Origin of the sequence: Lacrimispora sp. 210928-DFI.3.58 (assembly GCF_020554865.1) — a bacterium.
Lineage (GTDB): Bacteria > Bacillota > Clostridia > Lachnospirales > Lachnospiraceae > Enterocloster.
In genome coordinates, this window is the sequence record NZ_JAJCIC010000011.1 from 57,672 (window position 1) to 113,747 (window position 56,076).

General features: G+C 50.9%; 60 protein-coding genes (2 of these 60 running past the window's edge). 23 read left to right on the plus strand and 37 right to left on the minus strand.

From position 1 onward, the window contains the following. The 10 genes from LIZ87_RS08950 to LIZ87_RS08995 all read right to left on the minus strand — a co-directional run. Positions 1–371: the 5' portion of a YjjG family noncanonical pyrimidine nucleotidase gene (locus tag LIZ87_RS08950; RefSeq protein WP_227146503.1), read on the minus strand. 316 nt of this gene lie to the left of the window's left edge; only the first 371 of its 687 coding nucleotides appear in the window; it begins with the start codon at positions 369–371; the stop codon falls past the left edge of the window. Beyond that, entirely contained in the window at positions 355–1,698 is a 1,344-nt protein-coding gene (locus LIZ87_RS08955; protein WP_227146543.1) for a dihydroorotase, read from the minus strand. The genes LIZ87_RS08950 and LIZ87_RS08955 overlap by 17 nt, the downstream gene beginning before the upstream one ends. A 30-nt stretch (positions 1,699–1,728) precedes the next feature. Continuing rightward, positions 1,729–2,433, minus strand: a complete 705-nt coding sequence (locus LIZ87_RS08960) for an MBL fold metallo-hydrolase (RefSeq protein WP_178313520.1) — start codon at positions 2,431–2,433, stop codon at positions 1,729–1,731. A gap of 125 nt (positions 2,434–2,558) precedes the next feature. Beyond that, positions 2,559–4,247, minus strand: a complete 1,689-nt coding sequence (locus LIZ87_RS08965; RefSeq protein WP_227146506.1) for an FAD-dependent oxidoreductase — start codon at positions 4,245–4,247, stop codon at positions 2,559–2,561. A 39-nt stretch (positions 4,248–4,286) separates the two neighbouring features. Beyond that, positions 4,287–5,471: a M24 family metallopeptidase gene (locus tag LIZ87_RS08970; RefSeq protein WP_178314121.1), complete on the minus strand. Its 1,185-nt coding sequence runs from the start codon at positions 5,469–5,471 to the stop codon at positions 4,287–4,289. A gap of 80 nt (positions 5,472–5,551) precedes the next feature. Beyond that, a complete protein-coding gene (locus LIZ87_RS08975; RefSeq protein WP_178314119.1) occupies positions 5,552–7,096 on the minus strand; it encodes an AbgT family transporter in 1,545 nt (514 codons plus the stop codon). Between the two features lie 173 nt (positions 7,097–7,269). Next, a complete protein-coding gene (locus LIZ87_RS08980; RefSeq protein WP_178314117.1) occupies positions 7,270–8,442 on the minus strand; it encodes a MalY/PatB family protein in 1,173 nt (390 codons plus the stop codon). Positions 8,443–8,581: 139 nt separating this feature from the next. Further along, positions 8,582–8,752 (minus strand): hypothetical protein, encoded by a 171-nt coding sequence (locus LIZ87_RS08985; RefSeq protein ID WP_227146509.1) that lies wholly within the window; start codon positions 8,750–8,752, stop codon positions 8,582–8,584. Beyond that, positions 8,719–10,917: a sigma-54 interaction domain-containing protein gene (locus LIZ87_RS08990; RefSeq protein WP_178314115.1), complete on the minus strand. Its 2,199-nt coding sequence runs from the start codon at positions 10,915–10,917 to the stop codon at positions 8,719–8,721. Before LIZ87_RS08990 ends, LIZ87_RS08985 begins: the two co-directional genes overlap by 34 nt. Before the next feature lie 161 nt (positions 10,918–11,078). After that, a complete protein-coding gene (locus LIZ87_RS08995; RefSeq protein ID WP_178314113.1) occupies positions 11,079–12,407 on the minus strand; it encodes an MATE family efflux transporter in 1,329 nt (442 codons plus the stop codon). 233 nt (positions 12,408–12,640) lie between these two features. On the opposite strand from LIZ87_RS08995, the gene LIZ87_RS09000 reads away from it, so the two are divergent. Then, positions 12,641–13,504 carry a helix-turn-helix transcriptional regulator gene (locus tag LIZ87_RS09000; RefSeq protein ID WP_178315562.1) on the plus strand — a complete coding sequence of 288 codons (864 nt, stop codon included), beginning with the start codon at positions 12,641–12,643 and terminating at the stop codon, positions 13,502–13,504. Positions 13,505–13,508: 4 nt separating this feature from the next. On the opposite strand, the gene LIZ87_RS09005 is transcribed toward LIZ87_RS09000, so the two are convergent. From LIZ87_RS09005 to LIZ87_RS09035, 7 genes are all read right to left on the minus strand, one after another. Further along, the gene (locus tag LIZ87_RS09005; protein ID WP_227146511.1) at positions 13,509–15,026 is read right to left on the minus strand and encodes an AAA family ATPase; all 1,518 of its coding nucleotides are present in this window, start codon (positions 15,024–15,026) and stop codon (positions 13,509–13,511) included. Then, positions 15,023–16,483: a vWA domain-containing protein gene (locus tag LIZ87_RS09010; protein WP_178315565.1), complete on the minus strand. Its 1,461-nt coding sequence runs from the start codon at positions 16,481–16,483 to the stop codon at positions 15,023–15,025. Before LIZ87_RS09010 ends, LIZ87_RS09005 begins: the two co-directional genes overlap by 4 nt. Then, a complete protein-coding gene (locus tag LIZ87_RS09015; protein WP_227146513.1) occupies positions 16,480–16,893 on the minus strand; it encodes a DUF3783 domain-containing protein in 414 nt (137 codons plus the stop codon). Before LIZ87_RS09015 ends, LIZ87_RS09010 begins: the two co-directional genes overlap by 4 nt. Positions 16,894–16,922: 29 nt before the next feature. Next, complete coding sequence (gene dtd, locus LIZ87_RS09020) at positions 16,923–17,375, minus strand: D-aminoacyl-tRNA deacylase (RefSeq protein WP_178315569.1); 453 nt, start codon at positions 17,373–17,375, stop codon at positions 16,923–16,925. Positions 17,376–17,454: 79 nt separating this feature from the next. Further along, positions 17,455–19,257, minus strand: coding sequence for a glycerophosphodiester phosphodiesterase (locus LIZ87_RS09025; RefSeq protein ID WP_227146514.1), 1,803 nt, complete (start codon positions 19,255–19,257; stop codon positions 17,455–17,457). Further along, complete coding sequence (locus LIZ87_RS09030; RefSeq protein ID WP_178317246.1) at positions 19,254–19,931, minus strand: GTP pyrophosphokinase; 678 nt, start codon at positions 19,929–19,931, stop codon at positions 19,254–19,256. The genes LIZ87_RS09025 and LIZ87_RS09030 overlap by 4 nt, the downstream gene beginning before the upstream one ends. Positions 19,932–20,067: 136 nt before the next feature. Next, on the minus strand, positions 20,068–20,826 hold the full coding sequence (locus LIZ87_RS09035) for a S1 RNA-binding domain-containing protein (RefSeq protein ID WP_227146517.1): 759 nt from the start codon (positions 20,824–20,826) through the stop codon (positions 20,068–20,070). A gap of 191 nt (positions 20,827–21,017) precedes the next feature. Here LIZ87_RS09035 and LIZ87_RS09040 point away from each other — a divergent pair, with 191 nt between their 5' ends. From LIZ87_RS09040 to rbr, 5 genes are all read left to right on the plus strand, one after another. After that, on the plus strand, positions 21,018–21,782 hold the full coding sequence (locus LIZ87_RS09040) for a phosphatase (RefSeq protein ID WP_178317047.1): 765 nt from the start codon (positions 21,018–21,020) through the stop codon (positions 21,780–21,782). Next, on the plus strand, positions 21,779–22,747 hold the full coding sequence (locus LIZ87_RS09045) for a LysR family transcriptional regulator (protein ID WP_178317046.1): 969 nt from the start codon (positions 21,779–21,781) through the stop codon (positions 22,745–22,747). Before LIZ87_RS09040 ends, LIZ87_RS09045 begins: the two co-directional genes overlap by 4 nt. Positions 22,748–22,874: 127 nt before the next feature. Continuing rightward, on the plus strand, positions 22,875–23,300 hold the full coding sequence (locus LIZ87_RS09050; protein WP_178317045.1) for a Fur family transcriptional regulator: 426 nt from the start codon (positions 22,875–22,877) through the stop codon (positions 23,298–23,300). A gap of 116 nt (positions 23,301–23,416) precedes the next feature. After that, the gene (locus LIZ87_RS09055; RefSeq protein ID WP_178317044.1) at positions 23,417–23,959 is read left to right on the plus strand and encodes an NADH peroxidase; all 543 of its coding nucleotides are present in this window, start codon (positions 23,417–23,419) and stop codon (positions 23,957–23,959) included. Between the two features lie 213 nt (positions 23,960–24,172). Further along, positions 24,173–24,712, plus strand: coding sequence for a rubrerythrin (gene rbr, locus LIZ87_RS09060; protein WP_178317043.1), 540 nt, complete (start codon positions 24,173–24,175; stop codon positions 24,710–24,712). Positions 24,713–24,838: 126 nt separating this feature from the next. Here rbr and rpiB read toward each other — a convergent pair whose 3' ends face one another. The 4 genes from rpiB to LIZ87_RS09080 all read right to left on the minus strand — a co-directional run bounded on the left by rpiB (position 24,839) and on the right by LIZ87_RS09080 (position 27,534). Further along, on the minus strand, positions 24,839–25,282 hold the full coding sequence (gene rpiB, locus LIZ87_RS09065; protein WP_178317042.1) for a ribose 5-phosphate isomerase B: 444 nt from the start codon (positions 25,280–25,282) through the stop codon (positions 24,839–24,841). 126 nt (positions 25,283–25,408) lie between these two features. Beyond that, positions 25,409–25,783: a VOC family protein gene (locus LIZ87_RS09070; RefSeq protein WP_178317041.1), complete on the minus strand. Its 375-nt coding sequence runs from the start codon at positions 25,781–25,783 to the stop codon at positions 25,409–25,411. 3 nt (positions 25,784–25,786) lie between these two features. Next, positions 25,787–26,722: a transketolase family protein gene (locus LIZ87_RS09075; RefSeq protein ID WP_178317040.1), complete on the minus strand. Its 936-nt coding sequence runs from the start codon at positions 26,720–26,722 to the stop codon at positions 25,787–25,789. Then, the gene (locus LIZ87_RS09080; protein ID WP_178317039.1) at positions 26,719–27,534 is read right to left on the minus strand and encodes a transketolase; all 816 of its coding nucleotides are present in this window, start codon (positions 27,532–27,534) and stop codon (positions 26,719–26,721) included. Before LIZ87_RS09080 ends, LIZ87_RS09075 begins: the two co-directional genes overlap by 4 nt. Before the next feature lie 201 nt (positions 27,535–27,735). Between LIZ87_RS09080 and LIZ87_RS09085 the strand changes: the two genes are divergently transcribed. The 5 genes from LIZ87_RS09085 to LIZ87_RS09105 all read left to right on the plus strand — a co-directional run bounded on the left by LIZ87_RS09085 (position 27,736) and on the right by LIZ87_RS09105 (position 32,308). Further along, positions 27,736–28,431 (plus strand): FadR/GntR family transcriptional regulator, encoded by a 696-nt coding sequence (locus LIZ87_RS09085; protein WP_178317038.1) that lies wholly within the window; start codon positions 27,736–27,738, stop codon positions 28,429–28,431. Between the two features lie 248 nt (positions 28,432–28,679). Further along, complete coding sequence (locus tag LIZ87_RS09090) at positions 28,680–29,771, plus strand: TRAP transporter substrate-binding protein (RefSeq protein ID WP_227146522.1); 1,092 nt, start codon at positions 28,680–28,682, stop codon at positions 29,769–29,771. Positions 29,772–29,842: 71 nt separating this feature from the next. Then, a complete protein-coding gene (locus tag LIZ87_RS09095; RefSeq protein ID WP_178316122.1) occupies positions 29,843–30,337 on the plus strand; it encodes a TRAP transporter small permease in 495 nt (164 codons plus the stop codon). 15 nt (positions 30,338–30,352) lie between these two features. Then, positions 30,353–31,621, plus strand: coding sequence for a TRAP transporter large permease (locus LIZ87_RS09100; RefSeq protein WP_178316121.1), 1,269 nt, complete (start codon positions 30,353–30,355; stop codon positions 31,619–31,621). Positions 31,622–31,666: 45 nt separating this feature from the next. Beyond that, positions 31,667–32,308 carry an RpiB/LacA/LacB family sugar-phosphate isomerase gene (locus LIZ87_RS09105; protein ID WP_178316120.1) on the plus strand — a complete coding sequence of 214 codons (642 nt, stop codon included), beginning with the start codon at positions 31,667–31,669 and terminating at the stop codon, positions 32,306–32,308. Between the two features lie 124 nt (positions 32,309–32,432). Here LIZ87_RS09105 and LIZ87_RS09110 read toward each other — a convergent pair whose 3' ends face one another. From LIZ87_RS09110 to LIZ87_RS09145, 8 genes are all read right to left on the minus strand, one after another. After that, on the minus strand, positions 32,433–32,861 hold the full coding sequence (locus tag LIZ87_RS09110; protein WP_227146525.1) for a hypothetical protein: 429 nt from the start codon (positions 32,859–32,861) through the stop codon (positions 32,433–32,435). Positions 32,862–32,958: 97 nt separating this feature from the next. Then, positions 32,959–33,354 carry a cupin gene (locus LIZ87_RS09115; RefSeq protein ID WP_178316119.1) on the minus strand — a complete coding sequence of 132 codons (396 nt, stop codon included), beginning with the start codon at positions 33,352–33,354 and terminating at the stop codon, positions 32,959–32,961. Between the two features lie 32 nt (positions 33,355–33,386). Further along, a complete protein-coding gene (locus LIZ87_RS09120; protein ID WP_178316118.1) occupies positions 33,387–34,313 on the minus strand; it encodes a transketolase family protein in 927 nt (308 codons plus the stop codon). A gap of 4 nt (positions 34,314–34,317) precedes the next feature. Beyond that, the gene (locus LIZ87_RS09125) at positions 34,318–35,115 is read right to left on the minus strand and encodes a transketolase (protein ID WP_178316117.1); all 798 of its coding nucleotides are present in this window, start codon (positions 35,113–35,115) and stop codon (positions 34,318–34,320) included. Between the two features lie 79 nt (positions 35,116–35,194). Beyond that, entirely contained in the window at positions 35,195–36,031 is an 837-nt protein-coding gene (locus LIZ87_RS09130) for a carbohydrate ABC transporter permease (RefSeq protein ID WP_178316116.1), read from the minus strand. Between the two features lie 4 nt (positions 36,032–36,035). Then, entirely contained in the window at positions 36,036–36,908 is an 873-nt protein-coding gene (locus tag LIZ87_RS09135; RefSeq protein ID WP_178316115.1) for a carbohydrate ABC transporter permease, read from the minus strand. Between the two features lie 92 nt (positions 36,909–37,000). Further along, positions 37,001–38,344 carry an ABC transporter substrate-binding protein gene (locus LIZ87_RS09140; protein WP_178316114.1) on the minus strand — a complete coding sequence of 448 codons (1,344 nt, stop codon included), beginning with the start codon at positions 38,342–38,344 and terminating at the stop codon, positions 37,001–37,003. Beyond that, the gene (locus tag LIZ87_RS09145; RefSeq protein WP_227146528.1) at positions 38,341–39,132 is read right to left on the minus strand and encodes a FadR/GntR family transcriptional regulator; all 792 of its coding nucleotides are present in this window, start codon (positions 39,130–39,132) and stop codon (positions 38,341–38,343) included. The genes LIZ87_RS09140 and LIZ87_RS09145 overlap by 4 nt, the downstream gene beginning before the upstream one ends. Positions 39,133–39,168: 36 nt before the next feature. On the opposite strand from LIZ87_RS09145, the gene LIZ87_RS09150 reads away from it, so the two are divergent. Continuing rightward, entirely contained in the window at positions 39,169–39,390 is a 222-nt protein-coding gene (locus LIZ87_RS09150; RefSeq protein ID WP_178316112.1) for a hypothetical protein, read from the plus strand. 65 nt (positions 39,391–39,455) lie between these two features. Here LIZ87_RS09150 and aroC read toward each other — a convergent pair whose 3' ends face one another. Further along, positions 39,456–40,577 (minus strand): chorismate synthase, encoded by a 1,122-nt coding sequence (aroC, locus tag LIZ87_RS09155; RefSeq protein WP_227146530.1) that lies wholly within the window; start codon positions 40,575–40,577, stop codon positions 39,456–39,458. A gap of 51 nt (positions 40,578–40,628) precedes the next feature. After that, complete coding sequence (locus LIZ87_RS09160) at positions 40,629–41,687, minus strand: lactonase family protein (RefSeq protein WP_227146532.1); 1,059 nt, start codon at positions 41,685–41,687, stop codon at positions 40,629–40,631. Positions 41,688–41,906: 219 nt separating this feature from the next. On the opposite strand from LIZ87_RS09160, the gene LIZ87_RS09165 reads away from it, so the two are divergent. From LIZ87_RS09165 to LIZ87_RS09190, 6 genes are read left to right on the plus strand one after another with little or no spacing between them, the layout of a single operon-like run. Further along, positions 41,907–42,440 (plus strand): helix-turn-helix domain-containing protein, encoded by a 534-nt coding sequence (locus tag LIZ87_RS09165; protein ID WP_178315207.1) that lies wholly within the window; start codon positions 41,907–41,909, stop codon positions 42,438–42,440. A gap of 52 nt (positions 42,441–42,492) precedes the next feature. Next, positions 42,493–43,569 (plus strand): spermidine/putrescine ABC transporter ATP-binding protein, encoded by a 1,077-nt coding sequence (potA, locus tag LIZ87_RS09170; protein WP_178315205.1) that lies wholly within the window; start codon positions 42,493–42,495, stop codon positions 43,567–43,569. Beyond that, positions 43,562–44,401, plus strand: a complete 840-nt coding sequence (locus LIZ87_RS09175) for an ABC transporter permease (RefSeq protein WP_178315202.1) — start codon at positions 43,562–43,564, stop codon at positions 44,399–44,401. Before potA ends, LIZ87_RS09175 begins: the two co-directional genes overlap by 8 nt. Next, positions 44,401–45,195, plus strand: coding sequence for an ABC transporter permease (locus tag LIZ87_RS09180; RefSeq protein WP_178315200.1), 795 nt, complete (start codon positions 44,401–44,403; stop codon positions 45,193–45,195). The genes LIZ87_RS09175 and LIZ87_RS09180 overlap by 1 nt, the downstream gene beginning before the upstream one ends. A gap of 52 nt (positions 45,196–45,247) precedes the next feature. Further along, positions 45,248–46,357: an ABC transporter substrate-binding protein gene (locus LIZ87_RS09185; RefSeq protein WP_227146533.1), complete on the plus strand. Its 1,110-nt coding sequence runs from the start codon at positions 45,248–45,250 to the stop codon at positions 46,355–46,357. A 33-nt stretch (positions 46,358–46,390) separates the two neighbouring features. After that, positions 46,391–47,509 (plus strand): ABC transporter substrate-binding protein, encoded by a 1,119-nt coding sequence (locus tag LIZ87_RS09190; protein ID WP_178314006.1) that lies wholly within the window; start codon positions 46,391–46,393, stop codon positions 47,507–47,509. 61 nt (positions 47,510–47,570) lie between these two features. Here LIZ87_RS09190 and LIZ87_RS09195 read toward each other — a convergent pair whose 3' ends face one another. Next, positions 47,571–47,762, minus strand: coding sequence for a FeoB-associated Cys-rich membrane protein (locus tag LIZ87_RS09195; RefSeq protein ID WP_178314004.1), 192 nt, complete (start codon positions 47,760–47,762; stop codon positions 47,571–47,573). A gap of 200 nt (positions 47,763–47,962) precedes the next feature. On the opposite strand from LIZ87_RS09195, the gene LIZ87_RS09200 reads away from it, so the two are divergent. Both LIZ87_RS09200 and LIZ87_RS09205 read left to right on the plus strand, forming a co-directional pair. Then, positions 47,963–48,358, plus strand: a complete 396-nt coding sequence (locus LIZ87_RS09200; RefSeq protein ID WP_178314002.1) for a metal-dependent transcriptional regulator — start codon at positions 47,963–47,965, stop codon at positions 48,356–48,358. A 39-nt stretch (positions 48,359–48,397) separates the two neighbouring features. Beyond that, complete coding sequence (locus LIZ87_RS09205) at positions 48,398–48,967, plus strand: nitroreductase family protein (RefSeq protein WP_178314000.1); 570 nt, start codon at positions 48,398–48,400, stop codon at positions 48,965–48,967. Positions 48,968–49,070: 103 nt separating this feature from the next. Here the strand turns inward: LIZ87_RS09205 and LIZ87_RS09210 are convergent, their stop codons facing one another. The 3 genes from LIZ87_RS09210 to LIZ87_RS09220 form a co-directional block, all read right to left on the minus strand. After that, on the minus strand, positions 49,071–51,020 hold the full coding sequence (locus tag LIZ87_RS09210) for a heavy metal translocating P-type ATPase (RefSeq protein ID WP_227146535.1): 1,950 nt from the start codon (positions 51,018–51,020) through the stop codon (positions 49,071–49,073). 16 nt (positions 51,021–51,036) lie between these two features. Next, positions 51,037–51,255 (minus strand): cation transporter, encoded by a 219-nt coding sequence (locus LIZ87_RS09215; RefSeq protein WP_178313996.1) that lies wholly within the window; start codon positions 51,253–51,255, stop codon positions 51,037–51,039. A gap of 112 nt (positions 51,256–51,367) precedes the next feature. Continuing rightward, positions 51,368–51,727: an ArsR/SmtB family transcription factor gene (locus LIZ87_RS09220; protein ID WP_178313994.1), complete on the minus strand. Its 360-nt coding sequence runs from the start codon at positions 51,725–51,727 to the stop codon at positions 51,368–51,370. 416 nt (positions 51,728–52,143) lie between these two features. On the opposite strand from LIZ87_RS09220, the gene LIZ87_RS09225 reads away from it, so the two are divergent. Together LIZ87_RS09225 and LIZ87_RS09230 are read left to right on the plus strand one after the other, a co-directional pair. Further along, entirely contained in the window at positions 52,144–52,623 is a 480-nt protein-coding gene (locus LIZ87_RS09225; protein WP_178313128.1) for a MarR family winged helix-turn-helix transcriptional regulator, read from the plus strand. After that, the gene (locus LIZ87_RS09230) at positions 52,620–53,951 is read left to right on the plus strand and encodes an MATE family efflux transporter (protein ID WP_227146537.1); all 1,332 of its coding nucleotides are present in this window, start codon (positions 52,620–52,622) and stop codon (positions 53,949–53,951) included. Before LIZ87_RS09225 ends, LIZ87_RS09230 begins: the two co-directional genes overlap by 4 nt. Positions 53,952–54,142: 191 nt before the next feature. On the opposite strand, the gene pdxT is transcribed toward LIZ87_RS09230, so the two are convergent. Together pdxT and pdxS are read right to left on the minus strand one after the other, a co-directional pair. Next, positions 54,143–54,709, minus strand: a complete 567-nt coding sequence (gene pdxT, locus LIZ87_RS09235) for a pyridoxal 5'-phosphate synthase glutaminase subunit PdxT (protein WP_178315722.1) — start codon at positions 54,707–54,709, stop codon at positions 54,143–54,145. 100 nt (positions 54,710–54,809) lie between these two features. Further along, positions 54,810–55,685 (minus strand): pyridoxal 5'-phosphate synthase lyase subunit PdxS, encoded by an 876-nt coding sequence (gene pdxS, locus LIZ87_RS09240; protein ID WP_227146539.1) that lies wholly within the window; start codon positions 55,683–55,685, stop codon positions 54,810–54,812. 232 nt (positions 55,686–55,917) lie between these two features. Here pdxS and LIZ87_RS09245 point away from each other — a divergent pair, with 232 nt between their 5' ends. Further along, positions 55,918–56,076: the start of a sigma-54 interaction domain-containing protein gene (locus tag LIZ87_RS09245; RefSeq protein WP_178317252.1), read on the plus strand. 1,266 nt of this gene lie beyond the right edge of the window; the window shows 159 of its 1,425 coding nt (coding positions 1–159); the start codon lies at positions 55,918–55,920; its stop codon lies beyond the right edge, outside the window.

Here is a 56,076-nt window from a genome sequence, read left to right on the forward strand (position 1 = left end):
TTTGTGACAATGTATAAGTCATATCTCTCCCTTAAATAAGCACAGATCTCCAGTGCACCGTCTATAAGAAAGTCCGACTTATCCAGCAGGCTGCGGTAAAGGTCCTCGGCCTCCTGGCCATCTACCGATTTTCCCATTTCTCCAAAAAAGGTAACAAACCGCTCTGTCACCAGCTTCTCCTTTGTCACCTCTCCCCTCTCAAAGGCAGCCCAGGCCTGTTCATTGATCACATGGTAGCGGTCCAGGCGCTCTGTGGTCGGTTCAATGCCGTAAAACCTCAGTACCTGCTCCATCCCCCGCTTTTCCGCCATATTGAAATCCATAAGGGTTCCGTCCACGTCCAAAAGCAGGACATCAAATTCCTTCCTCATGCTCCTCTCCCCTATAAACCACATTCCCTCCGCAGATGGTGTACATGACCTTTCCTGTAAGTGTTTCGCCTAAAAACGGGCTGTTGTCTGATTTTGAAGCAAAGCCCTCCACTGTCCACTGCCTGTCCGGGTCAAAGATCACAAAATCTCCAGGCCGTCCCTCCTCCAGGCATCCGCAGGAAAGCTGATAGAGACGTGCCGGGTTCAGGCTCATTTTTGCCATGAGCTCTGTCATGGTAAGATAGCCCGGCTTTACCAGGTTGGTAATGCCTAAGGCCAGCGCTGTCTCCAGCCCCAGGATGCCGCTGGGCGCCTCTGTCAAAGGTTTTTCTTTTTCCTCCCTGCTGTGGGGCGCATGGTCTGTGGCGATCATGTCAATGGTTCCGTCCTTTAAGCCCCGGATCAGCATCTGGCGGTCCTTTTCCGTCCTCAGCGGCGGGTTCATCTTTGCCAGGGTACCATGCTCCAGCACAGCCTCCTCTGTCAGAGAGAAATGATGAGGCGTAACTTCCGCCCACACATTGGCTCCCAGCTTCTTTGCCAGGCGCACCATCTCCACTGCATTGCCGGAGCTGATATGCTGGATATCCACCTTCGCCCCTGTGTCCAGAGCGATCATGCAGTCTCTGGCAACCAGGGAATCCTCTGCCAGAGCCGGGGAGCCGTAGATGCCAAGCTGTTCGGACACTGCGCCATGGTTGATGCCATTCTGCCTGATAAAGGTCTTGTCCTCCTCGTGGAAGCTCAGCACCGTATCCAGCCGGGCTGCCTCCTCCATAGCCTTCCTCACAAAAGCGCCGTCCATCAGCGGGATACCGTCATCCGTAAAGCCTGCTGCTCCGTGGGCCAGAAGCTCCTCCATATCTGTCAGCTCTTTCCCCTCAAAGCCTTTTGAAATGGCAGCGCAGCTTAAGACATGGATGCCTGTCTTTTTTCCCTCTTCCAGCACATATTCCAATGTCTCTACATTGTCTCCGATAGGCTTTGTATTTGCCATGCAGACAACGGTGGTAAAGCCTCCCCTGGCGGCAGCCGCTGCCCCTGTGTGTATATCCTCCTTATAGGTAAGGCCCGGATCCCTGAAATGCACGTGGACATCCACCAGGCCCGGCGCTACCACCATGCCCCTGGCATCAATGACCTGACAGGGAAGCTCCTTTTCGTTACTGTTCGCAGCCAATATCCCGGCCTCCTCCTTACAGCCTGCCTCCCATTCTCTCCCCACAGGCTGTATCTTCCGTATAACTCCATCCTCCACCAGCACATCTGCGGTCTCATCCCGCCCGCTGGCCGGATCGATCACACGTCCTCCTTTTATCAAAAGCATATCCTTTTCCTCTCTTTCCAAGTTTGCCTCTTACACCTCAAAGCTCTCGCCCCTGCGGTGTATTTCCTTTACCCTGTCCCGATAGCCCTCGGAGCACGCAAGAGCCTTGAACCGCTCCGTCACTCCAAAGTCTTCCCAGAAATGCATGGGGAACACCACGTCCGCCCCCACCTTTCTCATAAAATCATCCATTCCCAGATAAAAATCCTTTTCCTGCCTGGGATCGATCAGCATAAAGGCCACATCGATATGGGTTCCTGCCAGCTTATCCAGCTCCTCGTGATACCTCTCGCTCATGCGCCGGTTGTCCTCCTCACGCTCTCCTTCCCAGACCCAGTTGTTCAGATCACCTGCATGGTAAATGGTCTTTCCCTCTGCCTCGATCAAAAAGGCCACGCCCTCGTCTGTGGACCGGAATGCCTTTACCTTCACAGTCTCTCCCATATCAAGGCTTTTTTCCTCTCCCGGCCCAATAAAGACCGTGCGTCCCAGAAGCTCCTCAGGGACCTGGCGCCTCCAGATATCATCTGACAGAAGGTATCCTACCTTCCCGCCTTCCTCTGCCAGCCGGAAGATCTCTTTGGAAAAATGATCCCCATGGCGGTGGCTTGCCAGCACCAAAAGCGGCTTCTCCTTATCATAGTCCGGTATCTCTCCCTCAAAATAGTCAAACAAAAACACCACCTGCTCCAGCTCTGCCATAAAGCTGCTGTGATGGATATACGTAATCTTCATACGGCACCTCCCTAATCTTCAATATAAGGAGTATACTATATTTTCCTCAGAAAAAAAAGAAGCAGGTGCGTTTGTTACAGAAACTGTCCCAATACGCACCTGCTGTCTTTCTATTTTTGAAGGTATTACTTGTTCTCTATCTCCATCCCGCAAGCCGTGCACATCCCTGCCACAGCTGCCATGGACTTCTGATCCTTTTCCATCATTTCATAGAAACGGTAGCCGCCGCTTAAGTTCCGTGTCTTTGCCCCTGACTGCTCCAGGATCCTCTGGGCCAGGTAGCCTCTGAGGCCGATCTGGCAGGTGATGTAGATCTCCTTCTTCAGATCCAGCTCATCTATACGGTCTCTCAAGCTGTCCAGAGGAATATTGATAAATCCTGGGATCGCTCCGTTTGCAGCCTCCTCCTCGGTACGGACATCCAGACGAATGGCATCTGCAGGGATCTTCTCGATATCTTCCACATAGAAGGGCTTCATAAGTCCCTCCAGCACATTTCCGATCACGTAACCGGCCATGTTCACCGGATCCTTGGCCGATGAGAACGGAGGAGCATAGGCCAGCTCCATTTCCTGAAGGTCATAGGCTGTCATCTTAAAGCGGACTGCATTTGCCAGATCGTCGATCCGCTTGTCAACGCCCTTTCCTCCCACGATCTGCGCGCCCAGGATCACTCCGGTCTCCGGATCAAACAATGTCTTTACCGTCATCATTTCGCCGCCCGGATAGTAGCCTGCCTGGGAAGCGGAGGTGGTGATCACCTTCTTATATGAACGGCCCTGGGCTGCAAGGCTCTCCTCCTTCTCTCCTGTGACAGCTACGGTCATACCGAAGAATTTCATGATGGAAGTGCCCTGGCTGCCCTTGTAGGCAGTCCTTTTGCCGCACAGATTGTCGCCCACAATGCGTCCCTGCTTGTTGGCAGGAGAAGCAAGGGGGATGAGTACCTGATTGCCGCTTACCACATGCCTGACGGAAACAGCATCTCCCAGGGCATAGACGTCTGCCGCCGAGGTCTCCATATATTCATTTACAAGGATCTCGCCTCTCTGGCCCAGTGCAATACCGCTGTCCTTTAAAAAGCCGGTATCAGGCCGGACACCGATGCTTAAGATCACCATGTCGGCCTGTACCTTGCGGCCATCGCTTAGGATCACGCCCTCCTCGTCCATCGCCGTACAGGTCTGTCCCAAATACAGCCCGATCCCCTGGGCCCTGATATAGTTATGTACCTCATGGGCCATATCCATATCAATGGGAGGCATTACATGGGCAGCGCCCTCTACCACCGATACCTTAAGGCCGCGCTCTGCCAGATTCTCTGCCATCTCCAGGCCAATGAAGCCGGCGCCGATGACAGCGCAGGACGCAGGCTTTTCCGCCTCTACAAAATCATAGACTGCATAGGTATCAGGGATGCTGCGCAGGGTAAATACATGGTTATCCGCCATGCCCGGGATGGGAGGACGCACAGGGCTTGCTCCCGGTGAGAGCACCAGCTTGTCGTAGCTCTCCTCATAGGTGTTGTCACCATTCTTTACGGTCACGCATTTTTTCTGTGTATCCACAGAAACCACTTCGTTCTTTACGCGCACATCCACCCTGAAGCGGCTGTGAAAGCGTTCCGGTGTCTGAAGCTGCAGAGCTTCCTTATCTGTGATCACGCCGCCCACATAGTAGGGCAGGCCGCAGTTCGCGTAGGAGATATACTCTCCTCTTTCCAGCATAATGATCTCTGCGCTCTCGTCATTGCGGCGCAGACGGGCCGCTGTTCCGGCGCCTCCTGCTACCCCGCCTACAATTACAACCTTCATCTGTTATCTCCTTTCGTACATGCGCAGGCCCGCGTATTTCTACAGATAATGAGGCGTATTCGGTGTCAGTACCTCACATCCGTCCTCGGTGATCAGCACCATATCCTCGATATTGAATCCATTTACCCCGTCAATGTAGCAGGGAACCTCCATAGCCAGCACCATACCGGCCTCCAGAGGCCTTGTCTCTGTTGCGTTGATATAAGGAGCCTCAGCTGTAGCAGGGCCCATACTGATCGAATGTCCCTGATGGCCTCTCCTGTAGCAGGGGAACATCTCTTTTACATAGTCATATGCCACATGATACAGCTCGTTGATAGGCAGCCCTGGCTTTGCAGCGGCGATCATCCTTCTCTGTCCCTCATAAAGCCTGTCCTTCAGTTTCAGCAACGCCGGATCCGCATTGCCGATCACCCATGCCCTGGAGGTGTCTGTTGTATAGAAATCGAACTCTGCATTCACACCAGCGTCGAACTTTACCACATCTCCGTCCTTGATGATTCCATCTCCCGGAAGGGTCAGGCGGGAGCCGGAGGGTCCGGTAGAGAACATGGACCACGCACTGGGCACGCAGAAGCCGGATTTGATCACATCCTCGCGGAAGCAGCTGTTCATCTCCTGCTCTGACACGCCGATCTTTACGATCTTGCTCACCTCGGTAAAGCCGTGGTCAGCAATGCGGCACAGGTCGCGGAACATCTGGATCTCTTCCTCTGTCTTGATGCTGCGGGCATAGACAAACATATCGGAAATGTTCACAAATTCTGCCTCCGGGAATTTCTCCTTCAGCATTTGAAAATAAGGCACAGTGATGTAATCCAGCTCCACTCCGATGCGCTTGTCAGCCAGGTCGCAGTCTTTTACAAATTTTTCCAATTTGTCGTTAGAGCTTACCATGCGCTCCTTATCAGGCAGCATCACACCCTCTGCGATCTCCGGCCAGGTCTTCAGTCCCACCCAGGTGTCGTAGGGGTCTACCACAAAGCCCAGGCCGGCTGCCTTGATGCGGAAGGTGGCAGCCTCAAAGTCCATGGTGGTGATATGGGTAGGCGCCTTATCGTCAGAACGCATAACAGCCAGAGAAAAGCCGGGCTGTCTGGATACTGTATGCTGATGGCCCCCAAAACCAGTTACATAATGGAAATTCTCCGGCGAGGAAATGATTGCCCCATCAAGTCCCTTTTCACGGAGCAGTTCTTTGATTCTTGATTCCTTTGGTTTCATAAGATATCCCCTTCTCTATCATTGTTTTTCCGAGACTTATTACTTTTACTATAAAAGTCCTGGCGGCGTTTCATTTTTGATTAATAGAACAGTGGTGAGCCAGGTCCTAAGGGCAGGCCTAATACATACCATACAATGAACATAACGATCCAGCCCAGCAGGAAGCACAGAGAGTAAGGAAGCATGGTGGAGATAACGCTTCCGATACCAGCCTTCTTGTCATACTTCTGGAAGAATGCAACTGTCAGTACGAAGAACGGCATCAGAGGAGCAATGATGTTGGTGCTGGAATCACCAATACGGTAAGCAACCTGGGTCAGCTCGGGAGCCAGACCGAGACGCATGAACATTGGCACAAAGATCGGAGCCATGATCGCCCATTTTGCAGAGTCAACTGCAATGAAGATGTTGATAAATGCAGTCAGTACAATGAAGCAGATGATAAGCGGCAGGCCTACGAAGCCAACAGACTCCAGGAAGTTTGCACCGGATACGGAAATGATGGTACCCAGGTTGGAATAGTTAAAGCATGCAGTAAACTGTGCTGCAAAGAAGATCAGTACCATAAAGCTGGACAGGCCGCTGATGGTCTTGTTCATCAGCTCAACAACATCCTTGTCGTTCTTGATGGAGCCGGCGCCGATACCATAAGCAAGACCTGGAAGCAGGAACAGAAGCATCATGAAGAAAATGATTCCGCTCATGAATGGGGAAGTTAAGAAGGAGTGGGTCTCCGGATGTCTTAACAGTCCATTCTCAGGTACTACTAAAATTGCCATAATGATGATATAAACGAGAGCAGTGATGCCAGCCCAGCGCATACCGCGCTTCTCATTGTCGCCGATATCCTGGACAACCTCGGAAGAATCCGGTACATATGGTGTCAGACGCGGCTCAACAATCTTATCTGTTACAAAGGTTCCGATGGCAGTGATCAGGAAGGTGGATGCCATCATGAAATACCAGTTGCATACAGGAAGCACATTGTAGCTTGGATCGATCATCTGAGCTGCCTGTGTGGACATGCCTGCGAACATTGGGTCATTTGTACCAATGAGCAGGTTTGCGCTCCATCCGCCGGATACGCCTGCAAATGCTGCTGCCAGGCCTGCGATCGGATGACGTCCGAATGCCATGAACAGAACGGCGCCAAGCGGAACCAGAACAACGTAGCCTGTAGAGGATGCGATGTTGGACATGATCCCTAAGAATACAACCACTGCAGTAACGAATGTCTTTGGTGTGGAAGCGGCAACCTTGCGCAGAAGTGCGGACATGAAGCCTGTTCCGTCTGCAACGCCAACACCGATCATGATGGTGAATACGGTTCCCAGTGCAAAGAAGCCTGTAAAGTTGCCCACAACGGTCGTTACCATGTGGCGGATGCTGTCAGGAGCCAGCAGGTTGACAGCTGCTACTGTCACCTCGGTGATCTCCCCTTTTGCGCTGTCAAGATAATCATAAGTAACTGTTACGCCCAGTGACGCACAAATCGCAGAAAGCACGATCACGATACCTGTAAGGATCAGGAAGATCGTAGCCGGATTCGGAAGTGCGTTACCTACCCGCTCCACTGTGTCAAGTGCGCGGAGTATAAAACCCTTTTTTGTCTTGTCTTTCGTCATGACTCTTTCCCTCCATATATTAAACGCGTATTCGCGTTTTTATCAATTTTACCTTATTTGCACATACCTGTGCATTTTCCTCATGCCAGTGTATAGTCTCACTCACATTTCGCAGAATGACTTGCCTGGATTTCCATCTGCGCCATTCTACTGAAAGTGAATGAGACAGCACACTAGGCGATATCATCCACAGCCTTCTTCAGCTGCTTCAAGGCACGCTCCAGCACAGGACGCGGGCAGGCTGCATTGAGACGCATATACCCGGACAGGCTGCGTCCAAAGGACCATCCCTCGTTCAGTCCCAGGCCGGCCTTCTCGATCATGAATTTCCGAAGCTCTTCATTCTCCATGCCCATCTGGCGGCAGTCAAGCCATACCAGGTAGGTTGCATCGGGAACATTCGGCTTAATCTGCGGAATATTCTCACGGCAGTAGCTCTCAATGAAATCAAAGTTCCCGGAAATATATTCCAGAAGCTGCTCCAGCCATTCTTCTCCCTGACTGAATGCGGTCTCCACTGCCACAGAGCTGAATGCGTTGTTGCGGTGGATGTCCAGGTTGCACCAGAACCTGTCAAACTCTGCTTTGAGCTCCTGATTTGGGAATACCACATGGGATGCCTGGAGTCCTGCCAGGTTAAAGGTCTTTGTTGCGGAAATGCAGCTGATCACATGGGCAGCGATCTCTGGTGACAGAGTCGCTGTGGGAATGTGCTTCTTTCCGTGGAAGATCAGGTCAGAGTGGATCTCATCTGATACAATGAGCACATCATTTGCAATGCAGATCTCACACATCCTTGTAAGCTGCTCCCTTGTCCAGACAATCCCTAATGGATTGTGGGGGCTGCACAGGAAAAATATCTTTGCTTCCTTTGCCTTCTTCTCAAAATCCTCAAAATCCACTTCCCAGGAGCCGTCCTTCTCCACCATAGGACACTCAATAACCTGACGGCCCCAGCTCTCTGTCACATCGTAGAACTCAGAGTATACCGGAGTCTGGATCAGCACCTTGTCAGAGGGCTCTGTAAAAATATTCACAATAGAAGACAAGGTAGGAACCACGCCCGGGCTGAAGCTCAGCATGCTCCTGTCAATGTCCCAGCCGTTGCGGCGCTTCTGCCAGCTACACAGAGCCTCATAGTAAGAATCAGGCCGTGAAGTATATCCCCAGATGCCTTCCTCTGCCTTCGCCTTTAAAGCATCGATGACAGGCTGCGCTGTCTTGAAATCCATGTCGGCAATCCATAGGGGGATCACATCCTGGGTGCCGAATTTCTTTTTTCTCTCGTCATATTTCGCTGAGCGGTTATGCTCGCGGTCAACGACTTCGTCGAAGTTGTACTTCATCTTTCACCCTTCCTCTCCCTGCTTTTTTTGCAGTCTGAATTGTTGCAGTTTTTTATAGCTATGAGCACTTAGAGCCTGTCTTTTAGGCTCTTACGTACGATGCATGAAAAATAGTTCGCGAGGTCTTTCACGAGCGTTACTATTTTTTATACACACTATAATAAGAGCAAGTTTTATGCCAACTTTTTCTTTCACGAATTTCCTTGTCTTTTTGCAAATACATTTCCTTTTTATCCCAATTAAATTGGTTTTTACCAGCAATTTTGGTTAATATGGTCAAACTTTTTCTTTTTTTAACGCCTGTTCCCATACGCTGCGGCCCAGGGGAGTGATCCGGCTACCTCCCCGGCCGCGGCTCACCTTTACCATTCCCGTCTTCGACATTTCCTCTAATATATCACGGATCTCCTTTTGGGACAGTGGAAAATGCTGGCTCTTTGCTGCCTGAAGGATCGCCTCCCGTCCCACTGGTCTTTCCTCCTCCGAGGCCCTGTAAAGCTGCTCCAGCACATACCAGAACTCCGCCTTGTCGGGGAAGGAGCTTCCGACATCTTGAAGACCTCCTGCTGCCTCTGCTGCATTTCCGCCTTGATACTCTCCCCTTACCCTGAACATGCCGTCTCTCTGCTTTTGTTTTCCCCGGTCTCTCTGCATGGACTGGAGAAAGGTGGGAGGCAGATCCTCCATGCAGACCTCTTTGTGACCGGTAAAGCTGAAATAGTCCACCACATTCTGAAGCTCCCTGATATTGCCGGGCCAGCTGTATTTCAGCAGGATGCTCCGGATCTCCCCTGACAGGCTGAAGCTTCCCCCGGATTGCCTGCGGAAATGGTCGATCAGAAGCAGGATATCATTTTCCCGTTCCCTGAGAGGCGGGATCAGGACAGGGAGAGCATTCAGCCGGTAGTAGAGATCCCGGCGGAAGCTTCCCTCCTCCACCTTCTCCTCCAATGACTCATTCGTAGCTGCCACGATCCGCACATCGACGTTGATGATCTGATTGCCGCCTACCCGCATGATCTCCCGTTCCTGGAGCACTCTGAGAAGCTTTACCTGCATAGCCTGGCTCATGCCCTCCACCTCGTCTAAAAACAGAGTACCCTTGTGGGCAAATTCAAACAGTCCTGGCCGTCCTCCCTTTTTTGCCCCTGTGAAGGCACCCTCCTCGTAGCCGAAGAGCTCGCTTTCCAGAAGATTCTCCGGCATCGCAGCTACATTGATGGCCACAAATGGGCCATCGCTCCTTCTGGAGGCCCTGTGTACCGCATGGGCAAACAGCTCCTTGCCGGTTCCTGTCTCCCCGATCAGGAGCACCGGTGACTCCGTTGCTGCCATCCGGCGAAGGAGCGCTTTCGTCTTCTCAATGGCCTGGGAGCTTCCCACCACATCCTCAAAGCAGTACTTTGCCCGGTAGCCCTTGTGTAACAGCTGGCTTCTCAGCTCGTTCTGGCGTTTTTCCAAGTCATTGAACCGCTGCAGGGTGGCAAAAGCGCCGATGCACTCCCCCTGATGGAGCACAGGCACCACGGACAGGTTTACATTGGCGGAGCCAATACGGATCAGTCTGGGAGTAAGGGTTGCCTTTTCCCTGATACACGTTCCAAACGGAATATATGGGAATACGCTGTCCCCCTGGCGTCCCATCACAGACCGGCTGTCCACCCCTGTGATATCCCTGGCCTTCTGGTTGATGGCAAAGATCTCCCCTGTCTCATCTACGCCGATCATGCCCTCATCCAAAATCTCGATCAGGATATCCAGACGGCTCTCAAGGCGCCTGGAGCGGACAAACATCTGCTCAAAGCTGTAGTTAATGTTTGCCATGGTTTTTTTATAGTTCTGGAAATGCTTCCCCTCCAGCAGTCTTTCCAATCCCAAATGTATGGCAGCCTCCATAACAGTGGCAGGAGTACAGCACCTGGGGCCAATATTAATGACCTGCTTCATTCCCGCAGGCACAAAAGCCTCCTCATCCGGAGTCACCGCAATATCGATCCCCTTCCAGACCTCCTTATTGGCAGGTCCCTGAAAGGAAAGATGAGATATGCTTCCATCCTCACCGCTGCAGCCAAGATGCAGGGAATCCGGTCCGTAAGGCTCAAACTGCAGCTGGTTCACTCCCAGCTGCTCCAGCTGTGTGACCGCCTCTCTCGCCATCTGTCTGGTAGCATTGACAAAAAGCACTCTGGTGCCCTCCGGTATTTTTTTCAGCTCGCAGATCACCTCCTTTGGATACGTTACCTGGATCTCCACCACCTGACCGTCCGCAGGGACATACTGCCAGGTCTCCTCCGCCACCTTAAACGCATCCGTTGTCACAAGATAAATGTCTGAGAGCTCTATCCTCTCCACTGACATATCCCCCGTGCTGTAAGCCTTCACCTCTGCCAGATCTCCAAAAAGCTGCTGTACCTGCTCTGCGTAAAACCAGCCGGAGCTGGGTATCAGGGTGATGATCGCTATTTTTTTCTTCATAGACACCTCTTTCAAAAACTTTAACCATTTTCCTTAACCAATTATTCCTTTATTCTATCAGACCGGGCGGATATCCACAAGAAAAAAGAGCGGCAGATGCCGCCCTTTTCCTGTTGCCTGTCCTGTAAAAAAATAGTATCATTGCTTCGGAAGGTGCTCTCTCAGATAACCTTATGCTCCATCCACCGCCCGCTCAAAAAGCGCCGCATGAAGAAAAGGGAGCGGAAGCCCCAGTCCACGAACATTCCCATCCATACGCCCAGCAGTCCAAAGCCCAGATAGCCTGCCAGCAGATAGCTTAAGAGCACCCGGAATACCCACATGGAGAAGACACTGACCTCCATCGTGTACCTGGCATCTCCGCCTGCGCGAAGAATGTTGGGAAGAGTAAAGCTGGACGGCCACAGGAACAGGGACACTACGTTAAACCAGGTCAGGACCTCAAGGCACATATCAGCGGCTTCCGCGGAAAGATGGAACCAGGAAACCGCCAGACGGTTAAACACCAGCAGCGATGACAGATTGGTAAGCCATGCGCCCATAAAGGATGCCCAGAGCAGCCTCTTCGCATAATAGGCTGCCTGCTCCTTCTTCCCTGCTCCCAGGCATTGGCCTACGATTGTGATCACCGCCAGACCGATCGCATTGGCCGGAATATTTAATATACCGCAAAAGCTGTTGCCAGCGGCATTGGCGGCGATGGCCGCTGTGCCCAGGGTGCTTGTCAAACTGGAAACAGAGAGCTTGCCGATCTGGAACATGCCGTTTTCGATCCCGTTCGGAATACCAATGGCCAGAATGCGGCGGATCATTCCCCGGTCCGGTTTTAGCAGGGCAGGGCTGTCAATGCGCAGAGGGCTTCCTTTTTTCTGGAGCAGCAGCATCACGGCCAGGCAGGCCGCGGCTCTGGATGCCAGACTGGACAGGGCCGCCCCTGCAACGCCCAGGCGGAGTCCATAGATCAGCAGAGCATTTCCTGCAATATTTGTAACATTCATTACAAAGCTGGCCATCATGCTGATCCGGCTGTTTCCCTCTACTCGAAACAGAGCTGCTCCGGCATTATAAAGCCCCATAAAGGGATAGCTTAAAGCGGAAAAGAAGAAATAGGTTCTGGCATAACCCATCACCTTACTGTCAAGAGCGCCGTAGATCAGCCCCAGAATACGATTGCGCAGGCAGATCACCAGCAGACCGACCAGACAGCTGACCACCAAAACGGAAAGTATGATCTGTGCTGCAGTCTTTTTTACGCTGCTCCAATCCCTGCGCCCCACATACTGGCTGGTCACCACGGATCCCCCCGCTGCCAGAGCAGCAAGGATCAAAAGGATCAATGTGTTAAAGGCGTCCACCAGGCTGACGCCGGACATGGCCGCCTCCCCCAGAGGAGCGACCATCAGAGTATCCGCCAGCCCGATTGTGACTGACAGGGTCTGCTCCAGCACCAATGGGATCAGCAGGCCGGCTAATTGCTTTCGGGTAAACATGTTAAGTACCGCGCCTCCTATAAAGATTTTTATAAAATGCTGACCGGCAGCCGCCGGAAAACGCATCGTTTCAGGCATATCAAAGGGGCGCCTGCCTCCATGCCGGGGCGAAGGTACTCCTGCCGGATACGTGCAGGCTTATCATAGCAAATGTCACACAAAAAAAGTTGCCATTTCGTACAGAAGTATTGCCGAAGCGGACGAATGACCACGCAGAAAAAGGAGGGATCTATATGGAATACGGCCTGCGGGCAGAGGAAAAAACAGATGGGGAACGCATTGTAACAAACTGGCACGTCCACGGAGAGCTGGAGCTTCTCCTTGTGCTGACAAGCGGCGTTCCCTGCCGTATTGACGGAAAAGAGTACATCCTGGAGAAGAACAGCCTGGTGCTCTTTAACAACTTTGAACGCCATGGCATCGGAATACGCGGCCGGAGCTATCACCGGCTTTTGGTCATGTTTCGTCCGGCCTTCTTATCAGGCCTGGGAAGAACAGAAATCGATCTTTTGGAGTGCTTTTTCAGGAGGCCAGACTCTGAAGCCGGAATCATCCCTCTGACAGATGAACAGACGTTGTCTGTCCGCCAAAAGCTGGAGGAGCTGGCAAGGCTCCAGGCGGGAGAAGACGCGGTCCCCCAGCTCTCTTACGTTCTTCCCCCGGCAGAACAGCAGCTCTATCTGCGTTTTTCCCTGGCAAGGCTTCTGTTGGAGGTCAACAGCCTCTTCCGCTCCCGGTTTGGACAGGAAGCCGGCAGAGGGGAGGCCTACACCCTGATTTCCTGCATCATCCAATACATCCACGAGCATCTGGAAGAGACGGCTGCCCTGTCCCTGGAAGCGATGGCCAGACACTTTGCCTTGTCCAGAACCAGTCTGTGCAGCTCCTTTTGCAGCGTTACGGGAACTTCCCTGCATCAGTACGTCATTGACTGCCGCATCTGGCGTGCCCAGGAGCTTCTCCTGACAGGGCATTCCGCAAAGGAGACGGCTGCCCTGACCGGATACCCGGATGCTGCCCATTTTTCCCGCGCCTTCCGCCAAAGGATCGGTCTGTCCCCCATGGAATTTGTAAAGGGCGGCATCTGCCGCCCTTAGACCATCACTTTATCTTCTCCAATATCCCCTTTTCCTGCTCATCAAACAGCAGGGCCTTGTTGTACTGGTAATACCGCCCGCATTCATAGCTGTTTAAGAATTCCACCGCGGCCTCGCCCGTGTTCAGCTCTGTGATGAAGATCACCATCTCCTGGGCGTTTCCGAAAGCGGCTTCCATGAAGTCAAAGGCATGCTCCAGCTTTTCGCCGCAGGCATCCTTAACGTCCTCATAGGCATCGCTCTCCTCCATGAATCTGCCCCGTACCCACTGCCAGGCCTCCTCTGAAGCCTTCTCAGGGAGCGTGCGCAGCTTTTGGGACCAGGCTTCTATTGTTGAAATGGTCTGGCGGTACAGGCGGTTTTCAGGGCGCGACAGAAGGCCGCTTTTTTCCTTCTGCTTGCGCATATCCTCCAATTCCTGGGATATGAGCTCCAATAGGGCAGCGGGAGATCTGCCGCTGTCTCCGGTCTCGATGTTTCCCAGAAGAAGCTGCCGGTAATGCTTTAACTGCTCCATAAGAAGCTCCATTTTGCGGTTTTTATCCTGAAGCTCCTTAAAGCCTTCCGTCAGCTTTGAGAGCAGGAGCCCGGTAACGCTCAAACGCTCGTCAAAGGCCGCCCTTGCCAGGCGGTCGCAGAGCTCTTCCTTGATCACTCCGGAAAGGATCTCCTCCACCTGGTATTCATTCTGATATTTGTAATACAGCTCCAGATAATTTGCAAAGTTCTTTGCGATCTTCGGATACTGGATATATTGGCCTACCACATCCCTGTCAGCCTTCTTTCCCAGCTGCTCGTAGACCTGGATAAGCTGGGATAGGTCCTCCCAGCCTCTGGGGGTGGCAAAGCACTTTCCGTCCACTGTTGTCTCTATCCGGCAGAAATACTCCGGCCGTATCCCCAGATAGGACAAGATGGCGGGATGGATATTCTGGACATAGGCATACTCCTTCCAGACGCCAAGATCCGGCTCCACATCGATCCTCTTGATGCGGTCCAGGGTGACAACGTCGAACTCCCTGACAGACTTGTTATACTCCGGCGGATTACCGGCAGCCACGATCAGCCAGCCCTCCGGTATCTTATGGGTTCCGAAGGTCTTGCACTGGAGGAACTGGAGCATGGTGGGAGCCAATGTCTCTGACACGCAGTTCACCTCATCGATGAACAGGATCCCCTCCTTCAGGCCTGTCTCCTCGATCCGGTTGTAGACAGAGGCCACAATTTCACTCATGGTGTATTCCGTCACCGTATACTCACGGCCTGCATACTCCCGCTTCTCGATCAGCGGAAGGCCCACCGCGCTCTGGCGGGTATGGTGGGTGATCGTATAGGAGACCAGGCCGATCCGGCACTCCCTGGAGATCTGCTCCATGATCTGGGTCTTGCCCACACCAGGCGGGCCTATGAGCAGGACCGGGCGCTGGCGGATAGATGGAATCACATATTCCCCCAGGCTGTCCTTCAAAAGATAGGCTTCTATGGTGTCCTTTATTTCTTCCTTTGCTCGCTTGATATTCATTCTCTGTTCTCCTGTTGTTTGCCTGATGTGCTGCTTCCGGTGCGCTGACTGCTTGACAGTACGCTATGATATTCCCGCAGCTGTTCCTCCTCCAGCACCACCTTCATGGCCCAGGCCGGAACCGCCTCATCGGAAAACATGCGCTCTATGAACACAAAGGCCGTATCATAGGGCGGGGCCTGCACCGGATAGATGCCCTTGCCGTCTGTAAAATAGATCAGCCCCTTCAAGCGGGAAATTTCCCTTGTTTTCAACAGCCCGTTTACATACTCAAAGGCAGGCCTGAAATCCGTTCCCCCGTATCCCCTGATCTCAAAAGACTCCATATAGGCCGCCAGTTCCTCTGCACAGGTGATCACCACATCGGACTGAACCTTATCGTCACACTGGATGATGCGGACATGGATCTTCTTAAAGTAGCTCTCTGACTCCGAAAGCACATCATAGGTCTCCTCCAGGAAACGCTGTATCAGCTCCCCGGAGCAGGACATGGAGGTGTCTACCACAATGGCAAATTCTTCAATGCGGCAGACCTCCTTTGATTCCAATGGCTCGATCAGAGGCATATTCCCATAGAGGGACAGACCATAGGTGTAAAAGCCATAATCAAAGGAATCTACATCCACCTGGAGTTCTTCCTTTATGACCGCGAACTTCCGCAGGAACTGGCTGTAATCGTACCTTTCCCTGTTCTCCACCTGCAGGGAATCAAGAAGGCTCCCCTCCTCCTCCGATTCCTCTTTGGAGCCGGTCTCCATGCTGGTCTGCATTTTCTCCCGGTTGTCATTCCACTGGTTCTGGCGTCTCATGGCCTGCCTGGGGTCCTCCTCCTGCTCCCACAGGTCATGGCTGTCCACCATAAATTCTGCCTGAAGCTGGCGCAGGCGCTTTTCTGCGGGCTTCATGTCCACAAGAGCGCGGTACACACGCTCAGCGGTCAGGGCCAGTACGGGCGGCGCACCGACCCGGCCTCCGTTTTTCTGTGCTGCTTCCACGTCTCTGCCGCCTTCCCCCTCTGCCAGCATCCTCCTGATGCGCAGATAGGTCTCTCTCCTCAAGGCGCTCCGGGGCACATGGATGCATTTCTGGTAAAGCCCGTCGATCACAGACTCCATGGCAATGTCGCAGGCCAGGTCCCAATATTCCTTATCCCTGCCCTTTCTCGTATACAGATGGCAGAACAGGCAGTGAAAAAGGATATGGAGGTATGCCCTGTTCACCAGCACGCGCCCCTTCTTATAAAGCCTTAAAAGATGCTCCGGCCCATAGTAGATCACTGCTCCGTCCGTGGCAAGCCCCTGCCGTCCCCAGTCCGCCTCAAAGCCAAGACTGCTTAAGGCCACATCCAGAAACCGCATATTCACATACAGCTCATTCCTTGCCTGGCAGAGGATCCTGGTGCACAGTGTCACCTCGTCCAGCTCTTCTAATTGTCTTTTCCTGGTGGGATCCGTCATTGTTCCTTTCCTGCCGTCATGGTCTCATGTTCGCTTTTCAGCTCCTCATACAGGTGATAAAAGCTCCAGCCGCAGTTGTGCTCCGTCAGCACTGCCTTCAGCTCGATCTTCGGCACCCCGGCTTTTCTCAGGTTCATAAGAAGCTCATCCAAACGCCTGCCTGAAAATGATTTCAGCACCATTACCTGCTCCGGTATCACAGGAAGGGCCTCCCCGGAAGCCCCCTCTTTCTGCGCTTCAAATCCCGGAACCCCTGCCAGATAGCCCACCTGCTCCATCACCTGGTCCGGCGAAATATTCCTGATCCTGACTCCCATGCGCACGAGGACGCTTTTCATGAGAGCCACTGTCTTACGGTCATCTGCAGTGCCTGGATGATAGTATAATACGGATTCTGCCAATTTAACCATTTCTGCCAATACTCCTTCCCTGCCGTTTCTTATTTAAACAGCTCATTGGTGTCAAGCATCAATGTAAATGGACCGTCATTTAACAGCTCCACCTTCATATCCGCTCCGAACCTGCCCTTTTCCACCACCGGCACGTGGCTTCTGCAGCGCTCCATAAAATGCTCATAGAGCATGTCCGCCTTCTGGGGGCTTCCGGCCTTAATGAAGCTGGGGCGGTTTCCCTTGCGGCAGTCTGCATAAAGGGTAAACTGGCTGATGACCAGCAGCTCTCCCTCCACATCCGCCAGGGAAAGGTTTGTCTTCCCATTCTCATCCTCAAAAATCCGCAGCCTGCATATCTTGTCTGCCAGCTTATCCGCCAGCTCCTCTGTGTCATCCTCTGCCACTCCCAGAAGGATCATAAAGCCTTTTCCAATTTTCCCCAAAACCTCTCCATCCACAGTCACCTGTGCACGGGTCACTCTCTGCACCACTGCACGCATGTTCGTTTCCTCTCTTTGTCCTATTTTCTGTCGATTCTCCGCTGCGGTCCTGCAGCCCGTCCTCAGGCTGCAGGACCGCCTACCGCAGCATCATCCGCAAATATCCCAGCAGTCCTTCTGCGGCCTCCTGCTGATAAAGTATTGCCCTGGCTGCTGCCGGATAATCCGTGATCACATTATCCACTCCCAGGTGCTGGATCCGCTCAAGCTCTGCCTTTCTGTTGACCGTCCATACATGGACAGCCTTGCCGTATTCATGGGCGGCCTCCACCAGGCTTCTCGTCACAAAGCTGGAACGGATGCTGATAAAGTCCGCATACTCCTCCTCATAACAGCGTCCATACACTGCCGACAGGATCTGGCCTGTCTTGATGTCAGGGTCTGCCTCCTTCACACGCTTCAAATAAGAAAGGCTGACAGAGGTGAGCACACACTGCTCCTCCATGTCCTGCTCCTTTACCAGCTGTACCACCTGCTCCGGCAGACTGGAGGACTTTCCCATATCCTTGAGCTCAATGTTGAGCTTCATCCGCCCCTTGCAGGCTTCCAGCGCCTGCTCCAAGGTGGGTATCCGCTCCCCTTTGTAGGCTTTGGAAAAGTAGCTCCCCACATCCAGCTCCTTTGCCTCCTCCCAGGTCATATCCTGCAGGCGGCGGCTCACCCCTGCCACGCGTTTCAGATCCAGATCATGGCAGAGCACCACTACGCCGTCCGACGTCACCTGGACATCGATCTCGCTGTAATCCGCCATCTCCTCCATGGCCCGCTCCAGAGCCGCCATGGTATTCTCCGGAGCCATCTGAGAGCTTCCACGGTGAGCCGTGATCTCCGTATATCCCAGGCCGGACCAGTCAAAGGCCGGGCCATTATAGGCCATATCAAAGATCATAAAGGCGCTGACTCCCATAAGGGCTCCCGTCACTCCCAGGAACAGGTTCCGCTTCACATGCTCCACGGCTCCCTCTCCGATTTCCTGAGAAAGCCAGGAGGCCTCCTCTCCTGCAAACCGGACATAGACCACTGTAAGGGCCCCAAAATCCAGAACTGCTGCCAGCAAAGAACCGATAAACAGCAAAGCCAGTTCCATTTTCGTACCTACAATGGAGAGAACAGCCACTGCGGCATAGCTGTCCACAAATATAGTCACCAGTATAGCAGAGATTATTGTAATTGCAACATAAACTATCACCAGAGCTCCGATGAGGAGCAGGTTTACCGCCATCAAAAGGGCTACTGCCTTCCTCTTCTGCTCTTTTATCAGCATCCGGCTTCTTCGGGCCCCCTGGCGAAAGGGCAGCTGCTCCTCCATACAGAAAAACAGCACCATCATGGCAGGAAAGCCTGCCAGGATCATCACGACCGCCAGAAACGCAAGCCCTGCCACTGCCGGCGGTGTCCGAAGTATTTCATACATAACAAAATCGAACGGCCTCACCCTTGTAAGGATCCGTAAAAGGATAAAGCTGTTCATCATAAGGTAATTTGCCAATGCCAGGGGAAGCAGCTGCCAGTTTTTCTTTCTCCACTGCCCTGCCCCTCTTGCCAGGGCTCCCTTTAATATGGACAGCTGATCCACCTTTTCAAGCCCCACAGAGGCCTTATAGACCGCAAGATGGGCTCCTGCCTCCAAAAGCACCATCACTGCTGCCAGGCCAAGGGCTGCCAGAGCACAGATAACTGTAAATGGGCGCAGCAGAAAGGCCCTCATATTGCCCATAGTCAGGTAGCTATATCCTGCCTCCTGCAGAGAGAGCCTTAACAGCCGGTTTACCAGCCTAATATAGAATATACCTGCTACCAGCCGGTATACTGCCAGAAATATCACCAGCTGGCGCAGGTTCACTTTTATTACCTTATCTGTCTGTTTTATATATTGCTTCACTGCTGTTCTTCCAGATTCCCGTTCTCTCTGTCCTTTGGATGCTCTTTGGCAAATGCCGTGATAGCCTCGTTAAGGGAGAACATTTTCCCGTCCAGCATGTTTACCATGTCTGCACAGTCCTTTAACTCCTTTAACAGGTTCTCAGGCGCATTCCCTTCAAACTTGTATGCGATCTTGTGCTCCAGACTCGCCCAGAAATCCATGGCAACCGACCGTATCTGCACCTCCACCTTTGTCTCCACAGGCCCGTCTGACAGGTACACCGGAAGAGTGATGACCATATGGTAGCTCTTGTAGCCATTGGGCTTCGGGTGCTTGATGTAATCCTTCACATGAAGCACCGTCACATCCCCCTGGCTGGCTAACATATCTGCGATCTGATAGATATCCGAGGTAAAGGAGCAGATGATGCGGATACCTGCAATATCGCTCAGATGCTCCATCATATTGTCTATGGTTACCTCGTATCCGTCCTTTTTCAGCTTCTTTACAATGCTGTCAGCTGTCTTTAATCTTGATTTGATATGCTCGATCGGGTTGTAGTCATAGCGGCTCACAAACTCGTTGTTCAGTATCTCGATCTTCGTGTTGATCTTTTTTAGTGCGGAATCATATAAAAACATCACCGAACGCCATTGGTCTACCTGGTCGTCCGGTTTCGGGATATTGGTCATTCCTATCCCTCCTCTGTCATTAATCTTACCACAAAAGTCCTGCCGCCAGGCAGGCGGCATGTATTCAGGTATGCCAAATGTGCCCGCCAGACTTTCGCGGTATAGTGGAGCGTCCGCCAGCCGGGCGCATGCAGGTTTAGAATTTAAGCCCCTTTAACAGGTCGCCCAGGCCGGTGGAAACAGTACCTGTCTCCTTGTAGTCAAAGGTCTCATGCTCTTCCTTATCAGCCTGCTGCTCTGCCAGCACCTTCATGCTGAGGCTTAACTTTCCATTCTCCGCAGAGAGGATCTTTACCTTGACTGTCTGGCCTTCCTGGAGCACAACGCCCGGATGCTTGATGCGCTGTGTGCTGATCTGGGAAATGTGCAGCAGCCCGTCCACGCCCTCGGCCAGCTTGATAAATGCGCCGTAGGTCTTGATGCTGTCAACGGTTCCCTCCACAACGTCTCCTGCCTTAAACTGGGCAAGGCGTTCCTTCTTTAAGGCCTCTTTCTTCGCGCGCTCCACCTCGCGGCCGGACAGCACCAGTCTCTTCTTCTCAGGATCAACTGTGATGATATATGTCTCCACATGCTTGCCCTGCCAGTCCTCCAGCATCTCCACATACTCAGTGGAAAGCTGGGATGCGGGTATAAATGCACGTACCTCATCCACATAGGCAACCACGCCGCCCTTTACTGCCTCAGAGATCTTCACCTTGACGATCTCCTTTTCCTCCATCATCCTGGCAAACTCTGCCCACTTTGCGCCGTCTCCGCTTTCGTCCTCTGCGGCCTCGATACGGTCTCTGTTCAGAGTTGCATAGGATGCCTCCAGCTCTGCAGCATAGTCCTCCATGGTCTCTACAGGCGCCTCTACTGCTTCCTCTAACTCCTTGTTCATCTCTTCGCTCATAATGCTCTCCTCACCTTCCATATACTATAGTGAATTACTATTCCTCTACATTATAGCAAGAATGCACCCGATATTTCCATAGTTTTTTGTTAAAAATTATTCAAATTTTTTCTTCTTTCCAGTCCGTAAAAAATGTGATATGATGCATTCAGCATAAGAACGTTTTTATTTTATGAAAGGACCTGCTTTTTATGATAGATTTGCTGGATCTGCACACTCACTCCATTGCCAGCGGCCATGCCTACAATACACTCTACGAGATGGCCCGGTCTGCTTCTGAAAAGGGGCTGCGCCTTTACGGCTGTTCCGAACATGCCCCTGCCATGCCGGGAACCTGCCATCTCTACTATTTTTCCAACCTAAAGGTCGTCCCCAGGATCCTTTACGGCATTCCCGTTATGATGGGAGCGGAACTCAACATCACTGACTTTGAGGGTTCTGTGGACCTGGATGACAAGATGATACGCAAGCTGGACTATGCCATTGCCAGCATCCATATCCAGTGCATTGCCCGCGGTACGATTTCCGACTATACCAGGGCATACGTAAAGGCGATAGAAAACCCTGATATCCAGATCATCGGCCATCCGGATGATTCCCGCCTGCCTGTTGACTATGATACCCTGGCAGCGGCGGCAAAGGAGCACCACACCCTTTTGGAGGTCAACACAAGCTCCCTGTCCTCTGTCAGCGTCCGCGTGGGAGCAAGGGAAAACTACGAAAAAATGCTGGAGCGCTGCATCCATTACGGCACCTCCATTATCATCAACAGCGATGCCCATGTGGAAGCGGATGTGGGCAACCACAGGGCTGCCCATGAACTCCTTAACGCCACGGATTTTCCGGAGGAGCTGGTGGTAAATACCTCCTTTGAAAAAGCGGCTGCCTTCCTGCCAAAGCTTAAGGAGCGTCTTCTTAAGGAACCGGAGGCCTTTTTGCAGGGGGCACAGAGATGATCAACTTTTTGAACATGGAATATTTCCTGGTGGCTGCGGAGGAACTCAACTTTACCAAGGCCGCCAAAAGGCTCTATATTTCCCAGCAGTCCCTGAGCAACCATATTTCCAACCTGGAAAAGGAATTTAATGTGGTGCTTTTCAACAGGACCTCTCCCCTGACCCTGACCTATGCGGGACAGGCTCTAAAGGCCAGGGCCAGGGAGCTTTTAGACCTCCGGGATGAGACCTATAAGGAGATCGGGGATATCAAGGATTTCACTACAGGGCAGCTGTCCATCGGCGTATCCCACACCAGGGGGCGCGTTATCCTTCCTGAGATCCTGCCAATCTACCAGTCACAGTTTCCCGGCATTGAGCTGCGCCTGGTGGAGGGCAAATCCAGCGCCCTGGCCTCTGACCTGCTCCACGGCAACATTGACCTGATGATCGATCTTCTTCCCTTTACTGCAGAAAATGTGGAGACCGTGCCCATCTGCCAGGAGGAGATCCTCCTCGTGGTCCCGGATGAGGTCCTAAGCAAGGCATATCCCGGCAGGCTGGATGAGATCAAAAATAAGCTGTCTGCTTCCGTGGATATCCGCCTTTTAGAGGAATGCCCTTTTGTGCTCTTAAATAAAGGAAACCGCGTGCGCACCATCGCAGATGAGATCTTTGAGGATGCCCAGATATCTCCCCGCATTGTGCTGGAGACAGAGAACATTGAGACGGCCCTGGCCTTAAGCGGCAAAGGGATGGGGATCACCTTTTATCCCAAAATGTTCATGTCCCAGGAGCACCCCTCCCATACCTACAAAACCATCATGATGGAGCATTATCACCTGAACCTGTATTCCCTCAACTACTCCAGGGTTCACGGCATTCTGGGCATTGGCTACCACAAGGGACGCTATATGTCACGTGCTACCCATGAATTTATACGGATCGCACTGGAGCGGATTCCCTACGCCACATCGGCAGAATAGCGGGAATGCCTGAGTCACGGCACAAAATGCAAAAACTCAAGCGAGAATGACCTTGACACATCTCCCTCTTTCTGGTATTATAAAATAGTAACTATTATTGTTATTATATTTTCAAGAAGGAGATGCTATGAAAGTTCTAAAGTATAGCCGTCAGAGGGAATCCATCAAAGCCAGTCTGATGAGCCGCCATGACCATCCTACGGCAGACGCCCTATACGCCAGCATCCGCGAAGAATTTCCCAATATCAGCCTTGGAACTGTGTACCGCAATTTAAACCTGCTGGTTGAGACAGGGGAGATCAAAAAGGTGAACTGCGGTGACGGGGCTGACCACTTTGACGGTAATGTAAGTGAGCATTATCATTTTGTGTGCAGGGAATGCCGCCAGATCTATGACATGGTCATGGACAATCTCAACACCCTGAGTCATTTGGACAGCACTGCCCAGGAGTATGCCCCCGGCATTATTGACAGCCACTCTGTTCTGTTTTATGGAACATGTAAAAATTGTCTCGAAAAAAATAAAGAGAAAGGTATTGACAAACCTGCATAAATCATTTATATTGATATCAGTAATAATTACTATTATTACTCAGATAAAAACATTAGGCCCCGGCCCTTCTGCCGGGCCGTAACTAAAATAAATCAAAGAAAAGGAGAATATTCACTATGAAAAAATGGGTATGTACAGTATGCGGTTATGTTTATGAGGGAGAGCAGGCACCTGAGAAATGTCCACAGTGCGGAGTTCCCGCTTCTAAGTTCAAAGAGATGGATGCACAGCTTGGCTGGGCATGTGAGCATGAGGTAGGCGTTGCTCAGGGATGCCCGGAGGATATCATGGCTGACCTGCGCGCTAACTTTGAGGGCGAGTGCTCTGAGGTTGGTATGTATCTGGCTATGTCCAGAGTAGCTCACAGAGAGGGCTATCCGGAGATCGGCCTTTACTGGGAGAAGGCAGCTTATGAGGAAGCTGAGCATGCAGCAAAGTTTGCTGAGCTGTTAGGCGAGGTTGTTACTCCTTCCACCAAGAAGAACCTGGAGATGAGAGTAGAGGCTGAGAACGGCGCTACCGCCGGCAAGTTCGACCTGGCTAAGAGAGCAAAGGCTCTGAACCTGGATGCAATCCATGACACTGTTCATGAGATGGCTAAGGACGAGGCTAGACATGGCCGTGCATTCGAGGGTCTGTTAAAGAGATACTTCGGCTAATATCCGATTACAGCATTAACGCAACGGCATAAATACACTGGCGCTGGATCTTCCTATCCGGCGCCTTTTTATTCCACGTCTTTTCCGTTACATAAACTATCTATAGCTATAAAAAAATCAGGAAAACTTTCATATTATCATTGACATTTTCCTGTTTTTTCTATATAATAAAAACAGTAATAATTACTATTATTAATTATGGAGGTATTACATATGGCATCAAAATATGCTGGAACAAAGACAGAACAGAATTTAAGAGAAGCCTTTGCAGGCGAATCCGAAGCACGCAACAAGTACACCTACTACGCTTCCGCTGCCAAGAAGGCCGGCTATGAGCAGATGGCTGCCTTATATCTGGAGACAGCAGACCAGGAAAAGGAGCATGCAAAAATGTGGTTCAAGGAGCTCCACGGCATCGGAACTCCGGAGGAGAACCTGGCTGACGCTGCTGCCGGGGAGAACTATGAGTGGACCGATATGTATGCCCGCATGGCACGTGAGGCACGTGAGGAGGGCTTTCCTGAACTGGCAGTGAAGTTTGAACTGGTTGCAAAGGTTGAAGCTGCCCATGAAAAGCGCTACAATAAGCTTCTTGACAGCCTGAAGAATGACAAGACCTTCAAGGGCGATGCCCCATTAGGCTGGAAGTGCAGAAACTGCGGCTATATCCATGAAGGCCCCGACGCTCCTGAAGTATGTCCATGCTGCGCTCATCCAAAGGCTTACTTTGAGAGAAAGGCTGAGAATTACTAAGCTTTGGATATCTCATGATACAGAAAGCTCCCGCCGGAAAGGAAGGCCTTATGCCTCCTCCCTGGCGGGAGCTTGTCTTTTGTTTTCTTTGCAGCTTTGCCGGACGTTCAAAAGCAGCTTTGGATCCTATGCCCTGTTCTCGATATCCATGATCATATTCACGCGGCGCTCATGCCTTCCGCCTTCAAACTCGGCATCCAGCCAGGCCTCCGTGATCATCTTAGCCAGCTCGCTTCCTACCACTCTGGCGCCAAAAGCCAGGACATTGGAATTGTTGTGGAGTCTGGAGAGCTTTGCGGTGTAGGGCTCGCTGCACACGCAGGCGCGGATGCCCTTTACCTTATTGGCTGCCAGGGAAATACCTACGCCTGTGCCGCAGATCGTGATGCCTAAGTCAGCCTCGCCGGAAGCCACTGCACGGCCCACCTTCTCACCGTAGATCGGATAGTCGCAGCTCTCCGGTGAATTGGTTCCCAGGTCGATCACCTCATATCCTTTGCTCTCCACAAATTCCTTAATGATATTCTTCAGCTCAATGGCTGTATGGTCATTTCCCATTGCAATCTTCATGGTTTCTTTCTCCCTTATGTTTGATTTTGTCTGGTCCTAGCCAAACTTCTCTCACTTATTATAAATCAAGGGCTCCTCCAATACAAGACTTTTATGATCTTGAGTTTCCGCATTTTGACTGCTTTCTCAGCTCACCTTGCAAAATTCGATCTTCTCGCCGTTTGGCCCCTTGAACAGGAAAAAGCGGTTGCTCTTTGGAGCAAACATCTGATTGGACTCAATGCCCTCTGAGATCATCTCACAGCCCAGGCCCTTGATCTCCTCATAGGCCTCGTCCAGGTTATCACAGGCCAGTGCAATGTGGTCGATATTTCCGATAGGCTTTTTATCACAGCGCCTGGGGTAATACTCGATCACGCAGCTGCCGCACTGGAGCATCCCGCGCACTCCGCCGTCCACCAGGCGTTTGAAGCCCAGGGTTTCATAAAATGCAACCGTTGCTTCAGGCTCATCTGTGGGGATTGCCACATGGGCGATCCCTGTCGGCTGATTTACGATCATAGCTTATTCACCTGCCATTTCTTTGATCTGACGGTAGACCTGATCCTCGCTGAGTCCGTACTCCTCTAAGAGATCTGACGGCTTTCCGGACTGGCCGAACCTGTCCTGGACTCCGATCTTTTTAAATGCCACATGGCATCTCTCCTGGAGCAGTACATCGCCTACTGCGTCTCCCAGTCCGCCGATCACGCTGTGCTCTTCTACTGTGACGATCTTCTTGCAGCTTCCTGCATATTTCAGAATGCATTCCCTGTCAATAGGCTTAATGGTGTGCATATTGATGACAGCTGCCGAGATCCCATCTGCCTCCAGCCTCTTTGCACATTCCAGCGCTGTGGAGACCATGATGCCGCAGGAAAAAACTGCCACATCCGTTCCTTCTCTCAGCACATTTGCCTTACCGATCTCAAAGGGCATCTCCTCCTCAAACACAGGGGAAGGAAGGCGTGCCAGGCGCAGGTATGCAGGCCCCTGCATCTCTGCCACTGCAGCAACTGCCCGGTGGGTCTCCTTCGCATCGCAGGGCACGATCACTGTCATCCCAGGGATCACGCGCATGAGTGCCAGATCCTCTATGGCCTGATGGCTGCCGCCGTCCTCGCCCAGAGTGATCCCGGCATGTGTCATACCGAACTTTACATTGAAATTAGGGTATGCGCACCCATTGCGCACCTGGTCATACGCCCGTCCCGTGCCAAAGATCGCAAATGTGCTGGCAAAGGGAATATATCCCATAGTAGACAGGCCTGCCGCCATATCCACCATATTGGCCTCTGCAATACCTGCATTAAAGAAACGCTCCGGAAACTTGTTACCAAATGTTGCAGTCATGGTTGCATGGGCAAGATCTGCGTCCAGCACAACCACCTTCTCATTCTTCTCTCCTAATTCAGCCAAGGCCTCTCCATAGGCAACTCGGATTGCTTTCAGTTCACTCATGCCTCTTCCTCCAATTCCCTTAATGCCTGCTGGCGCTCTGTCTCGTTGGGAGCCTTTCCATGCCAGCCCACCTGATCTTCCATAAAGGATACGCCCTTGCCCTTTACTGTGTGGGCAATAATGCATTTTGGCTTTCCTTCGGAAGGCGCGTCCAAAGCTGCCGATACCTGCTCCAGGTCATTCCCATCGATCTCCAGCACATGGAAGCCAAAGGCAGTAAACTTATCCCTCAGGGATCCCAGCTTCATGACCTCGTCGTTTGTTCCATCGATCTGAAGGCCATTGTTGTCAACAATCACGGTCAGGTTATCCAGTCCGTAATTGGCCGCTGCCATGCTGGCCTCCCATACCTGGCCCTCCTGCAGCTCTCCGTCTCCCAAAAGCGTATATACCTTTACCTGGCTGTGATCCAGCCTCTTTGCTCCCAAGGCCATTCCCACTGCAATCGAGATCCCTTGTCCCAGGGAACCGGTGGAAGCATCTACGCCCGGACACTTTTTCGCATCCGGATGTCCCTGAAGGAAGCTGTGGAGCTGGCGGAAGTTTTTGAACTCTTCCTTATCAAAAAATCCCCTTTCTCCCAGCACTGCGTAATAGCAGGGAGCTGCATGTCCCTTTGACAGTACAAAACGGTCCCTGTCCTTTTTCTTTGGATCAGATGGATCAATGTTCATTTTCTCAAAAAATAATGTTGTAATGATCTCTACTGCGGATAAGGATCCGCCCGGATGGCCTGAGGCTGCATCCGCCGTCATATTAATAATGTCACGGCGCACAGTACGGCAGGTTTGTTTCAAACTTGCAATATCCATATTTTCCTCCATGGTTTCAATGAAATGTGTGATCAGGTTTTAGTGCTTTGACATCATACAATCATACAATCTGATCACAAGATAGCAGAGTATTGTGCAAATGTCAATAGATACTGTTAAAAAAAACTTTGATTTCTTGCATATTGACAAAATTCAACTTTAGGATTAGGATATATAAACATAAAAGGAAGGAGAATTACCATGGAAACTGTGAAGCGTATCCCTGTTGTCCAGCAGGTTGTGGAAAAAATTAAAGAATATCTATTTTCAGGCGATGTTTCCGTTGGTGACAAGCTTCCTGTAGAAAAAGAATTATGCCAGCAGCTGGGCGTAGGCCGCGGTACGGTGCGCGAGGCCTTCCGCATGCTGGAGGCTACCGGCTACGTGGAGCTGCGTCCCGGCAAGGGTGCATTTGCCGCCCGCACTTCAGAGGTGGAGCTGGGAGATATCCTTCACTGGTTTGCAGAGCACGAGGTAGAGACAAGGGACTTTCTGGAAGTACGCATGGCCATCGAGCCTCTCTCGGTCCGCCTGGCCATTGAACGCTGTTCCGATGAGGACGTTGCCCACTTAGAACAGCTCCACCAGAAATTTATTACGGCTGTCAAAAGTAAGGATGTATCCAGCATCGTCATATATGATGAGAAGTTCCACTCCTCTATTGTCGAATTCAGCAAGAATCATCTCCTTATCAGTATCAGCAAACAGGTGGAACAGCATGTAAAGAATTTCCGCAGCAGGACGTTTTATATCCCGCAGAATGCGGAAAATGCCATTCAGCCCCATCAGAGCATCCTGGATGCGTTCAAAGCCAGAGATGCCAAAGCCGGAGAACGGAATATGCAGCAGCATTTAGAGCTGGTCGCTGCCGATCTGGCCAAATCCACCACCAAATAGACGATCTCGCCTGCGTTTTGGCTTTTGCTCCAACTGCAGGCGTCTTTTTTTACTTCTTTCCATCTATTTTCCGATCTTTTTCTTATTCCCCTCCGTTTTCGTTGTATATATTGCATAAAATTATTTTGTTTTTTTATGATATTTGTCGATAGATTTTATCCGTCAGCATGATATAATGTTGCTGTACGAAGACATCATACAATCATACAATGTCTCTACAAAATGCATATTACATAGGAGGGTTAAAAATGAAAAAAATCTTATCCATCGTGCTGGCCTCTACCATGGCTTTGTCACTGGCAGGCTGCGGCGGTTCCGGAAAAACCGAGACAGCTGCTGCTACAACCGCTGCAGCTGCTGCAGCTGCTTCTGAGAAGGGTTCTGACGCTGCAGAGGCTGCCGCATCTGGCTTGGATGCTTTAGATCCTGTTACTTTAACTGTTTATTCCCCAGGTAATGAGAATTCCGTTCCTACCAAGACCATTCTTGAATACAAAAAGCTGGTAGAAGAGGCTTCCGGCGGCAAGATCACTCTGGATGCACATCACTCAGGCGAGCTGGGCAATGATGCCGAGGCACTGCAGTCCACACGTATGGGAACCATCGACATTATCTTTGCAGGAACCTCTGGCTATACAGAGTTCTATGACAAAGCGAAGATCCTGGATCTTCCGTTCCTGTTTGACACAGCAGAAGATGCATATGAGATTGTAAACGGCGAGATCGGCGAGAAGATCTTCGCAGATCTTCCTTCCACAGGACTGATCTATTTATCAGAGGGTGATAACGGTATGCGCCACATTTCCACCACCAACCGCCCAGTACATACAGCTGCTGACGTTGAGGGACTGAAACTGCGCGTGCCTACCAGCCAGATGTACTTAGACTGCTGGGAGACCCTGGGCGCCAACCCTGTTGCCCTTGCCCTGAACGAGCTGGCAATTGCACTTTCCAACGGCACTGCTGAGGGCCAGGACAACGCTACCTATCATCTGGTTGCAAACGCTACCTACGATGACATCAAGTACTTCAGCTTCATCAACTACATGTGGATGGGCTGCACCATGGCTGCTAACGCTGACTCCTGGAACAAGCTTCCTGCTGAATATCAGGCGATCTTAAAGGAGCAGGCAAAGGCTGCTGCTAAGTATTCCTTTGATACCATTGCTGCTGACAACGAGGCCGCTACACAGACCTTAAAGGAGGCAGGCGTTGAGTTTGACGAGGCTCCGGATATCCAGAGCTTTAAGGATAAGCTGGGCGGCAAGGAATACTATGAGCGCTATGCAAATGAGTCCTGGTTTGATCAGGATATCCTGGATGCTATTTTAGGGAACTAATCAAACACCTTAAGCAGAGGCTGTATCCCGGCCGGGATGCAGCCTCTTTTAAACCCAAAGGAGTAATAGCCATGAGACTTTATAAAAAAATCACGGATGTTTTCGTAAAGATCGTTTCCGCTCTTTTGATCCTGCTCATAGCAGGCATTGTAACAATGATGCTCACAGAGCTGTGCGCGCGGAACTTCTTTAATAAATCCTTCCGCTTCTCCACAGAGCTGTGCGGCTTCCTCTTTATGTGGATGGCCTTCCTGGGAGTCATCGTCCTCTACGACCAGAACCGCCTGATCACACTCGATATGATCTATGTCCGCGTGCCGGAAAAGGTGCAGAATCTGTTTTGGTTCGTCAATAAGATCTTCAGCATCGGCCTGGGCGTTATTATGATCGTGGCCTACTGCGGCATGTACAAGATCAACAGCACCAGCTACTTTTCCACCATGCAGTTTTTATCCAAGGCCTGGCATTTCCTTCCTATGGCGATCGCCGGGGGGTATATCGTTGTCAAATCGGTTTACCAGCTCATTGAACGGACTATGCTTTTAACCGGCAAAGCCGTACAGTAAAGGAGGAGAAGCGCAATGGCAATATTTTTTATTACGTTTATTATTTTACTGCTGATCGGTGTTCCTATCAGCATTTCCATCGGTGCCAGTGCTGTGCTGGGCTGCCTCATTCTTGAATATCCGCTAATGGTCATAGGACAGAAAATGGTAACCGGTATCGATTCCTACCTCCTGATCTCCGTTCCCCTGTTCATTCTGGCAGGAAACCTGATGAACGCAGGAAAGATCACAGATAAGATATTCAACTTCGCAAAGGAAATGGTTGGCTGGATCCCCGGCGGTCTGGGCCATGCCAATATCGTAGCCAGCATCATCTTTGCAGGTATGTCAGGAAGCGCTACCGCAGATGCAGGCGGCCTGGGAACCATCGAGATGGAGGCTATGACAAAGAATGGCTACAGCAACGAATTTTCAGGAGCCGTAACGGCTGCTTCCTCTGTTATCGGACCGATCTTCCCGCCCAGTATTCCGCTTATCATCTACGGAGCTACGGCCAGCGTCAGCGTGGCAAAGCTGTTCATGGGAGGCGTTCTTCCCGGACTCCTTATGGGCGTTGCATTGATGATCCTGGTATTCATCTTTGCTGTGAAGTACAGATTTGAGCGCCATCCTTTTAACATCCAGTCCTTGATCAAGCAGTTTTTCGGCTCCATCCTGTCACTCATCACGCCTCTTATTATCCTGGCAGGCTTTACCACCGGATGGTTCACCCCAACAGAGGCTTCCAGCATTGCAGTGGCCTATTCACTGATCATCGCGCTGGTCGTGTACCGCACCATGGACTGGAAGACCTTTAAGAACTGCCTGTTGGAATCAGCCATCACTTCTGCCAATACGCTGTTCATTATCGGCACATCCACCCTGTTCACCTACGTACTGGTAAAGGAAGGCGCTTCCAAGACAATTGCAGATTTCATCCTGAGCATCAGCAGCAGCCCAGCCGTTATCCTGCTCATCATCAACATCGTCCTTTTGATCCTGGGCATGTTCATGGAACCAGGCGCTATTTTAACCCTGATGCTTCCGGTGCTCCTTCCCATTGTCAAGGGCCTGAACATCGATCTGGTGCACTTTGGCGTTGTAATGGTACTGAACCTGATGATCGGCCAGGTAACTCCTCCTTTCGGCGTATGCCTGTTCGTCATCTCCGATATTGCTAAGATCAAGCTTGACCGGCTTTATAAATCAATATTACCTTTCATCGCACCGTTAATTATAGTATTATTAATGTGTACCTATATTCCACCTATCGTTACTTGGCTGCCTGATCTTCTGGTGAAGTAAGCAGCCCCAGATAAATCAATATAGTAAAAAGGAGAATGAAACACTATGAAAATCGCATTAATCAATGAAAACAGCCAGGCAGCAAAGAACTCCATGATCTGTGAGAACTTAAAGAAGATCGTAGAGCCCATGGGCCACACCGTTTACAACTACGGCATGTACACCGCTGAGGATGAGACACAGCTTACATACGTTATGAACGGCCTTCTTGCCGCCATCCTCTTAAACTCTAAGGCAGCTGACTATGTTGTAACTGGCTGCGGCACAGGTGAGGGCGCTATGCTGGCCTGCAACGCATTCCCAGGTGTTCTCTGCGGCCATATCGTAGATTCCGAGGATGCTTTCATGTTTGCCCAGATCAATGACGGCAACGCCATCGCGCTCCCCTTTGCAAAGGGCTTTGGCTGGGGCGCAGAGCTGAGACTCCAGTACATCTTTGAAAAGCTGTTTGGCTGCGAGAGCGGCGGCGGATATCCTAAGGAGAGAGTTGTTCCTGAGCAGCGCAACAAGAAGATCCTTGACGGCGTAAAGGAGATCACCCACAAGGATATCATGACCATCTTAAAGGAGATCGATCAAGACTTCTTAAAGACAGCGATCAGCGGTGAGAAATTCCAGGAGTACTTCTTCGCCAACTGCCAGGTTCCTGAGATCGCAGAGTATTTAAAGGGCGTTTTAAATGCATAAAGGCTCCTGCCCGGAGGGGTATTTTGTTGCACAGGAGGCTCCAGAGGAGTTTCCTGTGTAACAAAAATGGATGCCAACGGATTCTGCTCCGCCGGCATCCATTTTTATTTAATACTGTTTTCTATCAGCTGTTCAGCATCTTCTTTACGAAGGAACCGATCCCCTTTTCCTCATACAGAGTTTCCCCTGCATCTCTGGAAACAGCCTCATCGATCTCCTTGCAGTTCATGGTAGCCTTATTCTCCACCTCATGCTTATAATCGGCAAGGTACTTCTCGATCGCTCCGATCTTATCCACCTTATCTGCAAAGCTCTCCGGTGAAATGTTAAAGGCCTTTAAGATCACATCCAGGTCCTGGTCATTCCAGTCGCTCAGCACGGTGCTGGAAAGCAGGTCAATTCTCTCTCTAATGCTTGTGCACTGTAAAAATCTCTTGATCATCGCTTTATCCTCCTCATTGTCGCTAATATTATAGTAATGTTCCACCTGTTTTGCAATCGGAGAATCCACCAAATGCAGAGACTTATTGATCCGAAATCCCGGCATTATCATAGTGGGCAGCCGTTTCCAAAGACGAAAGCTTCCCCCATATGCGAAAAAGCCGGCGAAAGCAGGCATTCTGCCGCTTCCGCCGACCTTATACGATCTATTAAGCCAGGCCTCTTACCGTCTTGATCTGCTCTTCGTCCAGGTTCAGGATATCACTGTTGTCCATAGAGGTGTTGGAATCCTCGATCAGGATCATCTTTGTGTCCTTCTGGGTAATGGTGTTGTGCCACAGAGTAGCAGGAATGTTGTAGACCTTATCCTTCTCCATCTTCACAGAGCCGAACTCCAGACCGTTCTCTGTCTCGTTTGCATACACAAGAGTGCAGGCTCCCTCGATCAGAACGAACAGCTCGTCTGTCAGATTGTGGCGTTCTAAGCAGTCAACGCCTGTTACATCGTTCGCAGGCTTCCAGTTCTTGATGCCTACTGTCCACTTTTCATTCTCAAATACTCTCTGCATTCCCTCGCCGGAAAACTCATAATTTAAGATTGTCATTATCCTATTCCTCCGAATTTGTCATCTACTGATTATTTCAGCAGCTCTCTTGCAGTTGCAGCTACGTTAGCAGCGGTCAGACCATAAGCTTCAAACAGCTGATCCGGCTTACCGGACTTACCGAACTTATCCTGGATGCCTACCATGCCGAACTTCGCACCCGGATGTCCAGCCAGAACCTCTGCTACTGCGGAGCCTAAGCCGCCGATCACAGAGTGCTCTTCCACAGTAACAATGGCCTTGCAGGTCTCGTTCATCTTAAGAACAATGTCCTTGTCGATGGGCTTGATGGTGTGCATGTTCACAACAGCTGCGCTGATGCCTTCCTTCTCAAGCTCTGCTGCTGCCTCTAATGCCTTCGGGATCATAAGTCCGCAGGCGATCAGGCATACATCGCTTCCTTCCTTCATCACATTGGCCTTGCCTGGGATGAATGGGGTATCTGCTGTGGTAATATCATCGCATACAGGTCTTGCAACACGGATGTAAACAGGTCCGTCGATCTCTGCTGCTGCCATCACTGCCTTCTCTGTCTCTGCAGGATCGCAGGGAACAAAGATGGTCATATGGGGAAGCTCTCTCATCAGAGCGATATCCTCGATAGACTGGTGGCTTCCGCCGTCCTCACCTACGCACAGGCCGGAGTGGGAGAAACCGAACTTTACATTACAATTGGTATAGCAGATGGAGTTACGGATCTGCTCAAATGCACGTCCTGCACCAAACAGTGCGAAGGTGCTTACAAATGGAATATATCCTGTATGTGCGAAGCCTGCTGCTGCACACATCATATTAGCCTCTGCAATACCCATGTTGAAATGGCGGTCTGGGTACTCTGCCTGGAACATGCATGTCTGGGTAGCGTGTGCCAGGTCGGCATCAAATACAACTACCTTATCATTTTTTGCGCCTAATTTTACTAATGCCTCACCATAAGCAACTCTTAAAGACTTTCCCATCTCATTACACCTCCTGCTCGCTTAACGCTTTCTCAAACTGCTCTTTGTTCATGGGGCTGCCATGCCATCCGTACTGGTCTTCCATGAAGGAAACACCCTTGCCCTTGATGGTGTTGCAGCAGATGAACTTCGGCTTGCCGGATACAGGAGCCTTCAGAGCCTCTACGATGGCATTGATATCATGCCCGTCTACCTCGAAGCACTCGAAGCCAAATGCCTCAAACTTCTTTACGATGTTGCCCAGGCTCATAACCTGATCATTGGAGCCGTCGATCTGGAGCTTGTTGTAATCCAGCATAAAGGTAAGATTATCCAGCTTATAGTGAGCAGCTGCCATGGAAGCCTCCCATACAAGGCCCTCCTGGCACTCGCCATCGCCTAATACCGCATATACCTTGTAGTCTGCCTTTGCGTGCTTTGCAGCCAGAGCCAGGCCCATAGCCAGGGAAGCGCCCTGTCCTAAGGAACCGGTGTTCATATCAACGCCCGGAGTCTTGTTGCAGTCAGGATGACCCTGTAAGTGGCTGCCGATCTGACGAAGGCTTGCCAAATCCTCCTTCGGGAAGTAGCCTAAATCTGCCAGGATCGCATACAGAGTCGGGCATGCATGACCTTTGCTCAGGACAAAACGGTCGCGGTTCGGATCCTTTGGATTCTTTGGATCTACCTTCATCACTTCATAATAAAGTGCCATCAGCATTTCCACGCAGGACAGGGACCCGCCGGGATGTCCTGACTGGCAGGCATATAACATCTTTAAGATTTCAGCCCGCAATTCTTTTGCTTTCTTATCATACTGCATAGTGTTTTCCTCCTCATTATCAATGTCAACCCGCAGATACGCGGGACGGCTCACATCTTAATCAAAGAACTCCTCTAATTTAACCCTTAACAGCACCTGCTGTCAAGCCTTCTACCAAACGTTTTTGTGCAAAGAAGAACATAATACATACCGGAATGATGGTAATGATTCCACCTGCGGTCAGCAGATCCCACTGAACACCCAGCTGGCCGATAAGGCTCTTAAGGGCTACCGGGATGGTACGTGTCTCTGTGTTGGTGAACATCATTGCGAAGGTATATTCATTCCAGGACTGCATGAAGATATATACTCCGGTCGCTACCAGGCAGGGGCCTAAGATCGGGAGAATGATCTTAATAAATGCAGAACCTCTGTTACATCCATCTACCAGCGCAGCTTCCTCTAAAGACATGGGCAGGTCATTTAAGAAGCCCAGCAGCAGCCATACGGAGAAGGGGATGGTAAATGTGGTATAGGATAATACAAGGGATGTAGGTGTGTAAAGCAGTCCCAGCTTACGCATAATGCTGTACAGAGGAATCAAAAGCAGCACAGTAGGGAACATGTTGTTGCACAGGAAGGTACACATGAGCACCTTGCGTCCTACAAAGTGGTATCTGGAAAATGCATATGCTGCCATAGTGGAAGCCGTCAGTGAAACAATGGTACTGAAGGATGCTACGATAAAGCTGTTCTTCATAGCCTCCAGAAAGTTTACAGTTGTGGTAAACAGCTTGCTGTAAGCCTCAAATGTAATGTTCTTGGGCCAGTAGGTCACCACTGCTCCGTAGAGCTCCTCTTCCGGCTTTACGGATGTCACGAAGGTCCAGTAAAACGGGAACAGAATGAATATCATAAGCAGGATAAGCGGAAGGAATACACATACAAAGCGTTTTAAGCCGGATTGTTTTCTCATACTCTTACTTCTCCTCCTTAAAATTCATTTTCAGGTACGGCACAGCAACAACCAGAAGGCACGCAGCCATAAGAAGCGCCATTGCGGAGGCATAGCCCAGATCCAGTGCATTTCCCTTGTTGTAAATGTAAACGCTCAGGGTCTGTGTGGAATATGCCGGGCCGCCTTCCGTCATGTTGAAGATAACGTCTACAGAGTTCGCTACCCAGATAATACGCAGCAGGCCGGTTACAAAAATGGTGTTCTTGATGGAAGGAATCGTAACGTAGATCAGCTTCTGCCATGCAGTCGCTCCATCAATATCAGCCGCCTCGTACATCTCAGTGGACACACCCTGAAGGGCTGCCAAAAGCATCAAAGCAAAGAATGGAATTCCCTGCCATACAATAGTAACGATCACGCTTGGGAAAGCTGTGGATACCTGAGATAAGAATGGTATTTTTGTGCTGATGGCATGTATCTTCATGAGCAGGTCATTCAGCACACCGAAGTTTCCATCATAGATCCAGCGCCACATAAGACCGATAAGCACGCCGGGCGTTACCCATGGGATCATGCTGACTGCACGGACAGCGCCGCGTCCTGCAAACTTCTGGTTCAGCAGAAGGGCAAGAATAAATCCAAACAGGAACTGGAAGCCTACACCGGCGATCACCCACACGAGAGTTCTCCAGAGAGCTCCCCAGAAAAGTTTATCAGAAAATGCTGCTATGTAGTTTGCCACCCCATTGAAGGCTATATCCTTGGGTCTGCGCAAATCATAGTGCTGGAAGCTCATAATGATCGCATTGATAACCGGAATGAACACCACGCACAGGATAATAAGAACTGCCGGAGCAACCAGCAGATATGGCCATATGGATTTCTTCTTGACCATGAACGATATCCCCCTTATTGTTTTGTATGGGGCTGCATTTGACTGCAGCCCCATAGTTAATAGTCACCTATAAATGTATCACAAATCAAAGATTACTTGTACAGCTCAGCCTGTAAGGTCTGCATGCAGTCCTCAGCAGAGATGCTGCCTGTCAGAGCCTGAGCAACCGTATTCGGCCAAATGGTGGAAATCCACTCAGTTGTAGTATCCAGGATAGGAAGGATACCGGCATAGCCCTGTCCGTCGATAGATGCCTTCATGAAACGGTTATCCTGGAAGAAGTCGCCAGCCTGTACAGTCTTGCTTACAGGTACATTGCCGGTGCCTTCACACCACATCTTCTGGCCTTCGCCAGCTGCTAAGTAGGATACCCACTCAAATGCTGCTTCCTTGTTCTCACAGGACTCAAAGATAACGGTCTCTGTATCACCCATAGAGGTCCACTGACCTACGCCTGCCGGGAATGGGAATGCGGATACGTCATCACCAAAGGTAGCTTCCATGTCTGCAGAAGATCCTGTGTGGTGGATCGTCATAGCGGTTAAGCCGGACTTGAAGTTAGCAATGATCTCGTTAAAGCCATCGTTTGTTGCTGTCGGAGGTACAAAGCCCTTTGTATAGATATCGATGAAATCCTGCATACCCTGAACAGACTCAGCAGTTGTCATATCCTCAAAGCTGCCGCCGCGTCCATGTACAAAGCTTCCCCATGGCTCCTGGCCGCCCTTAGCGCCTCTCATACCAAAGCCGTATACATCGGTCTTGCCGTCGCCGTCTGTATCCATTGTACACTTCTCGATAGCGGTCAAGAATTCCTCATATGTCTTGGGAACTTCTACGCCAGCCTGCTCAAAGTAGGATGGTCTGTAGTATACATACAGAACCTGAACGTTCCATGGCATTACGTAGATCTTATCGGAACCGCCGGCTTCCTTCATAACATTGTACATGTTCTCGTCAATGTCATCCTTCTGATCCCATGCATCGATCATTGGAGTAAGGTCAGCTAACAGGTCGTTGTTTACAAACAATGGTGTAGAAGTCAGCTTCCATGTAGCACAGTCTACATCGCCGCCGCCCATCTTTGCATTGAACAGGTTCTCAGAGTAAGCGCCGCCATCCCATGGTGTCTCCTCGCCAACAACAGTAATGCCCTTGCCGTTCTCTGCATTGAACTTTGCAATGATCTCCTGCATTAAAGCGGAGTAATCGGTGTTGTCTGCCCAGTAACGGAACTTGATGGTAACAGGCTCGCCCGTGCTCTCTGCCGGTGCCTCTGCCTCAGAACCTGCCTCTGCTGCAGCTGCAGTGGTCTCTGCCGGTGCTGCTGCGGTGGTTTCCTTGCTGCCTGAGGAGCAGCCTGCCAGTGTGCCCATAGCGGTAAATGCTGCCATGGCTACTGCCATTGTCTTCTTTGCCAATGCTCTTTTTTTCATTTCTTTTCCTCCATTTCCTTCATGTCATTTAATGTTTCCCAAACATGCCTCTCAGCCAGGAATTTCGCTTCCATATAATTGCCTTCTGCAATAGCCCTGTAGATACCAGTGTGGCTGCGCTTTGCTCTTTTGAAGCTTTCCAGGTTATCATGAGTCTCAAAATGGCTTCGCCTGATGGAGTCATTGATGATCGGAACCACTCTGATCAGCACATCATTGTGTGTGCACTCCGCCACTGCGGTGTGGAACTGGACATCCATCTCGGCTGTTGCCGTGGTATTGATCTGGATCTGGTCCATCTCCTTCACAAGGCGTTCCAGATTCCTGATATCCTGGGGGGTAGCCCTCTGGACTGCAAGACCAGCAATCTGCGGCTCGATCAGCATGCGGGTCTCAAACAGATTCTGGATCAGATTCTCCTGATTGGTGAAATGCAACCCCAGGGGATCCTCTCCGATACCGGTCCCGGCACTGACAAATGTTCCGCTTCCCTGTCGGATCACAACTACATTCTCCGCACGGAGGAACTTCATCGCCTCTCTTAAGGTAGACCGGCTTACGCCAAACAGTTCGGCCAATTCCTTCTCTGTCGGAAGCCTGTCCCCAGGTTTCATCTCCCGCTGGATGATCATCATCTTCACCTTTTGGGCGGTCGCCATAGGGAGCACGTCTGCACTGTGATACTCTTTTCCATCTCTACGCATGGCAGCTCCTTCCCCGGCTGCGGCTATTATGCAGCCGTCATATTGCTGGGTCTTAGACCTCGCTGTTGACAGTTTATTGGTCATTTTTCTGTTTCATCTGTCACTATATTAGCATAACATATGATGTTTGTAAAGGTCTTTTTCACATTTTTTTTAATTTTTAGGGCATTTTTTTCGCTTGTACTGGTGTTTTTATCTGTTTTTTCGACCTTTTCGCAAAAAATTCATCATACCTTTGTCGTTGTTTTTATACCAATTGGTATGCTGACTGCTGGCTCTGATGGCGCTTTTTTACTGGCTAATCAGGGGCCTGATTTTCCTTCAACTATGCAATATGCATAATAAAGCGTGCAGAAAACAGGAGTATTTTCTGCACGCTTAATACAATATCCACAATATTCATATCTCTATCTTCCAAAAAACTCCTGGATCCGGTCCAGCCTGGAGGTCATGGAGACCAGCAGCATGTCTGCTATAGTGAGAGCTGCCATGGTCTCCACCACCACCACTGCCCTGGGCACGATAATGGGGTCATGACGGCCCTTGATCTCAATGACCGTGTCTTCCCCCTGTCTGGTGACCGTCTGCTGGGGCTGGGCAATGGATGGAGTTGGCTTAAAGGCTGCTCTCATGATGATCCGGCTGCCGTCACTCATTCCGCCCAGGATGCCTCCTGCATGGTTTGTGCACTTTACGGCCTTCCGGGAAGGCTGCCTGCCGTCCGCCTGCGCCATCTGAAAGCCGTCGTTGTTCCGGGAGCCCAGGGCCTTTGCCGCCGCAAAGCCGTCTCCGATCTCAAAGCCCTTCACTGCCCCTATGGAGAACATGGCCTTTGCAAGGGCAGCGTCCAGCTTATCAAATACCGGCTCGCCCACTCCTGCCGGAAGTCCTGTGACTACGCACTCTACCACGCCGCCGCAGGAATCCTTTCCCGCCATCATCTGCTCTAAGTAGCTCTCTGCCTCTGCTGCCGACTTTTTATCCGGCATATAGAGGCGGTTCTTCCACATTTCTTCTATATCAAACCTTCCGTCCTCGATCTCCACCGGGCCTACCGAACGGGTATATGCCTGCACCTGTACGCCTAAGCTCCCCAGCAGCTTTGCAGCGATCGCCCCGGCAGCCACTCTCGCAATGGTCTCCCTCCCTGAGGAACGCCCGCCTCCCCGGTAATCCCGAAAGCCGTATTTTGCATCAAAGGTATAATCCGCATGGCCGGGACGGTAAACATCCATGATATTGCTGTAATCATGAGAGCGCTGGTCTGTATTGCGCACCTCCAGGGCAATGGGCGTCCCTGTGGTCTTTCCTTCAAAAACGCCGGAAAGGATCTCCACCACATCCCCCTCTCTGCGGGCTGTTGTGAATTTGCTCTGTCCGGGTTTTCTCCTATTTAAATAGATCTGGATGTCCTCCTCACACAGGGGAAGCCCGGCCGGACAGCCGTCCACTACCACGCCCACTCCCTTTCCGTGGGATTCCCCCCAGGTGCTGATCTTTAATATTGTACCGTAAATGGAACCTGCCATTTGTCCTCCCTCTAGGATACTGGCCGCCTGGAAGCGGTGGCATCCAGCACGCTAATCACTGATTTTTGCAATGGTACAGCAGTTCGGTTCATTGACCCGGATGCTGCGGCCGCTCATAACAAGCAGGCCTTTTTCATAATCCACCTTAAAGAAGGTGATGGTGCCGCTGTCGTGGTTTAAGGACGCAATGTGCTGGGAGTCCGGGAACACGGCAATGTCCTTCGGGTACTCTCCGCTGATAGGCAGACAGCACAGCATGGTGAGAAGGCCGGTCTCCTCATCTCTTCTGTAAACACTGATCGTATTCTCTCCTGCGTTGGAGCAGTAGATATATTTCTGATCCCAGGAGAGCCTCATGGCGCAGGCCGCCGTCAGATTGCCCGGGTTCTTTGTGGAGGTGGTGGAGATGGTCTGGATCTTCTCGATCACCGGAGCGCGGTCACCTGTCTGATAGGTAAATACATCGATCACATTTTTCAGCTCATACATCAGATACAGGAAGCGGCCGTCCCGGCTGAAACGGAAATGGCGGGGAGCGGACTCCAGATCACAGGGAATGTTGTCCACCTGTACCAGCTTCTGTTCCTTATCATTAAAGCGGTATATCTTCACCTGGTCGATACCATTGTCAACGGAAAGCACAAACTTGCCGTCCGGCATCCTTCTGGTGCAGGTTACATGGGGGCGGAAGTTGCGCTCTGCAACGCTTCCATATCCTTTATCAAACACACCGTCCACAATGCCGCCCACAGAGCCGTCCTTGTTCAGGCTCAGCACAGTGGTCTTTCCGTCATGGTAGCCGGAGACGAACACATATTTATCTTCCAGGTCCGTACACAGGTGACAGCCTCTCATACCGCGGATGGATGCGCTGTTGAGCCTTGCCAGGCTGCCGTTCTGCAGAATGCGGAAGGAAACCACGCCCTCATCTGCGATGGAATACAGCGTTTTTCCATTGCTGGATGCGATCACATAGGAGGAATTGTCCACTTCCATCTCACAGCGTTCCTTAAATATACCCTTTTCCACATCTACATCAAATACGGTAATGCCCTTCGCTTTTCCTGTGTAGGAGTAAGATCCTACATATGCCATATACTTGCCTTTCATGCCTGCAGTACCTCCCTAAATTTATGTCAGATTTTTAACTAAACACATCATATCATAATTTTGTATGTTTGTTAATCAAAACTTTTAGAAAAGGTATTGACATAGATTTTATTTCCTGTATAATGAGAATCGCGTTTGTTTATTATTACTAAACTTTTTGCTTATTTTTACAGTCAGTTAGTATTTGTAAACTTTTTGTTAAGTTTCAGGAGGCTTTTCATGGATATCGGAAACAAACTAAAGGAGCTTAGGGTTCTCAAGGGGCTTACCCAGGAAGAGCTGGCCGACAGGGCTGAGCTTTCCAAGGGCTTTATCTCGCAGCTGGAGCGTAATCTTACCTCCCCTTCCATTGCGACCCTTATGGATATCCTGCAGTGCCTGGGAACTACCATCGGCGAATTTTTTAATGAGGCGCCTGATGAGCAGATCGTATTCGGACGCCAGGATTATTTTGAAAAATTTGACACAGAATTACAGAATGAGATCAAATGGATCATCCCCAATGCCCAGAAGAATATTATGGAACCCATTCTTCTGACCCTGATGGCGGGAGGCTCCACCTACCCGGATAACCCTCACGAGGGAGAAGAATTCGGCTATGTGCTCCAGGGCTCTGTCTCCATCCACTTAGGAAACAAGATCTATAAGGCAAAAAAAGGAGAATCCTTTTACTTCACAGCAGATAAGAAGCATTATCTAACCAGCAAAAACGGCGCATCCATCCTGTGGGTAAGCTCACCGCCCAGCTTTTAAGCAGGCAGCCTGACGCAGCCCCGAAATTTTTTACCAAAGGAGAACAAATGTCATGAGCCAGCCTTTTATTGATCTGCAGCACATTTCAAAAAGCTTTGACGGCGAGCTTGTACTGGATGATCTGAATCTTTCCATTAAGGAAAACAGCTTTGTCACCCTGCTGGGCCCCAGCGGCTGCGGCAAAACCACCACCCTTCGCATTCTGGGAGGCTTTACCATGCCTGATTCAGGAAAGGTCATTTTTGACGGCCAGGACATTACGAAGGTGCCCCCCAACAAGCGCCAGCTAAACACCGTATTCCAGAAATACGCCCTGTTCCCCCACATGAACATTGCGGAGAACATTGCCTTCGGCCTTAAGATCAAGAATAAGCCAAAGGCCTATATTGACGATAAGATCAAATACGCCTTAAAGCTGGTAAACTTATCCGGGTATGAAAAACGTACCGTAGACTCCTTATCCGGCGGCCAGCAGCAGCGTATCGCCATTGCAAGGGCCATTGTGAACGAACCGCGGGTCCTGCTCCTTGACGAACCCCTGGGCGCTCTGGATCTGAAGCTGCGCCAGGACATGCAGTATGAGCTGATCCGCCTAAAGAATGAGCTGGGCATCACCTTCATCTACGTGACCCATGACCAGGAGGAGGCCCTGACCATGTCAGATACCATCGTGGTCATGAACCAGGGCTATATCCAGCAGATGGGCTCCCCTGAACAGATCTACAATGAGCCTGAAAATGCGTTTGTCGCTGACTTTATCGGCGAGAGCAACATTGTGCCGGGCATCATGCTCCGTGATGAGCTGGTGGAGATCTTCGGAGCCAAATTCCCCTGTGTGGACAAGGGCTTCGGAACCAACAAGCCCGTAGATGTGGTGATACGTCCTGAGGATATCGACCTGCTAGAGCCTGATAAGGGCACGCTCACCGGCGTTGTCACCCACCTGATCTTCAAGGGCGTCCACTACGAAATGGAGGTAACGACTCCTGACGGCTTTGAGTGGCTGGTGCATTCCACCGATATGTTCCCCGTTGGCCAGCAGGTTGGCATCCATGTGGATCCCTTTGACATCCAGATCATGAATAAGCCTGCTTCTGAGGACGAGGAGGCATTGGGAGTCAATGAATAACGAGAACAAAAAAGCTTCCCTGGGAAGAGCTTTGCTCTGCGGCCCCTATCTGGTGTGGATGGCAGGCTTTACCCTGATCCCCTTATGTCTGATCCTCTGGTACGGCCTTACGGACAAAACAGGTGCCTTCACCCTGGAAAATGTCCTGGCCATCGCTGCCTCTGATCATGCAAAGGCACTCTGGCTTTCCCTGGGCCTGTCCCTGATAAGCACCGCGGTCTGTCTGATACTGGCCTATCCCCTGGCTATGATCTTAAGGGACAAGGGTTCCACGGCAAGCGGCTTTATCGTATTTATATTCATCCTTCCCATGTGGATGAATTTTCTCTTAAGGACACTGGCATGGCAGACCCTGCTTGAGAAGAACGGCGTGATCAACGGCATCCTCTCTGCACTCCACCTGCCCACTCACTCCCTGATCAACACTCCGGCAGCCATTGTCCTGGGCATGGTGTATAACTTCCTGCCCTTTATGGTCCTTCCTGTTTACAACGTCCTTGCAAAGATCGATGACAATATCATCAATGCCGCAAAGGATCTGGGGGCCAACAGCTTTCAGCGCTTTGTGAAGGTGTGGTTCCCACTAAGCATTCCCGGCATCATCAGCGGCATTACCATGGTGTTCGTGCCCTCCCTCACCACCTTTGTCATCTCTGACTTACTGGGAGGAAGCAAGATCCTGCTGATCGGAAATGTCATTGAGCAGGAATTTACAAGGGGCAATAACCGCAATCTGGGCAGCGGCCTTTCCCTGGTGCTGATGGTATTCATCCTGCTCAGCATGGCGATGATCGCCAAATACGATAAAAACGGAGAGGGGACGGCATTCTGATGACAAAGAGTTCAAGAGTTTTCCGCAAGATCCTGGCAGACTTTTATATGGTGCTGATACTGGTATTTCTGTATGCCCCCATCCTGACAATGATGGTGCTTTCCTTTAACCGCTCCAAATCCAGGACCCAGTGGGGCGGCTTTACCTTAGACTGGTATGCGCAGATGTTTGACAGCAGGGCCATTATGAGCGCCCTGTCCACCACACTGATCATTGCCTTTGTGTCAGCCCTTGTGGCGACCATCATCGGCACTGCCGCTGCCATTGCCATCCAGCATATGAGGCCCCTGCCTCAGACGATCGTCCTGGGAATTACAAATATCCCTATGCTGAACGCGGATATCGTCACGGGTATTTCCCTGATGCTGGCCTTTATCGCCTTCGGTATTTCCCTGGGCTTTCGGACCGTGCTGATATCACATATTACCTTTAATATCCCTTATGTGATCTTAAGCGTCATGCCAAAGCTGAAGCAGACGGACAAATACACCTATGAGGCAGCCCTGGATCTGGGAGCTTCCCCTCTGGTGGCATTTTTCAAAGTGGTGTTCCCGGACATTATGCCCGGCGTTCTGTCCGGCTTCCTGCTGGCCTTTACCATGTCCTTGGATGATTTTATCATCACCCACTTTACAAAGGGTGCAGGCATCAATACCCTGTCTACCCTGATATACAGCGAGGTACGCCGGGGCATCCGTCCCAGCATGTATTCCCTGTCCACCATCATTTTCCTGGTGGTGCTGGTACTGCTCATATTTGTAAATTTCCGCGGCTCAAAAAGAGCGGAGCATTAGGATACTGAACCGTTAAAGGCATTCTATATTGAAGGAAAGGATTATGAGGATTATGAAGAAGAAAATAGTGATTACCCTGGCAGCAGCCGCTGTCACCCTGACCGCTGTTTCCATCTCCGGCTGCGGCGGTTCCGGCTCTTCGGAGTCAGGAAACAAGGAGGATAACAAGCTCTATGTTTACAACTGGGGCGAGTACATTGATGAGGATGTGATCTCCATGTTTGAGGAGGAGACCGGAATCCAGGTGGTGTACGACCTCTTTGAGACAAACGAGGAAATGTACCCTGTCATCGATGCCGGGGCAGTTAAATACGATGTGGTATGCCCTTCCGACTATATGATCCAGCGCATGATCGAAAATAACATGCTGGCTGAGATCAACTTTGATAATGTTCCCAACATAGAGGAGATCGGCCAGGAATATCTGGATATCTCCAAGGGCTTTGATCCCGAAAACAAGTATTCCGTTCCCTACTGCTGGGGCACCATGGGGATCCTTTACAACACCAAGCGCATCGAGGAGCTGGGCGTACCCGCTCCTGCCAAATGGGCTGACCTGTGGGATGAGCGCTTAAGCGGCGAGATCCTGATGCAGAACAGCGTAAGGGATGCTTTCACCGTGGCCTTAAAAATGCTGGGCTACTCCTTAAATACCACCAATGAAGCAGAGCTGGCCGAGGCCCGCGATATGCTGATCGCACAGAAGCCCCTGGTACAGGCCTATGTCATTGACCAGGTAAGGGATAAAATGATCGGCGGCGAGGCCGCTGTAGGCGTTATTTATTCCGGCGAAATGCTCTATATCCAGGAGGCCGTCGCAGAGCAGGGGGCTGACTTCAGCCTGGAATATGTGATCCCTGAGGAGGGCACCAACTACTGGATCGACTCCTGGGTGATCCCTGCCAACGCAGAGCATAAGGAAAATGCAGAAAAATGGATCGACTTCATGTGCCGTCCTGACATTGCAAAGAGGAACTTTGAATATATTACTTATGCAACGCCAAATATAGGCGCATTTGAGCTGCTTGACGATGATTTAAAGAACAACAAGGCCCTGTTCCCGGATATTTCCGGCCTGACTAGCTGCGAGATCATCCAGTATCCAGGTGATGAAGCAGATGCCATTTATAACAATATGTGGAAAGAGATCAAGTCAGAATAGCTGCTTAGAATGCAAAAGGGAGGACCGGACATCATGAGAAAGCGACTTATTATCACCTTTACAGCTGCCGCAGCCTGCGCATGCCTGCTGGCCGGCTGCGGTTCAGGAAGCAATGCCTCTTCCAATGCCTCAGAGGGCAGATCCGGTGAGGACAACAAGCTTTATGTGTATAACTGGGGAGAATACATTGACGAGGACGTGATCCCTCTGTTCGAGGAGGAGACCGGCATCGAAGTGGTCTACGACATGTTTGAGACAAATGAGGAGATGTACCCCATCGTGGAGGCAGGCGGTGTAAAATACGATGTGGTATGCCCTTCCGACTACATGATCCAGCGCATGATCCAGGACAACCTGCTGGCTGAGATCAATTATGAGAATGTTCCCAATATCAAAGAGATCGGGCAGGAGTATCTGGATATCGCCAGCGGCTTTGACCCCGGAAATAAATATGCCGTCCCCTACTGCTGGGGCACCATGGGCATTCTTTATAACACCAAGCGCCTTGAAGAGCTGGGTGTTCCCGCTCCCACCAAATGGTCTGATCTGTGGGACGAGCGCTTAAAGGATGAGATCCTGATGCAGAACAGCCTGCGCAGCGCCTTTACCTGTGCCTTAAAGATGCTGGGCTATTCCTTAAATACTACCAGTGAGGAAGAACTGGCAAAGGCCCGCGATGTCCTGATCGAGCAGAAGCCCCTGGTACAGGCCTATGTCATTGACCAGGTAAGGGATAAGATGATCGGCGGCGAAGCTGCCGTGAGCCTGATCTACTCCGGTGAAATGCTCTATATCCAGGATGCCGTAAAAGAGCAGGGCCTGGACTTTGATCTGGAATATGTGATCCCTGAGGAGGGCACCTATTACTGGATCGACTGCTGGGTGATCCCGGCCAATGCAGAGCACAAGGAAAATGCGGAAAAATGGATCGACTTCATGTGCCGTCCTGACATTGCGAAGAAAAACTTTGAATACATTACCTACGCCACACCGAACAAGGGCGCTTTTGACCTGCTGGATGAAGATATCCAGAACAACAAGGCCCTGTTCCCGGATGTCACAGCCCTTCCAAACTGCGAGATCCTCCAGTATCCGGGAGATGAGCTCAATACCGTTTATAATGAGATGTGGAAGGAGATCAAGGCAGATTGATCAGAAAATAGTGCGGCTGCTCCAACTGACATGTTCAGCTGGGGCAGCCGCCTTTTCGTTCTCAGCTCTTCTTCTGCTCCTCGTGAGGGGCGGTATGGTACATGGAGGCACTGCCGCAGCCAGAACAGCCGGAGCAGCCGCCTGCACAGCCTCCGCAGCCTTTTCCGGACTTCTTATCGCGTATCATAACACGCACAACAAAGGCCACAATGGCAAGTAAGATCAAGAGTACAATCAGAGTTCCCAGATTCATCTATCATCATCCTTTCCTGCTGCACGATACAGTCGGTTAGTTTTTTCTAACTTCTTGTTCCTTTCTTAGATTATCACCCTCCGCTCCTCTTGTCAATCCATTTTTTCTATGTTAAACTTAAGTGTACTGCAGCAACGCGCTTCGCGGGATAGAAGCTGCAGACAGTAGCTAGCAAAATTCAATGTGAGGGAGTGAACGCTTTGAAAATACAAGAATCTGCTGAAAATTATCTGGAAACCATCTATATGCTGAGTCTTCAGCACCCCTATGTACGCTCGATTGACATTGCCAATGAGCTGAGCTTTTCAAAGCCCAGTGTCAGCGTTGCCATGAAGAACTTAAGGGAGAACGGCTATATCCTGGTAAACGACCAGGGGCATATCACCTTGACTGCTTCCGGTCAGGCCATCGCAGATGTCATGTATGAGCGCCACACCATGCTTTCCAGCTGGCTGGTATACCTGGGAGTGGATCCGAAGACAGCTGCAGAGGACGCGTGCCGTATAGAGCATGTCTTAAGTGCAAAGAGCTTCCAGGCCATTAAAGAGCATATCACAAAAGGGAATGAGCTGGCAGAAAATGCAGATCAAATATAATGCTCTGCCTTATTGCGATCCAGCCGAAAGGAGATTTCTATGTTAAAAGAACTTGTAACAGGCTGCCGTTCTTACCGGCGTTTTTATGAGGATACACCGATCCCCTATGAGGAGCTCGTTGATATGATAGACACAGCCAGGCTTACCGGCTGCACTGCCAACTGCCAGCCCCTAAAATTCAAGATTCTTCACACCAAAGAGGAGTGCGCCTCCATGTTCCCTAATCTGACCTGGGCAGGAGCATTAAAGGACTGGGACGGTCCTGAGGAGGGCGAGAGGCCCAGCGCTTATATCGTGGTCCTGTGCGACTTAAGGATCGCAAAAAACAAGCAGTGGGACGAAGGCATTGCCTCCCAGACTATCATGCTTTCAGCTACGGAAAAGGGCTATGGCGGATGCATGATCGGCAGCTGCAGGCGCAGTGATATCCTTACGCTTCTGGGGCTGTCTCCGGAGGAATTTTCCGTCAGCCTTGTGCTGGCTCTGGGCAAGCCCAAGGAGGAGGTTCACCTTGTTCCTTTAGGCAAAGAGGGGAACACTGCCTACTACCGGGATGAGAACCAGGTACATTATGTCCCAAAGAGAAGTTTGGAAGACATTTTGCTGTAATTTCTTCTCTTAACGTGATACGAAAAACTGCCGGAAGGGATGATCCCTGGAGGATACCAGGGAGTGCGTCATCCAGATCCGGCAGTTTCTTATTTTCAAGCTGCTACAGGGACAGGGCCCGCATTGCGTTTAAGATGGCAATGACAGATACGCCCACATCTGCAAATACAGCCTCCCACATATTGGCTGCGCCGAAGGCTCCTAAGAGAAGCACGGCTGCCTTGACTCCCAGAGCAAACAGGATATTCTGCTTTACAATGGACATGGTCTTTCTGGAAATGCGTACCACATCGGCGATCTTCGCCGGATCATCATCCATGAGCACAATATCTGCCGCCTCGATCGCTGCATCGGAGCCCATGCTACCCATGGCAATGCCCACATCTGCCCTTGAAAGCACAGGGGCGTCATTGATCCCGTCACCTACAAAAGCGAGCTTTTCCTTTCCTTCCAGCTCCCCAAGCAGCGCCTCGACCTTTGACACCTTATCGCCGGGAAGCAGCTCCGCATAGACCTCATCCAATCCCAGCTTTGAGGCCACGTCCTCGCCCACCTCTTTTTTGTCTCCTGTGAGCATAACTGTCCTGGAAACTCCCAGCTTTTTCAGACTCCTGATGGCTTCCCCTGCGCGCTCCTTTACCTCGTCTGATATCACGATCCAGCCCTTAAATATGCCGTCCTCCGCAAGATACACCACCGTGCCCACAGAGGCACAGGCCTCATATGCCACATGCATCTGCTCCATCAGCTTGCTGTTGCCTGCCAGGACTGTGTGGCCGTCAATGGATGCCTGGATCCCATGGCCGGATATCTCCTTTGCATCTGCAACGCGGCTCATATCCAGCTCCCTGCCCCAGGCCTCCCGGATCGAGCGTGAGATGGGATGGTCGGAGTAGCTTTCTGCCAATGCTGCCAGAGAAAGCAGGTCTCTCTGCTCCTCCGCTGCCTGGTCAATCCCCGCGGCGGCCCATACCTGGGCCCTGGGAAACTCTTCCTGCCCCTTAAGGGCGGTCTCTGTCCTTCCCCCTGCAGGATGGATCTCTGTCACCTTAAAGTCGCCCTTTGTCAGGGTCCCTGTCTTGTCAAATACGATCGTATGCATCTCTGATAAGGTTTCCAGGTAGTTGCTCCCCTTTACCAGCACACCGCGCTTTGAGGCAGCTCCGATCCCTGAGAAGAAGCTCATGGGCACGGAGATCACCAGGGCGCAGGGACAGGATATTACCAGGAAGGTGCAGGCCTTCTGCACGCCCTCTGACCAGGTCTGGCCTGTAAAAAGAGGAGGCAGCACTGCCAGGACCACGGCGCCGATCACCACGGCAGGAGTATAATATCTTGCAAAACGGGTGATAAAGTTCTCCACACGGGCTTTTTTGCTGCTGGCATTTTCCACCAGCTCCAGGATCTTCGCTACTGTGGAATCGTCGAACTCCTTTGTCACCCTGGCCCGGAGAAAGCCGCTTCCATTGACACAGCCGCTGATAACATCGTCCCCTACAGAAACTCTTCTGGGTACAGATTCGCCTGTGAGTGCTGAGGTATCCACCATGGAGGTTCCGGATATCACCACACCGTCCAGAGGGATGCGCTCTCCTGTCTTTATTACGATCACAGACCCCACTTCCACGTCATCGGGGTCCACCTGCTTTAACTGCCCGTCCTCTTCTATATTTGCATACTCCGGGCAGATATCCATCAGCTCTGTGATGGACTGGCGGGAACGGTTCACTGCATAGCTCTGGAACAGCTCACCCACCTGATAGAACAGCATCACTGCCACTGCCTCAGAGTACTCACCTACGCCAAAGGCACCAAAGGTAGCCACTGTCATAAGGAAATTTTCATCAAACACCTGACCGTTCCGGATATTGCGCAAAGCCTTATATACAATATCCCAGCCGATCAATATATAGGGGATCAGATAAAGGGCCAGAAGGCCGATGCCTGAAAGCTGGGGCGGCAGCTTCCCCATATGAGCTGCCACCCCCAGCGGAATATAAAGTACAAAGGATACGATAATGCGTATCAGCATTGATCTCTGCTTCTTTGTCATAGACGTTTCCTCGATCTTACATGTTGATGATGCAGTCCGGCTCTACCTTTTTGCACACTGCAACAACCTCTTTCATGATCTCGTCAAACCGGGCGTCATCTGCTTCAATTGTCATCTTCTGGGTCATAAAGCTTACATTGGCATCCGCAACGCCGTCGATCTTCTTGATGGCGTCCTCCATCTTTGCTGCACAATTTGCGCAATCCAGGTCTGTTAATTTGAATTTCTTTTTCATTTCCATGTCCTCCGTTTGATTATGATATTGTTTTCTTACACCCGCCCTTCGCTTCCTGAAAGCGGACGGGAAATGCGAACTCTGCTTTACTTCCTTATACACGGCAAGGGCATCACTCCTGTACATGCTCCATGCCCTGATCCATGATGGTCTTCACATGTCCGTCAGCCAGGGAATAGAACACTGCCTTGCCGTCCCTGCGGCTCTTTACCAGCCTGTTCTGCTTTAAGATGCGCAGCTGGTGGGAAATGGCAGACTGGTTCATATTGAGAAGCTGGGCAATATCGCATACGCACATCTCGGATTCCGACAGCACATACAATATTTTTATCCTGGTCGAGTCTCCAAATACCTTGAAGATCTCAGCCAGATCATACAGCTGGTCCTCGTCCGGCATCTTTGCATTCACCGCCCTTACCACGTCCTCGTGCACCTGGTAAAAATCGCAGCACTCCACATCATTCATTGCCATAGGCCTGCCCCCATTCTTTTTATTGTTTATTCATATGAATAATTGTTCATATGTTTATATTATATTCCTGTTTCTTAAAATGTCAACTGTTTTGCACATATATTTTTTTCAATAAGCAACAACTCAGACGACTGCCGGGAGGGCAGCTGGAGCGACTTTGCAGGACATTAGAAGCACTTAGTCAGCTGGTTTTTCCGTTCAGAGCAGCATCAATGATTGTTTGAGCGCAGCGAGTTGCGTTGATGCTGCTCTGGCTTTTAGGAAAAATCAGGTGCCTTAGTGCTTCTTATGTCCGAAACCGGAGCGCCAGCCGCCCTCCCGGCAGCCGTCTGAGCTGTTACACTTGACTTACATACAGAATTATACTATACTCCTTTGAGTACGAAATCAGACTTTTCTGAACAGGAGGACGCCCTATGGAATTTCATCACAACCAGGATCTGAAGGAATTTAACCGCATATACAGGGAATGTGATTCCCTATATCACGAGATTGCTTTAAAGATCGGATTATCCGACAGCGCATTTTCTATCCTCTACACTGTCTATGAAATGGGGGACGGCTGCCTGCAAAAGGACATCTGCACTTCCAACAGCATCAGCAAGCAGACCATCAGCTCCTCCATACGGAAGCTGATACGGGAAGATTATCTTTTTCTGAAGCCCGGAAAGGGGCGGGATATGCACATTTTTCTGACAGAAAAAGGGAAGAAGCTGACAGCTGAAACGATTATCCCGGTGGTGGAAATGGAGAACCGCATCCTGGAATCTATGACGCCGGAGGAGAACAGGCTGTTCATTGAGCTGAACAGGAAATATCTTGTCCTGCTCCGTGAAAATGTAAAAAATTTACAACCCAGACGATTGAAAGCGGCTGATGAGGAGGTATCTACGTGAACATTCAATTATCTGAGCATTTTACCTATCACAAATTGCTGCGCTTTGTGTTTCCGTCCATTGTCATGATGATCTTTACATCCATCTACGTGGTAGTGGACGGACTGTTTGTATCTAATTTTGTGGGCAAAACGCCTTTTGCAGCTGTAAACCTGATCTACCCCTTCTTGATGATCCTGGGCGCTCTGGGCTTTATGCTGGGCACCGGAGGCAGTGCCATTGTGTCAAAGACCCTTGGAGAAGGAAAGCCCGAAAAGGCCAATCAGTATTTTTCCATGCTGGTGTATGTGGCCATTGCCGGCGGCATCGTCCTGGCTCTGGCAGGCTTTGTCAGCCTGCGCCCAATTGCAAAGGCGATCGGCGCAGAGGGGGCTACTGTGGACGACTGCGTGCTGTATGGAAGGTTCATTCTTCCTGCCCTGCCTGCCTTTATGCTCCAGAATGTATTTCAGAGCTTTTTCGTTGCCGCTGAAAAGCCCCATCTGGGCCTGAAGATCACTGTGGCTGCCGGATGTACCAACATGCTGCTGGATTTCCTTCTGGTTGCGGTATTTCCCTTTGGACTGGCCGGGGCTGCTGTTGCGACGGCTGTCAGCCAGCTGGTTGGCGGCCTGGTTCCCCTTTTCTACTTTGGAAGGCCCAATGGCAGCCTCCTTCGGCTGACCTCTGCCAAGCCGGACCTTTCCATCCTGGCCAAGGCCTGCACGAACGGTTCCTCAGAGCTCATGACAAATGTTTCCCTGTCCCTGGTAAATATCCTGTACAACATCCAGCTGATCCGGATCATCGGTGAGGACGGTGTTGCAGCCTACGGCGTTATTATGTATGTCAATTTCATATTTATTGCCATCTTCCTGGGCTATGCCGTGGGAAGCGCTCCCATTGTGAGCTATCATTACGGCGCCGGAAACCCAGGGGAACTGAAAGGCCTGTTTTGCAAAAGCCTTGTCATTACCGCCATTGCCGGTATCTTTCTGACAGCTGCGGCAATGATTCTGTCCCTGCCGCTTTCCAAGGTGTTTGTAGGCTATGATGCAGGCCTTTTAGAGCTTACCTGCCATGGCTTTCAGCTGTTCTCCTTCTCCTTTTTGTTCAGCGGCTTCAACATCTTTGGCTCTGCCTTCTTTACCGCTTTGAACAATGGCTTTGTGTCTGCGGCTATCTCCTTTTTAAGGACGCTGGTATTCCAGATCGCGGCGGTTTTCGTGCTGCCCGTCTTTATGGGACTTGATGGGATCTGGCTGGCAGCAGCCGGTGCTGAGCTCCTGGCCCTGGTGGTAACCGTTCTGTTTTTTGTGAGAGAAAGAAAGACATACCGGTATGCCTAATCGGCTCCTCACCTCTGTCTGGTACCTTCCTGACGGCTGATCTGACATCTCAGACAGTCCCAGGACCTCATGGCAGATTAACGCATACATCTATCTGGTTCACTGCCGGCAAAAGGCATCCACTGTTTCCGTCCAAATACCGACGGTTATCCACAGCGGATGCCTTTTTATGCACGTTTCTATTGTGTACGTCAAAGGGCTTTGCACATTTCCAGAAAATATTCGTGGATCCTGGTATCCTCTGACAGTTCGGGATGAAAGGCTGTTACCAGATGGCCCCCCTGGCGGGCCGCTACGATCTTTCCCGCTGCCCTGGCCAGCACATGGGCCCTGCCGAAGGTCTCTTCGATATAGGGAGCCCGTATGAAGGTCATAGGGACCCTGCCGATCCCCTCAAACTCTTCCTCTGTATAAAAGCTTCCCAGCTGCCTTCCGTATGCATTCCGCTTTACGCGGATATCCATGGTGCCCAGATGGGTGGTGCCCCCCTCAACCTCCTTTGCCAGGAGGATCAGTCCGGCACAGGTGCCGAACACAGGCATCCCCTCCTCTATCCGCCTTTTCAGAGTGTCAAATATATCCAGATCCTTCAGAAGCTTTCCCATCACCGTGCTCTCGCCTCCCGGCAGGATCAATGCGTCAAAATGCTTCTCAATATCCCTTTTCTGCCTGATCTCAAAGTGATCTGCTCCCAGCTTATCAAGCATCTGTCCGTGCTCTGCAAATGCGCCCTGAAGGGCCAATACTGCAATTGTCATATCCATACTCTCCTTTTCAGACTGCCGGAAGCTGCCTGGCACAGTCCTCCCTCATCTCTTATACAGCCGTTCAGCGCTTAATGCCAGGCAGGCCGCAGCCTTATTTTCCTCTCTCAGCCATAAGAAGGGCGATCTCCTGCTCATTGATCCCTACCATGGCCTCGCCTAGATCGGTAGAAAGTTCTGCGATCAGCTTTGCATCCGTATAATTTGTCACTGCCTGCACGATCGCTGCCGCCCGCTTTGCAGGATCCCCGGACTTGAAGATACCGGAACCAACGAACACGCCCTCTGCCCCTAACTGCATCATAAGAGCTGCATCTGCCGGAGTGGCTACCCCGCCTGCTGCAAAGTTCACCACCGGAAGACGGCCATTGTCGTGGACATACCGCAAAAGTTCCGTTGGCACCTGAAGCTGCTTTGCTGCCTCATAAAGCTCATCCCCCCTCAGGTTCTGTACCCGGCGAATCTCTGCGTTCATTGCCCGCATATGGCGGACAGCCTGTACCACATCTCCTGTGCCCGGCTCTCCCTTTGTACGGATCATGGAGGCTCCCTCGGATATCCTTCTTAAGGCCTCTCCCAGATCCCTGGCGCCGCACACAAAGGGAACCTTAAATTGGGTTTTGTCAATGTGGTACACATCATCTGCAGGCGACAGCACCTCACTCTCATCAATATAATCGATCTCGATCGCCTCCAGGATCTGCGCCTCCACAAAGTGTCCGATCCTGCACTTTGCCATAACAGGGATGGAAACAGCCTCCTGGATCCCCCGTATCATCTTCGGATCGCTCATTCTGGACACGCCTCCGGCCGCCCTGATATCCGCCGGGATCCTCTCTAACGCCATCACCGCGCAGGCCCCTGCCGCCTCTGCGATCCTCGCCTGCTCCGGCGTTGTCACATCCATGATAACGCCTCCCTTTAACATCTGCGCCAGCTGTTTATTAAGCTCATATCTGTTTTCTTTCATGATTCATCGTCCTTTCTGCGAAATAGTTTTGGTAGATATGGTGTCATTATACAGCTTATTGGCATTATTAAAATAGCCAGTTTATGAAATATTATTAATGCCAGTTGTCTTTATATAGCGGTCACTTTTCTGTGATTTTCATGAAATATCCCTTCTTGCAAATATCTTCTCTTTATGCTAAAAGTAATATTAAGAAAGACCCATAGACACAGTAAAACAGGGGGGGAGTTTCATGAATCAAAAGGATTGGTTTGAAAAGCTGGCGCAGTCTGAGAAGGAAGCGCTGTACCGGGCGGAGCTGGAAAACTACAGTGAAAAAATGGTGCTCAACACAGAAAACCGTATTGTGTTTATAAATGCAAAATATGCGGCAGAGTTTGGGAAGCATCCT

Bases quoted from the DNA above. Each gene is read 5' to 3' on its own strand.
- LIZ87_RS08955 (WP_227146543.1), bottom strand. From the start codon at position 1,698: ATGCTTTTGATAAAAGGAGGACGTGTGATCGATCCGGCCAGCGGGCGG.
- LIZ87_RS08960 (WP_178313520.1), bottom strand. From the start codon at position 2,433: ATGAAGATTACGTATATCCATCACAGCAGCTTTATGGCAGAGCTGGAG.
- LIZ87_RS08965 (WP_227146506.1), bottom strand. From the start codon at position 4,247: ATGAAGGTTGTAATTGTAGGCGGGGTAGCAGGAGGCGCCGGAACAGCG.
- LIZ87_RS08970 (WP_178314121.1), bottom strand. From the start codon at position 5,471: ATGAAACCAAAGGAATCAAGAATCAAAGAACTGCTCCGTGAAAAGGGA.
- LIZ87_RS08975 (WP_178314119.1), bottom strand. From the start codon at position 7,096: ATGACGAAAGACAAGACAAAAAAGGGTTTTATACTCCGCGCACTTGAC.
- LIZ87_RS08980 (WP_178314117.1), bottom strand. From the start codon at position 8,442: ATGAAGTACAACTTCGACGAAGTCGTTGACCGCGAGCATAACCGCTCA.
- LIZ87_RS08985 (WP_227146509.1), bottom strand. From the start codon at position 8,752: ATGGGAACAGGCGTTAAAAAAAGAAAAAGTTTGACCATATTAACCAAA.
- LIZ87_RS08990 (WP_178314115.1), bottom strand. From the start codon at position 10,917: ATGAAGAAAAAAATAGCGATCATCACCCTGATACCCAGCTCCGGCTGG.
- LIZ87_RS08995 (WP_178314113.1), bottom strand. From the start codon at position 12,407: ATGTTTACCCGAAAGCAATTAGCCGGCCTGCTGATCCCATTGGTGCTG.
- LIZ87_RS09000 (WP_178315562.1), top strand. From the start codon at position 12,641: ATGGAATACGGCCTGCGGGCAGAGGAAAAAACAGATGGGGAACGCATT.
- LIZ87_RS09005 (WP_227146511.1), bottom strand. From the start codon at position 15,026: ATGAATATCAAGCGAGCAAAGGAAGAAATAAAGGACACCATAGAAGCC.
- LIZ87_RS09010 (WP_178315565.1), bottom strand. From the start codon at position 16,483: ATGACGGATCCCACCAGGAAAAGACAATTAGAAGAGCTGGACGAGGTG.
- LIZ87_RS09015 (WP_227146513.1), bottom strand. From the start codon at position 16,893: ATGGTTAAATTGGCAGAATCCGTATTATACTATCATCCAGGCACTGCA.
- dtd (WP_178315569.1), bottom strand. From the start codon at position 17,375: ATGCGTGCAGTGGTGCAGAGAGTGACCCGTGCACAGGTGACTGTGGAT.
- LIZ87_RS09030 (WP_178317246.1), bottom strand. From the start codon at position 19,931: ATGACCAATATCCCGAAACCGGACGACCAGGTAGACCAATGGCGTTCG.
- LIZ87_RS09035 (WP_227146517.1), bottom strand. From the start codon at position 20,826: ATGAGCGAAGAGATGAACAAGGAGTTAGAGGAAGCAGTAGAGGCGCCT.
- LIZ87_RS09040 (WP_178317047.1), top strand. From the start codon at position 21,018: ATGATAGATTTGCTGGATCTGCACACTCACTCCATTGCCAGCGGCCAT.
- LIZ87_RS09045 (WP_178317046.1), top strand. From the start codon at position 21,779: ATGATCAACTTTTTGAACATGGAATATTTCCTGGTGGCTGCGGAGGAA.
- LIZ87_RS09050 (WP_178317045.1), top strand. From the start codon at position 22,875: ATGAAAGTTCTAAAGTATAGCCGTCAGAGGGAATCCATCAAAGCCAGT.
- LIZ87_RS09055 (WP_178317044.1), top strand. From the start codon at position 23,417: ATGAAAAAATGGGTATGTACAGTATGCGGTTATGTTTATGAGGGAGAG.
- rbr (WP_178317043.1), top strand. From the start codon at position 24,173: ATGGCATCAAAATATGCTGGAACAAAGACAGAACAGAATTTAAGAGAA.
- rpiB (WP_178317042.1), bottom strand. From the start codon at position 25,282: ATGAAGATTGCAATGGGAAATGACCATACAGCCATTGAGCTGAAGAAT.
- LIZ87_RS09070 (WP_178317041.1), bottom strand. From the start codon at position 25,783: ATGATCGTAAATCAGCCGACAGGGATCGCCCATGTGGCAATCCCCACA.
- LIZ87_RS09075 (WP_178317040.1), bottom strand. From the start codon at position 26,722: ATGAGTGAACTGAAAGCAATCCGAGTTGCCTATGGAGAGGCCTTGGCT.
- LIZ87_RS09080 (WP_178317039.1), bottom strand. From the start codon at position 27,534: ATGGATATTGCAAGTTTGAAACAAACCTGCCGTACTGTGCGCCGTGAC.
- LIZ87_RS09085 (WP_178317038.1), top strand. From the start codon at position 27,736: ATGGAAACTGTGAAGCGTATCCCTGTTGTCCAGCAGGTTGTGGAAAAA.
- LIZ87_RS09090 (WP_227146522.1), top strand. From the start codon at position 28,680: ATGAAAAAAATCTTATCCATCGTGCTGGCCTCTACCATGGCTTTGTCA.
- LIZ87_RS09095 (WP_178316122.1), top strand. From the start codon at position 29,843: ATGAGACTTTATAAAAAAATCACGGATGTTTTCGTAAAGATCGTTTCC.
- LIZ87_RS09100 (WP_178316121.1), top strand. From the start codon at position 30,353: ATGGCAATATTTTTTATTACGTTTATTATTTTACTGCTGATCGGTGTT.
- LIZ87_RS09105 (WP_178316120.1), top strand. From the start codon at position 31,667: ATGAAAATCGCATTAATCAATGAAAACAGCCAGGCAGCAAAGAACTCC.
- LIZ87_RS09110 (WP_227146525.1), bottom strand. From the start codon at position 32,861: ATGATAATGCCGGGATTTCGGATCAATAAGTCTCTGCATTTGGTGGAT.
- LIZ87_RS09115 (WP_178316119.1), bottom strand. From the start codon at position 33,354: ATGACAATCTTAAATTATGAGTTTTCCGGCGAGGGAATGCAGAGAGTA.
- LIZ87_RS09120 (WP_178316118.1), bottom strand. From the start codon at position 34,313: ATGGGAAAGTCTTTAAGAGTTGCTTATGGTGAGGCATTAGTAAAATTA.
- LIZ87_RS09125 (WP_178316117.1), bottom strand. From the start codon at position 35,115: ATGCAGTATGATAAGAAAGCAAAAGAATTGCGGGCTGAAATCTTAAAG.
- LIZ87_RS09130 (WP_178316116.1), bottom strand. From the start codon at position 36,031: ATGAGAAAACAATCCGGCTTAAAACGCTTTGTATGTGTATTCCTTCCG.
- LIZ87_RS09135 (WP_178316115.1), bottom strand. From the start codon at position 36,908: ATGGTCAAGAAGAAATCCATATGGCCATATCTGCTGGTTGCTCCGGCA.
- LIZ87_RS09140 (WP_178316114.1), bottom strand. From the start codon at position 38,344: ATGAAAAAAAGAGCATTGGCAAAGAAGACAATGGCAGTAGCCATGGCA.
- LIZ87_RS09145 (WP_227146528.1), bottom strand. From the start codon at position 39,132: ATGACCAATAAACTGTCAACAGCGAGGTCTAAGACCCAGCAATATGAC.
- LIZ87_RS09150 (WP_178316112.1), top strand. From the start codon at position 39,169: ATGATGTTTGTAAAGGTCTTTTTCACATTTTTTTTAATTTTTAGGGCA.
- aroC (WP_227146530.1), bottom strand. From the start codon at position 40,577: ATGGCAGGTTCCATTTACGGTACAATATTAAAGATCAGCACCTGGGGG.
- LIZ87_RS09160 (WP_227146532.1), bottom strand. From the start codon at position 41,687: ATGAAAGGCAAGTATATGGCATATGTAGGATCTTACTCCTACACAGGA.
- LIZ87_RS09165 (WP_178315207.1), top strand. From the start codon at position 41,907: ATGGATATCGGAAACAAACTAAAGGAGCTTAGGGTTCTCAAGGGGCTT.
- potA (WP_178315205.1), top strand. From the start codon at position 42,493: ATGAGCCAGCCTTTTATTGATCTGCAGCACATTTCAAAAAGCTTTGAC.
- LIZ87_RS09175 (WP_178315202.1), top strand. From the start codon at position 43,562: ATGAATAACGAGAACAAAAAAGCTTCCCTGGGAAGAGCTTTGCTCTGC.
- LIZ87_RS09180 (WP_178315200.1), top strand. From the start codon at position 44,401: ATGACAAAGAGTTCAAGAGTTTTCCGCAAGATCCTGGCAGACTTTTAT.
- LIZ87_RS09185 (WP_227146533.1), top strand. From the start codon at position 45,248: ATGAAGAAGAAAATAGTGATTACCCTGGCAGCAGCCGCTGTCACCCTG.
- LIZ87_RS09190 (WP_178314006.1), top strand. From the start codon at position 46,391: ATGAGAAAGCGACTTATTATCACCTTTACAGCTGCCGCAGCCTGCGCA.
- LIZ87_RS09195 (WP_178314004.1), bottom strand. From the start codon at position 47,762: ATGAATCTGGGAACTCTGATTGTACTCTTGATCTTACTTGCCATTGTG.
- LIZ87_RS09205 (WP_178314000.1), top strand. From the start codon at position 48,398: ATGTTAAAAGAACTTGTAACAGGCTGCCGTTCTTACCGGCGTTTTTAT.
- LIZ87_RS09210 (WP_227146535.1), bottom strand. From the start codon at position 51,020: ATGACAAAGAAGCAGAGATCAATGCTGATACGCATTATCGTATCCTTT.
- LIZ87_RS09215 (WP_178313996.1), bottom strand. From the start codon at position 51,255: ATGAAAAAGAAATTCAAATTAACAGACCTGGATTGCGCAAATTGTGCA.
- LIZ87_RS09220 (WP_178313994.1), bottom strand. From the start codon at position 51,727: ATGGCAATGAATGATGTGGAGTGCTGCGATTTTTACCAGGTGCACGAG.
- LIZ87_RS09225 (WP_178313128.1), top strand. From the start codon at position 52,144: ATGGAATTTCATCACAACCAGGATCTGAAGGAATTTAACCGCATATAC.
- pdxT (WP_178315722.1), bottom strand. From the start codon at position 54,709: ATGACAATTGCAGTATTGGCCCTTCAGGGCGCATTTGCAGAGCACGGA.
- pdxS (WP_227146539.1), bottom strand. From the start codon at position 55,685: ATGAAAGAAAACAGATATGAGCTTAATAAACAGCTGGCGCAGATGTTA.